Annotated in this window: 41 protein-coding genes and 1 pseudogene (1 of these 42 running past the window's edge); 23 read left to right on the forward strand and 19 right to left on the reverse strand. The window is 73.1% G+C overall.

Annotation, left to right across the window (positions count from 1 at the left end):
* Positions 1-613: 613 nt before the first annotated feature.
* The 3 genes from aceE to CD790_RS24320 all read left to right on the forward strand — a co-directional run bounded on the left by aceE (position 614) and on the right by CD790_RS24320 (position 5,989).
* Complete coding sequence (gene aceE, locus CD790_RS24310; RefSeq protein ID WP_144385469.1) at positions 614-3,298, forward strand: pyruvate dehydrogenase (acetyl-transferring), homodimeric type; 2,685 nt, start codon at positions 614-616, stop codon at positions 3,296-3,298.
* 256 nt (positions 3,299-3,554) lie between these two features.
* Positions 3,555-4,961, forward strand: a complete 1,407-nt coding sequence (locus CD790_RS24315; RefSeq protein ID WP_144385470.1) for a lipase/acyltransferase domain-containing protein — start codon at positions 3,555-3,557, stop codon at positions 4,959-4,961.
* 62 nt (positions 4,962-5,023) lie between these two features.
* The gene (locus CD790_RS24320; protein ID WP_144385471.1) at positions 5,024-5,989 is read left to right on the forward strand and encodes a YafY family protein; all 966 of its coding nucleotides are present in this window, start codon (positions 5,024-5,026) and stop codon (positions 5,987-5,989) included.
* A 76-nt stretch (positions 5,990-6,065) separates the two neighbouring features.
* Here the strand turns inward: CD790_RS24320 and CD790_RS24325 are convergent, their stop codons facing one another.
* Positions 6,066-7,028 (reverse strand): SDR family oxidoreductase, encoded by a 963-nt coding sequence (locus CD790_RS24325; RefSeq protein WP_144385472.1) that lies wholly within the window; start codon positions 7,026-7,028, stop codon positions 6,066-6,068.
* Between the two features lie 174 nt (positions 7,029-7,202).
* On the opposite strand from CD790_RS24325, the gene CD790_RS24330 reads away from it, so the two are divergent.
* On the forward strand, positions 7,203-7,724 hold the full coding sequence (locus CD790_RS24330) for a DUF4240 domain-containing protein (protein ID WP_144385610.1): 522 nt from the start codon (positions 7,203-7,205) through the stop codon (positions 7,722-7,724).
* 105 nt (positions 7,725-7,829) lie between these two features.
* Here CD790_RS24330 and CD790_RS24335 read toward each other — a convergent pair whose 3' ends face one another.
* Positions 7,830-8,315, reverse strand: a complete 486-nt coding sequence (locus CD790_RS24335; RefSeq protein ID WP_186319209.1) for a GNAT family N-acetyltransferase — start codon at positions 8,313-8,315, stop codon at positions 7,830-7,832.
* Between the two features lie 72 nt (positions 8,316-8,387).
* Between CD790_RS24335 and CD790_RS24340 the strand changes: the two genes are divergently transcribed.
* Positions 8,388-9,311, forward strand: coding sequence for a TIGR01777 family oxidoreductase (locus tag CD790_RS24340; protein WP_144385473.1), 924 nt, complete (start codon positions 8,388-8,390; stop codon positions 9,309-9,311).
* Between the two features lie 103 nt (positions 9,312-9,414).
* Here the strand turns inward: CD790_RS24340 and CD790_RS24345 are convergent, their stop codons facing one another.
* Complete coding sequence (locus CD790_RS24345) at positions 9,415-10,152, reverse strand: IPT/TIG domain-containing protein (RefSeq protein WP_144385474.1); 738 nt, start codon at positions 10,150-10,152, stop codon at positions 9,415-9,417.
* A 374-nt stretch (positions 10,153-10,526) separates the two neighbouring features.
* Between CD790_RS24345 and CD790_RS24350 the strand changes: the two genes are divergently transcribed.
* Positions 10,527-11,966: an IPT/TIG domain-containing protein gene (locus CD790_RS24350; RefSeq protein ID WP_186319210.1), complete on the forward strand. Its 1,440-nt coding sequence runs from the start codon at positions 10,527-10,529 to the stop codon at positions 11,964-11,966.
* 287 nt (positions 11,967-12,253) lie between these two features.
* The gene (locus tag CD790_RS24355; RefSeq protein ID WP_144385476.1) at positions 12,254-13,669 is read left to right on the forward strand and encodes an FAD-dependent oxidoreductase; all 1,416 of its coding nucleotides are present in this window, start codon (positions 12,254-12,256) and stop codon (positions 13,667-13,669) included.
* Between the two features lie 418 nt (positions 13,670-14,087).
* On the opposite strand, the gene CD790_RS24360 is transcribed toward CD790_RS24355, so the two are convergent.
* Positions 14,088-15,566, reverse strand: a complete 1,479-nt coding sequence (locus CD790_RS24360) for a regulator (RefSeq protein WP_144385612.1) — start codon at positions 15,564-15,566, stop codon at positions 14,088-14,090.
* A 356-nt stretch (positions 15,567-15,922) separates the two neighbouring features.
* Here CD790_RS24360 and lipB point away from each other — a divergent pair, with 356 nt between their 5' ends.
* The 4 genes from lipB to CD790_RS24380 all read left to right on the forward strand — a co-directional run bounded on the left by lipB (position 15,923) and on the right by CD790_RS24380 (position 19,242).
* A complete protein-coding gene (gene lipB, locus CD790_RS24365) occupies positions 15,923-16,705 on the forward strand; it encodes a lipoyl(octanoyl) transferase LipB (RefSeq protein WP_144385477.1) in 783 nt (260 codons plus the stop codon).
* Between the two features lie 128 nt (positions 16,706-16,833).
* Positions 16,834-17,799: a lipoyl synthase gene (gene lipA, locus CD790_RS24370; RefSeq protein WP_144385478.1), complete on the forward strand. Its 966-nt coding sequence runs from the start codon at positions 16,834-16,836 to the stop codon at positions 17,797-17,799.
* A 551-nt stretch (positions 17,800-18,350) separates the two neighbouring features.
* Positions 18,351-18,551, forward strand: a complete 201-nt coding sequence (locus CD790_RS24375; RefSeq protein ID WP_144385479.1) for a hypothetical protein — start codon at positions 18,351-18,353, stop codon at positions 18,549-18,551.
* Positions 18,552-18,561: 10 nt separating this feature from the next.
* Complete coding sequence (locus CD790_RS24380; protein ID WP_144385480.1) at positions 18,562-19,242, forward strand: DUF4191 domain-containing protein; 681 nt, start codon at positions 18,562-18,564, stop codon at positions 19,240-19,242.
* Between the two features lie 181 nt (positions 19,243-19,423).
* Here CD790_RS24380 and CD790_RS24385 read toward each other — a convergent pair whose 3' ends face one another.
* Positions 19,424-19,891, reverse strand: coding sequence for an RDD family protein (locus tag CD790_RS24385; protein ID WP_144385481.1), 468 nt, complete (start codon positions 19,889-19,891; stop codon positions 19,424-19,426).
* A 406-nt stretch (positions 19,892-20,297) separates the two neighbouring features.
* On the opposite strand from CD790_RS24385, the gene glnA reads away from it, so the two are divergent.
* Entirely contained in the window at positions 20,298-21,707 is a 1,410-nt protein-coding gene (glnA, locus tag CD790_RS24390; protein WP_144385482.1) for a type I glutamate--ammonia ligase, read from the forward strand.
* Positions 21,708-22,227: 520 nt separating this feature from the next.
* Here the strand turns inward: glnA and CD790_RS24395 are convergent.
* The 10 genes from CD790_RS24395 to CD790_RS24440 all read right to left on the reverse strand — a co-directional run bounded on the left by CD790_RS24395 (position 22,228) and on the right by CD790_RS24440 (position 32,520).
* Entirely contained in the window at positions 22,228-22,572 is a 345-nt protein-coding gene (locus CD790_RS24395) for an MmcQ/YjbR family DNA-binding protein (protein ID WP_144385483.1), read from the reverse strand.
* Positions 22,573-22,721: 149 nt separating this feature from the next.
* Entirely contained in the window at positions 22,722-23,543 is an 822-nt protein-coding gene (locus tag CD790_RS24400) for an ATP-binding protein (protein ID WP_144385484.1), read from the reverse strand.
* Between the two features lie 331 nt (positions 23,544-23,874).
* Complete coding sequence (locus CD790_RS24405; protein WP_144385485.1) at positions 23,875-24,372, reverse strand: hypothetical protein; 498 nt, start codon at positions 24,370-24,372, stop codon at positions 23,875-23,877.
* 176 nt (positions 24,373-24,548) lie between these two features.
* Positions 24,549-25,574: an AvrD family protein gene (locus CD790_RS24410; RefSeq protein ID WP_144385486.1), complete on the reverse strand. Its 1,026-nt coding sequence runs from the start codon at positions 25,572-25,574 to the stop codon at positions 24,549-24,551.
* Positions 25,575-25,823: 249 nt separating this feature from the next.
* Entirely contained in the window at positions 25,824-26,417 is a 594-nt protein-coding gene (locus CD790_RS24415) for a MarR family winged helix-turn-helix transcriptional regulator (protein WP_144385487.1), read from the reverse strand.
* Between the two features lie 367 nt (positions 26,418-26,784).
* Positions 26,785-28,374 (reverse strand): MFS transporter, encoded by a 1,590-nt coding sequence (locus tag CD790_RS24420; protein WP_260867845.1) that lies wholly within the window; start codon positions 28,372-28,374, stop codon positions 26,785-26,787.
* A 568-nt stretch (positions 28,375-28,942) separates the two neighbouring features.
* The gene (gene lysA / locus CD790_RS24425; protein ID WP_260867846.1) at positions 28,943-30,511 is read right to left on the reverse strand and encodes a diaminopimelate decarboxylase; all 1,569 of its coding nucleotides are present in this window, start codon (positions 30,509-30,511) and stop codon (positions 28,943-28,945) included.
* Between the two features lie 13 nt (positions 30,512-30,524).
* Entirely contained in the window at positions 30,525-30,887 is a 363-nt protein-coding gene (locus CD790_RS24430; protein ID WP_144385489.1) for an SAV_915 family protein, read from the reverse strand.
* 303 nt (positions 30,888-31,190) lie between these two features.
* On the reverse strand, positions 31,191-31,907 hold the full coding sequence (locus CD790_RS24435; RefSeq protein ID WP_144385490.1) for a type 1 glutamine amidotransferase domain-containing protein: 717 nt from the start codon (positions 31,905-31,907) through the stop codon (positions 31,191-31,193).
* A gap of 172 nt (positions 31,908-32,079) precedes the next feature.
* Complete coding sequence (locus CD790_RS24440; RefSeq protein ID WP_144385491.1) at positions 32,080-32,520, reverse strand: SPW repeat protein; 441 nt, start codon at positions 32,518-32,520, stop codon at positions 32,080-32,082.
* Between the two features lie 136 nt (positions 32,521-32,656).
* On the opposite strand from CD790_RS24440, the gene CD790_RS36150 reads away from it, so the two are divergent.
* The 5 genes from CD790_RS36150 to CD790_RS24460 all read left to right on the forward strand — a co-directional run bounded on the left by CD790_RS36150 (position 32,657) and on the right by CD790_RS24460 (position 39,661).
* Positions 32,657-36,547, forward strand: coding sequence for a LuxR C-terminal-related transcriptional regulator (locus CD790_RS36150; protein WP_399218154.1), 3,891 nt, complete (start codon positions 32,657-32,659; stop codon positions 36,545-36,547).
* A 522-nt stretch (positions 36,548-37,069) separates the two neighbouring features.
* On the forward strand, positions 37,070-37,822 hold the full coding sequence (locus CD790_RS24450; protein WP_144385615.1) for a trypsin-like serine protease: 753 nt from the start codon (positions 37,070-37,072) through the stop codon (positions 37,820-37,822).
* Between the two features lie 378 nt (positions 37,823-38,200).
* On the forward strand, positions 38,201-38,335 hold the full coding sequence (locus CD790_RS36155; RefSeq protein WP_260867847.1) for a hypothetical protein: 135 nt from the start codon (positions 38,201-38,203) through the stop codon (positions 38,333-38,335).
* 115 nt (positions 38,336-38,450) lie between these two features.
* Positions 38,451-38,999 carry a winged helix-turn-helix domain-containing protein gene (locus CD790_RS24455; RefSeq protein WP_144385492.1) on the forward strand — a complete coding sequence of 183 codons (549 nt, stop codon included), beginning with the start codon at positions 38,451-38,453 and terminating at the stop codon, positions 38,997-38,999.
* A gap of 125 nt (positions 39,000-39,124) precedes the next feature.
* Entirely contained in the window at positions 39,125-39,661 is a 537-nt protein-coding gene (locus tag CD790_RS24460) for a hypothetical protein (protein WP_144385493.1), read from the forward strand.
* A 181-nt stretch (positions 39,662-39,842) separates the two neighbouring features.
* On the opposite strand, the gene CD790_RS24465 is transcribed toward CD790_RS24460, so the two are convergent.
* Positions 39,843-42,035 carry an MMPL family transporter gene (locus CD790_RS24465; RefSeq protein WP_144385494.1) on the reverse strand — a complete coding sequence of 731 codons (2,193 nt, stop codon included), beginning with the start codon at positions 42,033-42,035 and terminating at the stop codon, positions 39,843-39,845.
* A 377-nt stretch (positions 42,036-42,412) separates the two neighbouring features.
* On the opposite strand from CD790_RS24465, the gene CD790_RS24470 reads away from it, so the two are divergent.
* The 6 genes from CD790_RS24470 (at position 42,413) to CD790_RS24495 (ending at position 52,306) form a co-directional block, all read left to right on the forward strand.
* The gene (locus CD790_RS24470) at positions 42,413-43,684 is read left to right on the forward strand and encodes a sensor domain-containing protein (protein WP_144385495.1); all 1,272 of its coding nucleotides are present in this window, start codon (positions 42,413-42,415) and stop codon (positions 43,682-43,684) included.
* A gap of 207 nt (positions 43,685-43,891) precedes the next feature.
* Positions 43,892-44,863, forward strand: coding sequence for an agmatinase (gene speB / locus CD790_RS24475; protein ID WP_144385496.1), 972 nt, complete (start codon positions 43,892-43,894; stop codon positions 44,861-44,863).
* Between the two features lie 242 nt (positions 44,864-45,105).
* The gene (locus CD790_RS24480) at positions 45,106-45,756 is read left to right on the forward strand and encodes a response regulator transcription factor (RefSeq protein WP_144385497.1); all 651 of its coding nucleotides are present in this window, start codon (positions 45,106-45,108) and stop codon (positions 45,754-45,756) included.
* Between the two features lie 175 nt (positions 45,757-45,931).
* On the forward strand, positions 45,932-49,075 hold the full coding sequence (locus CD790_RS24485; RefSeq protein ID WP_144385498.1) for an alpha-N-acetylglucosaminidase: 3,144 nt from the start codon (positions 45,932-45,934) through the stop codon (positions 49,073-49,075).
* Positions 49,076-49,176: 101 nt separating this feature from the next.
* Complete coding sequence (locus CD790_RS24490) at positions 49,177-49,764, forward strand: rhomboid-like protein (protein WP_260867848.1); 588 nt, start codon at positions 49,177-49,179, stop codon at positions 49,762-49,764.
* Positions 49,765-50,365: 601 nt separating this feature from the next.
* Positions 50,366-52,306: a hypothetical protein gene (locus CD790_RS24495; RefSeq protein WP_144385499.1), complete on the forward strand. Its 1,941-nt coding sequence runs from the start codon at positions 50,366-50,368 to the stop codon at positions 52,304-52,306.
* A 200-nt stretch (positions 52,307-52,506) separates the two neighbouring features.
* On the opposite strand, the gene pulA is transcribed toward CD790_RS24495, so the two are convergent.
* The 3 genes and pseudogenes from pulA to CD790_RS24510 all read right to left on the reverse strand — a co-directional run.
* Positions 52,507-55,215, reverse strand: coding sequence for a pullulanase-type alpha-1,6-glucosidase (gene pulA / locus CD790_RS24500; RefSeq protein WP_144385500.1), 2,709 nt, complete (start codon positions 55,213-55,215; stop codon positions 52,507-52,509).
* Positions 55,216-55,761: 546 nt separating this feature from the next.
* Positions 55,762-57,144, reverse strand: a pseudogene (locus CD790_RS24505) (alpha-amylase family protein); the annotation flags it as partial.
* 334 nt (positions 57,145-57,478) lie between these two features.
* On the reverse strand, positions 57,479-57,671 hold the end of the coding sequence (locus CD790_RS24510) for a LacI family DNA-binding transcriptional regulator (RefSeq protein WP_260867849.1). The gene runs 842 nt beyond the window's last position; the window shows 193 of its 1,035 coding nt (coding positions 843-1,035); the start codon falls outside the window, past its right edge; it ends in the stop codon at positions 57,479-57,481.

A 57,671-nucleotide genomic window follows, 5' to 3' on the forward strand; every position in this document is an offset into this window, starting at 1 on the left:
GCACCGCCGGACTCCATGACTGGGGTTGCGCGCCGTCGCGGCGGAATGACTGCCCCTGAGACCCGGGGCTCCCCGGCACCCCCGCCCGAAGGGGGCGCCGCGCCCCACGGTCGACTCGGCACCGCCGGACATCGTCACGGGGGTTGCGCGCCGTCGCGGCGGAATGACTTTCCCCGCCCGCCCCGGGTCGTCAGGGGCGGGTGCCCCGAAATCCGCCGTCACGGCGAGCCGCCGCTACGCTCCGGACCGGCGGTAGCCAGCCAGTCCGAGCCATCGGGCATTCCGGGCTTTCCCGGCACTTGAGGCGTCCGTCCGCCCCGCGCTGGGACCAGTTGCACCGGTTGCTGGAGGGTTTCAAGGGGTGAGGCACCCGGGACGCGTGCCCGTTTCGCGGTGATTTGCTCCGGCACTGCGTGCCGACTTTCGAGGCACGGAATGCCAATTTCGCCGAATCGAGAACTTTTTCGCCCCCACGCTTTGATCGATCATCGATCAGGGACTTACAGTCAGCGATGGGCTTCACCGAGCCCCTCCGCCCTGTCCTGCCAACTTCAGGGCTTATGCCACCCCCCTAGGGCTTATGCCACCCCTTCGAGTCCGGAAGGCGGCGATCATGACCGACTCCGTAGGCAAGCTTCCGAGCGAGCTCGACCAGCTCCCGGACCGCGACCGCGAGGAGACCGCCGAATGGGCGGACTCCCTCGACGCCGTCGCTCGGGCCGCCGGCCCACATCGCGCCGAGTACCTGCTGCGCCGCACCCTGCAGCACGCCGAGCGCGCCGGCCTGGCGCTGCCCAAGCTGCTGGAGACGGACTACGTCAACACCATCCCCACCGCCGCCGAGCCCGCGCTCGACGGTGACGAGGAGATGGAGCGCCGGATCACCGCCTGGAACCGCTGGAACGCGGCGGCGATGGTCACCCGCGGCTCCAAGCTCGGCGTCGGCGGCCACATCGCCACCTTCGCCTCCGCCGCCTGGCTGTACGAGACCGGCTTCAACCACTTCTTCCGCGGCAAGGAGACCGACGGCTCGGGCGACCAGCTCTACGTCCAGGGCCACGCCTCGCCCGGCATCTACGCGCGTGCCTTCCTCGACGGCCGCCTCACCGAGCAGCACCTGGACAACTTCCGCCAGGAGGCGGGCGGCGCCGGTCTGCCGTCGTACCCGCACCCGCGGCGGCTGCCCTGGCTGTGGGAGTTCCCGACCGTCTCCATGGGTCTGGGCCCGCTCTCCGCGATCTACCAGGCGCGCTTCAACCGCTATCTGACCAACCGCGGTATCAAGGACACCTCCGGCTCCCACGTCTGGGCCTTCCTGGGCGACGGCGAGATGGACGAGCCGGAGTCGACCGCCGCCCTGGCCCTGGCCGCCCGCGAGCGCCTCGACAACCTGACCTTCGTCATCAACTGCAACCTGCAGCGGCTCGACGGTCCGGTGCGCGCCAACTTCAAGATCGTTCAGGAGCTGGAGGCCCAGTTCCGCGGCGCCGGCTGGAACGTCGTCAAGTCGCTGTGGGGCAACGCCTGGGACGAGCTCTTCCAGCTCGACACCACCGGCGCCCTGGTCCGCCGGCTGCGCGAGGTCCCGGACGCCCAGTTCCAGACCTACGCCACCCGCGACGCCGCCTACATCCGCGAGCACTTCTTCGGCGCCAACCGCGAGCTGGCCCAGCTGGGCGCGCTGCTCACCGACGCCAAGATCCTGGAGTGCTTCCAGACCTCCCGCGGCGGTCACGAGCCGCGCAAGGTGTACGCCGCCTACAAGGCCGCCCTGGAGTTCAAGGGCGCCCCGACGGTGATCCTCGCCCAGACGGTGAAGGGCTACACCCTGGGTGCCGGGTTCGAGTCGAAGAACGCGAACCACCAGATGAAGAAGCTGACGATCGACGAGTTCAAGGGCATGCGCGACCTGCTCGGGCTCCCGATCGCCGACAGCGCCTTCGCCGACGGCCAGGTCCCCTACGGCCACCCGGGCGCCGACTCCGCCGAGGTCCGCTACCTCCAGGAGCGCCGCGCCGCCCTCGGCGGCCCGGCCCCGGCCCGCCGGACGCACGCCGTCCCGGCCCTCCCGACCCCCGCCGACCGCTCCTTCGCCCCGCTGCTCAAGGGCAGCGGCAAGCAGGAGATGGCCACCACCATGGCCTTCGTCCGCCTGGTCAAGGACCTGATGCGGGACAAGGAGAGCGGCAAGCGCTGGGTGCCGATCGTCCCCGACGAGGCCCGCACCTTCGGCATGGAGTCGCTCTTCCCCTCGGCCGGCATCTACTCGCCGCTGGGCCAGACGTACGAGCCGGTCGACCGCGACCAGCTGATGTACTACAAGGAGGCCAAGGACGGCCAGATCCTCAACGAGGGGATCACCGAGGCCGGCGCCATGGCCGACTTCATCGCCGCCGCCACGTCGTACTCGACGCACGGCGAGACGATGATCCCCTTCTACATCTTCTACTCGATGTTCGGCTGGCAGCGGACCGGCGACCAGATGTGGCAGCTCGCCGACCAGCTCGGCAAGGGCTTCATCGTGGGCGCCACCGCGGGCCGCACCACCCTCACCGGTGAGGGCCTCCAGCACGCCGACGGCCACTCGCACCTGATCGCGGCCACCAACCCGGCCTCGCTCAACTACGACCCGGCCTTCGCGTACGAGATCGCGGTGATCGTCAAGGAGGGTCTGCGCCGGATGTACGGCGAGACCGCCCCGGGCGAGGACTCGGACGTCTTCTACTACCTGACGGTCTACAACGAGCCCAAGCCGCAGCCCGCCATGCCGGAGGGCGTGGAAGAGGGCATCATCAAGGGCCTGTACCGCTTCAAGGAGGGCACCCCGGCGGCGGCCGACGCCCCGCGCGCCCAGCTGCTGGCGTCGGGCACGGCGATCCACTGGGCCCTGGAGGCGCAGGAGCTGCTGGCCGCCGACTGGGGCGTGACCGCGGACGTCTGGTCGGCGACCTCCTGGAGCGAGCTGCGGCGCGACGCGCTGGAGTGCGACGCGGCGCTGCTGCGCGGCGAGGAGCGCGTCCCGTACGTCACCCGCGCCCTGGCCGGGGCCCCCGGTCCGGTGCTCGCGGTCAGCGACTGGATGCGGCAGGTCCCGGACCAGATCAGCCAGTGGGTGGACCAGGACTGGTCCTCCCTCGGCACCGACGGCTTCGGTCTGTCCGACACCCGCGACGCGGCCCGGCGCCACTTCGGCGTCGACGCCCAGTCGATCGTCGTCGCGGTGCTGGCGCAGCTGGCGCGGCGTGGCGAGGTCAAGGCGGAGACGGTGCGGGAGGCGGCGGCCCGGTACGGGCTGTGACCCTCCGCCGGGCCGGCGGGCCCTGAGCCCGTCCGGCGCCCGGCCCGGGTCCGGTGACGGACCCGATGAACGACCCGAAGGGGGCGTGCGGTGATTCCGCGCGCCCCCTTCGCGCGTCGCAGGCGCCGTATCAGCCCCGGCTTCGCCCGATCACGCTCCGAGCCGATGTCGTCGCACTACGGTGGTGCGGGACAGCGCCGGCGGGGGAGTCGGCGCGCGGCACGCTGGGGGCACCGAGGTGGGACGGCGTGAGCCCGTGGGAGATCTGGTCGTGGTGGTTCCGGGCATCCTGGGCAGCCGGCTGGCCGACCGCGACGGCAAGGAGGTCTGGGGCCTGTCGGGCGGCGCGCTGTGGCGGGGCATCCGCACCCTGGGCGGCTCGGTGCTCGACCTCCGGCTCCCGGACGACATCGGGGACGACCACCCGGGCGACGGCGTCCGCGCGATCGGCCTCCTCCACGACCTGCACGCGCTGCCCGGGGTGGGCCCGCTGGTCGACGGCTACTCGGGGCTGCTGCACTGGCTCGAACAGCACTTCACGCTGCGCCGTCGAGCATCGAAGGAGCCGGCCACCACCCCGGCCAACCTGGTGGCCTTCGCCTATGACTGGCGGCTCTCCTGCCGCCACAACGCGGAGCTGCTGGCCCGTCGGGTGGACGAGGAGCTGGGCCGCTGGCGCGCCTCCGCGCCGGAGCGGCGCGCGGCCGAGGTCGTCTTCGTCTGCCACTCCATGGGTGGCCTGATCGCCCGCTACTACGTCACCTGTCTCCGCGGCCATGAGACCACCCGCCGCCTGATCACCCTGGGCACCCCGCACCGCGGCTCGCTGGACGCCCTGCTCTCCCTGGTCAACGGCGTGCGCCCGGGCTGGTCCCGGCTCCTCCCGGACCTCACCGCCTTCGCCCGCAGCCTCCCCTCCCTGCACCAGCTCACCCCCGACTACGCCTGTCTGGCCTCCCCGCGCGGCCTGCGTCACCCCCGCGAGACCGCCGGGCTGCCGGGGGTGGACCCGAGGCTCCTTCTCGACGCGGGCCGCTTCCACGCCGAGATGCGCCACGCCTCCGCGACCCCGGCGGGCACCGGCTGGGAGCTGCTGCCGGTGGTCGGCGTGCGGCAGCCCACCCCCACCACGGCCGCGACCACCGGCGAGCGGCTCACCCCGCTGGACACCATCGACGGCGCGGACGAGGGTGGCGACGGCCGCGTCCCGCGGCTGTCCGCCGCCCCGTCGACCGCCGCCCACACACCCTGCGAACAGCACGGCTCCCTCCAGAACAACCGCGGCGTCCGCGACGCCCTGTGGGGGTGGCTCGCCCCCGAACCCCGCTACCACCGCGGCCCGGAGGCCGACGCGGTCCACCTCGCCGTGCGGGCCCCCGAGCTGGTGGCCCGGGGCGAGCCGTACGAGATCGAGGCGACCGTCCCCGACACGCTCCCCGGCTTCGACGCGCTGGCCCTCCGGGCGACGCTGACCCCGGCGGCCGCGGCCAACGGCGACGGCCCCCGGCGGCCCCTGCGCCACCTGGGCGGCGGCCGCTACGCCACGTCGTTCCGGGGGCTGACGGAGGGGCCGTACCGCGCGGTGGTGGAGACGCTCGGCGGGCGCCGCGACGCGGTGACGGCCCTGCTCCTGGTGGCCGGCCCGGCGTCCGGGGGCGCGTGACGGCGGCCCGCGCGGCCGGCCGATAGGGTCGACAGGCTCCGCCGCCCCTTTCAGGAGATGCCTTGCGCGCTGCCCGCCTCATCAAGATGGTGCTGCTGCTCCAGTCCCGGCGTTCGATGACCGCGGCCGAGCTGGCGCGGGAGCTGGAGGTGTCCGAGCGGACGGTCACCCGGGACGCGCAGGCGCTGTCGGAGGCGGGGGTGCCGGTGTACGCGGACCGCGGCCGGGCCGGCGGATACCGGCTGATCGGCGGGTACCGCACCCGCCTCACCGGTCTGGGCCGGTCCGAGGCCGAGGCGCTGTTCCTCTCCGGGGTCCCGTCCGCGCTGCGCGAGCTGGGACTGGCGGACGCGGCCTCCGCCGCGCGGCTGAAGGTGTCGGCGGCGCTGCTGCCTGAGCTGCGGGACGCCGCCGAGGGGGCCGCTCAGCGGTTCCACCTGGACGCGCCGGGGTGGTGGCAGGAGCCGGAGACGCCCGCGTCGCTGCCCGCCGTCGCGGACGCGGTCTGGGACGACCGGCGCCTCACGGCCCGCTACCGGCGCGGGGAGCGCACCGTGGAGCGGGAGCTGGAGCCGTACGGGCTCGTTCTCAAGGCGGGTGTCTGGTACCTGGCGGCGCGCGCCCAGGGCATGCTCCGGGTCTACCGGGTCGACCGGTTCACCGCGGTCTCCGTCGGCGACGAACGCTTCGCGCGGGACGAGGAGTTCGACCTGCCGGCCTTCTGGGAGCAGCGGGCGGCGGAGTTCGCGCGGTCGATCCTGCGCACCGAGGCGGTGCTGCGACTGACGCCGGAGGGGGCGCGGCGGCTGCCGTACGTGACGGACCGCACCGCCGGGCGAGAGGCGCTCGCCGCGGCCGGCGAGCCCGACGGGCAGGGCCGGATCACCGTGGCCCTGCCCGTGGAGTCGCTCGACGTGGCCTACGACCAACTGCTCGCCCTGGGGCCGGAGGCGGAGGTGCTGGAGCCCGCGGAGTTGCGGCGGCGGTTCGCCGACGCGGCGGCGCGGGCCCACGACCTCTACCGCTGACCGGAGGTCGGGAGCCGGACGGCAGGAATCCGGACGCGACGGCTCGGACGGCGTTCGCGACGCGGGGGTTCGGATGTCAGCGGTACTCCGAGACGTCCGCCTGCTTCCCGCCGAACACCACCTCCTCGAAGTACGCGAACCCGTCCGGCCGCGATCCGTCGAGGTCCGTGAAGCCGTAGACCTTCGCCAGCGCGCCGCTGGAGAGGGACCGGCCGTTCCAACGCGCTCGGTCCGGGTCGGCCGCCAGCGCCGCGACCGCCCGGCCGACGTAGTGCGGCGACTCGGCGACCGCGAAGTGCGGCATCGCCTTCACCGCGTCACGCCAGTTCTCCTCCCGCACCCCGAAGTGGTCGAGCATCTCCTCCGAGCGCAGGAAGCCGGGGGTGAGGCAGACGGCCGTCCCGCCCAGGTCCCGGAGCTCCTCCCCCAGGCCGAAGGCCATCCGGATGGGGGCGTTCTTGGTGAGGTCGAAGAACAGGTGCTCGCGGTAGCGGCGGTTGAACTCCGCCGTGCCGTCGGTGACCTCCACCACCAGTCCGCCCGGCCGTCGGGTCAGCAGCGGCAGCGCGTGGTAGCTGGTCACCAGGTGGGTCTCGACGCCGAGGCGGAGCATCCGCAGCCCGCTCTCCAGGTCGACCTCCCAGGACTTCCTGCCGCTGCCGAGGTCCGCCGCGATCAGGCGCTCGCCGCCCCAGACGTTGTTGACCAGGATGTCCAGGCGCCCCTGCTCCCGGTCGATCCGCTCCACCAGCGCCCGCACCTCCTCCCGCTCCAGGTGGTCGACGCGCACCGCGATGCCGGTGCCGCCGGCCGCCGTGACCAGCTCGGCCGTCTGCTCGATGGTCTCGGTCGACCGACCCACCTCGCTGATCCGCTCGCGCGTCGTGCGGCCGGTCACGTAGACGGTGGCCCCGGCCGCGCCCAGTTCCACGGCGATGCCGCGGCCCGCGCCCCGCGTCGCCCCCGCGACCAGCGCGATCGTCCCCGCCAGCGGCCCGTCCGCCCCCGACCGTGTGCCCTGCGTCGTCGCCACGTGCATCCGTCCCTTCCTCGGTCGCCTGCCGTACGACATCGACCCTGGCAGCCAAACCCGACACCTTCTGTCGGGCTTTCCGGAGATCGTCGATCGGGATTGTTGCTATCGATAACAAGACAGGCGCATCTGACCGCTCCGCGTGCGGGTCTCGGCAGCAGGCCCGATCCTGGTCCCGTGATGATGGACGAGACGGAGTTCTGGGAGCTGATCGACGGCACCCGGGAGGACGCCCAGGGCGACCCCGAGGACCAGTCAGACCTGCTGGTCGAGCGGTTGACGGGGCTCGACCCGGACTCCGTGCTGGACTTCGCGCGGCACTTCGAGGCGCGCTTCAACCGCGCCTACCGCTGGGACCTGTGGGGCGCGGCCGCGGTGCTGCTGGACGGCGCCAGCGACGACGCCTTCGACGCCTTCCGCGCCTGGCTGATCGGGCAGGGCCGGGAGGTCTTCGAGGGGGCGCTGCACGACCCGGACGACCTGGCCGAGCTGCTGGAGGACTTCGACGAGGAGCGGGACGGGGACTGCGAGGACCTGGGGTACGCGGCCGACGAGGCGTACGAGCGACTGACCGGCCTGGAGCTGCCGGACCTGGGGCTGCCGCCGCGCCCCCGCGAGCCGGAGGGCCTGCCCATCGACTTCGAGAGCGACGCGGCCCTGGCAGATCGGTTCCCCAACCTGTGGGAGCGCTTCCGGGACTGACCACTTCCGGGGCGGAGCGCTTCCGGGACCGAGCGCACCCGGGACCGAGCCCATCCGGGGCCGGAGCCTCCTCGCCCCAGAAGGACTCCCCCGCTTACCGCGCGCTCACAGCGGCCGCCCCATCAGCACGTCGTCCACGTACTCCCCCGCCAGCAGGAACTCACCCGGCAGCACCCCCTCCACCGCGAAGCCCTCCGACGCGTACAGCCGCCGCGCCGGAGTGTTGTGGCCGAGCACCCGCAGCGTGATCCGGGTCGCGCCCTGCCGCCGCGCCTCCTCGCAGGCCGCGCCGAGGAGCGCCCGCGCCACGCCCCTGCCCCGGACCCGGTCGTCCACCGCCAGCCCCTGGATCTGCCGTACGTGCGCGTTGCACGGCAGGGGCGTCGGCGTGCCCAGCCGTATGTAGCCGGCCACCGCGCCGTCTACCTCGGCCACCAGCAGCCCGTCCGGACGGCTGCGGTCGTCGAAGAAGGGGCCGGCGGGCCGCGGTCGGGCGGTGACCGCGTGCAGCGGCGACCAGGTGCGCCGATCCAGCTCGGCGAGGGCGGGGTCGTCGGTGAGCGTGGCGGGGCGGATGATCGGTTCGGTCATGCGCGTCAGCCTGGCACGCCGGATCGGGCGCGGCATGCGCTTCGTCGGGCTCGGCGGGGCAGGATGACTGCCATGCGTACCCCTTCGCGTATCGCCGTCACCGGTTCCTCCGGGCTCATCGGCTCCGCTCTCGTGCGCTCGCTCCGCGCGGACGGTCATCATGTGCTGCGGCTGGTCCGTCGGGACGCCCGCGCGACCGACGAGGTCGCCTGGGACCCGGACCGCCAGTGGGTCGACACGGTCGGTCTCCTCGGCTGCGACGCCGTCGTCCACCTCGCCGGCGCGGGGATCGCCGACCGGCGCTGGACGGACGACTACAAGCGGCGGATCCGGGACAGCCGGGTGCTGGGCACCGCCGCCGTCGCCGAGGCCCTGGCCACGCTCGACGTCCCGCCCCGGGTCCTGGTGAGCGGCAGCGCGGTCGGCGTCTACGGCTACCCGGGGGAACGTCCGGTCGACGAGAACGCACCGCCGGGGGACGGCTTCCTGGCCCGGGTGTGCCAGGAGTGGGAGGAGGCGGCCGAACCGGCCGTCGAGGCCGGGATCCGCACCGCGTACGCCCGCACCGGCCTGGTCGTCGCGCGCGAAGGCGGTGCCTGGGGCCGGCTCTTCCCGCTGTTCAGGCTGGGCGTCGGGGGGCGGCTGGGCAGCGGACGGCAGTACTGGAGCTTCATCTCCCTGCGGGACCACATCGCCGCCCTGCGGCACATCATCGACACCGAGGAGCTCTCCGGACCGGTGAACCTCACCGCCCCCGAGCCCGCCACCAACCGCGAGATCACCTCCGCCATGGGCCGGGTGCTGCGCCGCCCGACCCCGTTCCCGGTGCCCGCCGCGGCGCTGCGGCTGGCGCTCGGCGAGGTCACCGAGGACATGCTCGGCAGTCAACGGGTGCTCCCCCGGCGGCTGCTGGACACCGGCTTCACCTTCGCCCATCCACGCATCGAGCAGGCGGTACGGGCCGCCCTGACGCCCTACGACCCGCGGGCCGCCTGAAGGCGCGCACGGGAACGGGCCGCCCGACGCCCCTCCCCCACCCGGCCCCGGCGGGGCGGCCGGGCCGACCGGTTCGACCGGCCCGGGCCGCCCCGCCGCGACATCAGCCCGGCTCGGCGACGAAGGTGAAGGACTGCGAGGAGTCGCTCCCACCCACGCTGGTCACGGTGACGGTGACGGTGCCCGTCCCGGTGGGCGAGTAGGAGACGATCGTCGTGTCGTCGACGATCTGGAAGGCGGCCTGTTCCGGACCGTACGAGATGTCGATGACATCGCTCAGGTTGGTGCCGGTGATGACGGACGAGGTGCCGCCGTAGTCCGGACCGGTGGTGGGGCTCATGCTGGTCACGGTCGGCGCGCCGACGAAGCGGAAGGTCAGTCCGTTGGTGGTGCCGCCCCGGGTGGTGACGCTCACCGGAACGGTCGCGGGCGCCGTCACGGTCGGGGCGGTGACGTTGATCGTGGTGTCGTTCACCACGGTGAAGCCGGCGGCGGGGTCGTTGCCGAAGGACAACCCGGTGGTGGTGATGAGGTTGGCACCGGTGAGGGTGGTCGTGGCGCCGCTCAGCGGCCCGGAGGTCTGGCTGAGGCTCGATTTGAGCGGCGGCAGGATGTAGTAGTAGTAGACCGGTGCGGTGGTCCCGCCCGGCGTGGTGACGACGACCTGTACGGCACTGTTGCCGGAGGGGGCGATCGCCGTGATCTGGGTGGGGCTGTCGACGGTGAAGCTGGCCGACTTGGTTCCGAACGTCACGCGGGTGGCGCCGGTGAAGTTGCTACCGGTGATGACCACCGGGTTGCCGCCCGCGGTCGGGCCCTGGTGGGGGTTGAGAGTGACCACTGTTCTTCTCCCTGCGTGTCGGCTACTGGCTGCCTCGGCGGGAACTCCCGGGCCGGGACAGACGGACGGGGCCGCGACGCCTGGGCCACCACGCGGCTGAAAGGGGGCGGTCGTCGTCGACGCATCGCCCTCCATGGCCATGGGAACAGAGGACGACGGCACGCATAAGGGCGTATCCGCATCACTTAGGGGTAAGTCAGACGATACGCACTATCCGGCTTGTGCCCGTCCGTCACACCGGAGTGCTTCCCATGTCGTCTCGTGTCACCGTCGGCGGCTTGGGACCATGCGAGGAACTCGGGGGAGAACGCCACTACCTCCTCCGGCACCGGAGCGCCGATCGGGGCCCGCGGAGTCGGAGCGAGAGGAGTCTCATGTCCACAGTCGAAGCCCCCTGGACGCGCTCGCTCCCGACCCGCGACACGGACGCCGCGGTGAACCGTCTCTCGCTCGCGGCGGACCCCGTCACCATCACCGTCGGCGCCGGCCCCGTCTCCATCGCCTTCAGACCGGACGGCCTGCGCGCCTACGTCGCCAACTCCGGCTCCGGAACCGTCAGCGTCATCGACACCGCCGCCGACACGGTCACCGCGACCGTCACCGTCGGCACCGGCCCCTGGGGTGTGGCGGTCCACCCCGACGGAACCCGCGCCTACGTCACCAACTCCGGCTCCGGAACCGTCAGCGTCATCAACACCACCTCCAACACCGTCACCGCGACCGTCACCGTCGGCACCACACCCCGCGGAGTGGCCCTCACACCCGACGGAACCCGCGCCTACGTCGCCAACTCCGACTCCGGAACCGTCAGCGTCATCGACACCACCGCCAACACCGTCACCCGTATCACCACCGCGACCAGTCCGACGGTCCTGGCCGCCTCCCCGGACGGGACGCTCGTCTACGCCACCATGACGGGCGCCGGCTCGGTCACCGTGATCAACCCGAGCACCGACACCGTCACCGCCACCCTTCCCGGATTCAGCGGCCCCCAGGGGATCTCCCCCACCCCGGACGGCCGTCGTCTGTACGTCGTCAACAACGCCGCCGGGACCGTCCGGGTGGTGAGCAGACCGGCCGCCATCACCCCCAACCAGGGCTCCATCGGCGGCGGTACGGCGGTGACCCTCACCGGCCGGGGCTTCACCGGCACCACACTCGTGCGGTTCGGCAATCGCCTCGCGACCGACGTCGTGGTGGTCGACGACGACACGATGACCGTCGTCAGCCCCTCGGGGACGGGAAGCGCCACGGTCAGAGTGACCGCGGCCGGGGGTACAGCGGTCATCGGCCGCTTCTACTACCGGCTCCTGCCCGTCATCCACACCATCTCGTCGCCCTCGGGGCCGATGAGCGGAGGAACCTCCCTCACCATCACCGGCCGTAGGTTCATCGGCGTCCGACAGGTGTGGTTCAGGGACGTCGCGGTCGTTCCCACCGTCGTGTCGGACACCCAGATGACCGTCGTCATCCCGCCCTCGGCCGTGGCGCGCACCGTCTCCATCCGCACCGCGAACCGGGGCGGCGTCTCCAACTCCACCTCCTACACCTACATCAGCGCCACGGCCATCACCAGCATCAGCCCCACCTCCGGTTCCCGCGCCGGCTTCCGTTCCGTCAACATCTTCGGCGTGTCGCTGACCCCGGTCATCAGCACCACCTTCGGGGGCCGTCCCGCCGTCACCTTCAAGGTCGTGGCCGACAACAAGATCCAGGCCATCACGCCGGCGGGCACACCCGGCCCCGCGGCCGTCGTCGTCACCACCTCGACCGGCGCCACGGCCACCTCACCCACGCCGTACCTCTACACCTGAGGACACCTACGCACCCGGGCACGGCGGGAACACGGGACCACCCGGGACGGCCGGCGACACCCGGAACGTCCCGCGGCCGACTCGACCCACCCACCGGGCCGCGGGCCTCCGGCCCATGACGGGCGCATGTGCGACGCGCGTGCCTCCATGCCCGGTCGGTGCGCGACTGTCATTGTCTGGATTTCCCCCTACGGTCATCGGCAAGTCACGCATCCGGGCTGCCCGTTGGGGGCATCACGCCCCCAGCGAACGCACCGACCTCAGCACACGGACCCCGGGGAGGGCACGTGCTCAGCAGCGGGCAACACGCACAGGGCAAGACGGACGTCGTCATCGTGGGGGCCGGGCTCGCCGGGCTCGCCGCCGCCCATCAACTGACCGGCGCGGGAGTGTCGGTCACCGTGCTGGAGGCCGCGCCTCGGGTGGGCGGCCGGATGGCCACCGAGGAGGTCGACGGCTTCCGGCTGGACCTCACCGGCCAGTTGCTCATGTCCTCCTTCCCCGAGCTGCGCCAGACCCCGGGCCTGGACGGGCTGACGCTGCGCCCCTTCTCGCCCGGGGTGCTGGTGCACGGGGACGGCCACACCCAACGGGTGGGCGCCCCGCCCGGCTGGGGTGGCCGCGGCGCGCGCGGCGGCCGCGGGACCGCGAAGGGCGGGGCGAGGGGCAGCGCCCTCACCACCGCGCGCGCCTTCGCCACCGCGGCCCGCGCGCCCCGCGGCGCCCGCACCCCACTCGGCTCGGCCACTCGGGCGCCGCTCGGCGGGGCGCTGGACCAGGCGCGGCTCAGCGCCGCGCTGGGTCGGCTGGCCGCGGTGCCCGCCGACCGGCTGCTGGCCCGCCCGGACCGGCCCGTGGGGCAGACCCTCGGCACGCGCGGCCTGCCGGCCCGCACCATCGAGGGCTTTCTGCGCCCGCTACTGGTCTCGCTGCTCAGCGACCCGGAGCTGACCACCTCCAGTCGCTGCGCCGACCTGGTGCTCCGCGGCTACGCCCGAGGCCGGCTGTGCCTGCCGCAGGGCGGCGCGGCCGCGCTGCCCGCGCTGCTGGCCGCCGGCCTGCCGCCGGGCACGGTCCGCACCGGCGTCCGCGCGGTCGCCGCGGCCACCACCGCGGTCGCCACCGCCGGGCACGGCGAGTTCCGCTGTCGCTCCGTGCTCGTCGCGACCGGCGCCCGGGCCGCCGTCGAGCTGCTGCCCGGGCTGCGGCTGCCCACCTTCCACCCGGTCACCGTGCTGCACCACACCGCGGACACGTCGCCGCTGCGCGAGCCGGCGCTGGTGCTGGCCGCCGACGGCCGGGGACCCGTCGCGCACACCACCGTCGCGAGCGAGGTGGACCCCTCGCGCGCCCCCCACGGGCGGGCCCTGATCACCTCGACGGTGCTCGGCACCGCCACCGCGCTCCCCCTCGCGGAGCTCGACCGTGCCGCCCGCGCCCAACTGGCCGGGATCTACGGCACCTCCACCGCCGCCTGGCAGCTGCTCGGCGCCCACCACGACCCACACGCCGTCCCGGCCATGTCCGCCCCGCACGACCGGCGCCGGCCGGTGCGACTGCTGCGCGGCCTCTACGTGTGCGGCGACCACCGCGACACCAGCACGGTGCAGGGCGCCCTCTCCTCCGGCCGCCGCGCCGCCTGCGCGGTCCTCCGGGACTTCGGCATGCACACCTCCCCGGGAGCCCTTCCGTCGGCCGCCTGACCCCGTGCCCGGCCCCGTCCCGGACGGCGGGCTCGGCCGAGCGGTGACCGGCCGTCGCCGACGGGCGACCGACACCCCGGCACCCCGGCACCCCGGCACCCCGGCGGCGCGCGGACGCAGGCCCGGCCACCGCGACACGGCGGCCCCGCGACCGCGAGCCCGGCGGGTGCCGAGGCGGACGAACAAGCCCAGGTCGGGCACCGGGCCCGGACGGCCCCACCGCCCTCGGCCGGGGCACCGACACGGGCCGGCGCGCGCCGACGCGAGCGGTCGAGCGCGATCGGCCATCGAGCGCGAGGGCGTGCCGGCCCGAGCGGGCACGGGACGGACCTGCCCGGGCGGCGTTCCGCCCGGGCAGGCGCCAGGCGACCCCCGCGCCGGCACGCCCCCTCCGCGGACATCGCCGGGGGCGGCGCGTTCAGCCCAGCGCCGCCACCCGCTCCCGATACCCGCGCACCGGCGCCGCGTCCCGGTAGGGCTCCAGTCGCCGTTCGAAGTCCCGCACGTACTCCAGCGCCCGCGCGGACCGCATCTCGGACGCCTGCTGCGCGGCCTCCGCGCCCAGCGCGCACGCCTGCTCCAGCTCGCCGAGGCCCAGCCGTGCGGTGGCCAGCACCACCCGGCAGAACAGCCGTGAGCGGGCGTGGCCGGCGCCGCGCAACTGGAGCGAGCGCTCCGCGTGCTGGGCGGAGGCCCGGTACTGCTGAAGGTCCCGGTGACAGTGCCCGAACTCGTCGGCGAGCTGGGCCTCGTCGAAGAACCGGGCCCAGTACGGCACGTCGTCGCCCGGCCGTGCCGTCTCCAGCGCCCGCTCCGCGCGGGTCAGCGAGGCCGTACAGGCCCGCATGTCGCCCAGCACACCGTGCGCGCGGGCCTCCACCGCGTGCAGCAGGGACTGCATCACCGGGGGCGCGCCGGTGCCCACGCCCTGCTGGGCGACCCGCGCGAGCTGCACCGCCTCGCGCCCGTGCCCCAGATAGACCGCCTGCCGGCTCATGGTGACCAGCACATAGCTGCCGTACGCCCGGTCCCCGGCGGCCTGGGCGAGCCGCAGGGCCTGGACGAAGTACCGCTGGGCGAGGCCGTGGGCGGCGATGTCGTACGAGGTCCAGCCGGCCAGCCGGGTGAGGTCGGCCACCGCGGCGAACAGCCGCCGCCCGGTCGTCTCCCCGTAGGTGCCGCGCAGCATCGGCTCGCCCTCGTGCTCCAGATAGCGCACCAGCGCCTGGCGGGCATGGCCGCCGCCGTAGGCCTGGTCCAGCGCCCGGAAGAGCTCGCCGACCGAGCGCAGCGCCGCGATGTCGCCGGAGGTGACCCGGTGGCCGGGGCCGGTGTCGGTGATGATCTGACGCTGCCGGGGCACGGTGGGCCGGCCCTGCGCGGGCACTCGGCCCAGGACCGGCCCCGCGCCCGCGGGCCCACCCTCGCCGGGGCCGGGCTCGCCGCGCGCGACGCGCTCGTCCGGCCGGCCGATGAGCCAGTCGCGGCTGGGCACCACCAGCCCGGCCGGGGTGAAGGCGATCTTGCGCAGCTCGACGTGGTTGCCGGAGTCCTTGCGCCACAGCCCGCTGACGATGTCCACCGCCTCCTCGGGCGTCGCGGCGAACTCCAGGCCGGCGTAGACGGGGGCACAGGCGTCGAGCCCCAGGTCCTGCGCGGACAGCCGGCGCCCCAGTCGCCGGGTGAACACCTCGGCGATGAGGGCGGGGGTGGTGCCGCGCGGCTGCTGCCCGCGCAGCCATCGGGTCACCGACGTCTTGTCGTAGCGAAGATCGAGGCCGTGCTCCAAGCCGAGCTGGTCGACGCGCCGGGCCAGCCCGGCGTTGGAGAACCCCGCCTCGGCGATGAGCGCGGCGAGCTGACGGTTGGGGTTTCGCTGGGGGGGTCGTTCCGTCATCAGCCTGCCGGTCTCCCTGATCGCTCTGTGGAACGGCGTGAATGTAGCGGTCATCAGCGATCTCCTCGCCGCCTATGACCCGTATTCATCCGATCGTGTGAGGACAGGCCCGGAGCGGGGACGGCTGGGACCTGCGGCGGGACCTGGACCGCTCCGCCGGCGGGACCCGGCGGCGGCCGGGACCGCACGTACGAGAGTCGGCCAACCCCGGCCGCTTGTGGGTGGCGCGTACGACGGTCGTACAGTGGCACGCAGGGGGCGCGCCCGGAATCGGGCGCGCGCCGCCGCACGGGTGCGAAGAGCGCCCGTGCACCCGTACAACAGGGCACTGAACAGCAAGGTTCGAGGGAGCTGCCGTGAGTGAGCTGCGCTTTGTCCACCTGGGCTTCGGGGCGGACGCCGTCGAGTACCAGGAGGCGTGGCAGGAGCAGCGTCGGGTGCACGCGGCCCGGTTCGCGGACGAGATCCCGGACACCTGTCTCCTGCTGGAGCACCCGGCGGTGTATACGGCCGGACGGCGCACGGCGGAGAACGAGCGCCCCCTGGACGGCACCCCGGTGGTGGACGTGGATCGCGGCGGCAAGATCACCTGGCACGGTCCGGGCCAGCTCGTCGGCTACCCGATCCTCAAGCTGCCGCGCCCGGTGGACGTGATCGCCCACGTCCGGCGGCTGGAGGAGGCGCTGCTGCGCACGTGCGCGGAGTTCGGCCTGGAGACCACCCGGGTGGAGGGCCGCAGCGGCGTGTGGGTGCTGGGCGACCCGGTCGAGCAGCGGCCCGCCATCCCGGGGCTGAACCTGGACTTCGACCCGCGGCTGGAGGACGAGGAGTTCGACCCGCGCCTGAACGGCCCGGAGTACGCCCCGTCCAACGCCGGCCAGCGCCGCGAGGACCGCAAGCTCGCCGCGATCGGCGTACGGATCGCCAAGGGCGTGACCATGCACGGCTTCTCGCTCAACTGCAACCCGGACAACACCTGGTTCGACCGCATCGTGCCGTGCGGCATCCGGGACGCCGGTGTGACCTCGCTCTCCAACGAGCTGGGCAGGGACGTGACGGTGGCGGAGGTGACCCCGGTGATCGAGAAGCACCTCCAGGACGTGCTGGAGTCGTCGGTGCCGCTGCCCCGCGCGGTCTGAGGAAGCCCCGGGCGGCGAGCCCTCGGGAATGCACCCGCAGGCCCGCAGGTTGCCCTGGACGTAAAAGCGTATGAAACACGGGCGTACCCTGGTGTCCGCCGAAGAATCTAAGTCGTAGGGAGCCGGACGTGGCCGCTGTCGCACCCGACGGACGCAAGATGCTGCGCCTGGAGGTCCGGAACAGCCAGACCCCCATCGAGCGCAAGCCCGAGTGGATCAAGACTCGGGCGAAGATGGGTCCCGAGTACACCGAGCTGCAGAAGCTGGTGAAGAGCGAGGGACTGCACACCGTCTGCCAGGAGGCCGGCTGTCCCAACATCTTCGAGTGCTGGGAGGACCGCGAGGCGACCTTCCTCATCGGCGGCGACCAGTGCACCCGGCGGTGCGACTTCTGCCAGATCGACACCGGCAAGCCGCAGGCGCTCGACCGTGACGAGCCGCGCCGCGTCGGCGAGTCGGTCGTCACCATGGACCTGAACTACGCCACCATCACCGGCGTCGCCCGCGACGACCTGGAGGACGGCGGCGCCTGGCTGTACGCCGAGACGGTCCGGCAGATCCACGCCATGACGGCGGAGCGCGAGGGCGGCCACACCAAGGTCGAGCTGCTGATCCCCGACTTCAACGCCGTGCCGGAGCAGCTGGCCGAGGTCTTCTCGTCCCGCCCCGAGGTGCTGGCGCACAACGTCGAGACCGTGCCGCGCATCTTCAAGCGCATCCGCCCCGGCTTCCGCTACGAGCGCTCGCTGGAGGTCATCACCAAGGCCCGTGAGGACGGCCTGGTGACGAAGTCCAACCTGATCCTCGGCATGGGCGAGACCCGCGAGGAGGTCAGCGAGGCGCTGCAGCACCTGCACGACGCGGGCTGCGAGCTGATCACCATCACGCAGTACCTGCGGCCGTCGGTGCGGCACCACCCGGTGGAGCGCTGGGTGAAGCCGCAGGAGTTCGTGGAGCTGAAGGAGGAGGCCGAGGAGATCGGCTTCTCCGGCGTGATGTCGGGCCCGCTGGTCCGCTCCTCGTACCGCGCCGGCCGGCTCTTCCAGCAGGCGATCGAGCACCGGGAGGCGGCGCTCACCCGCCAGGCGGTGTGAGCCCGTCCACCGGGCGGCGCGAGGCCGCCGACCGAGTGGTCCCCCTGGCCGGGTACCCACTGGCCAGGCGGCCCCACTGACCGGGTGGTGGCCCCCACTGCCGGCTGGAGCACTGTCTGACGTCAGCGGGCCCGAGCTCGCTCGTCGGTCAGGCGGGGTGAGGCCACCGGCCCGGTCGGCGCGACGCCGCCCGGGCGGTCCGGGGCCACCCGCCGACGGCGCGGGGGCCCCATCAGGCGGTGTGAGGCCACCCATCAGGCGGTGTGAGGCCGCGCACAGCGTTCGGCCTCGGCCGAGCGCCTTCACGGCAGGTCATCCCAGGTAACCCCCGGTGTCCGTCACCGGGGGCCGGGACACCGATTGCGTAAACGTTTCATCAGTGTTTGACCACCCGGTCACGCACTGGTAACACCTTTGGATAACGATTAAGGAACACCGGTCGGCCACACCCCCCGCGCCACGTTCCCGCCCGTGCTCCGCGCCCCGCCCGCCGACCCATCCCTCCACACCCCAACCGTGTCCCATCCGCCGCTTTCGAGGGAGTTTTCGCCATGCAGGCCGCGCCTGGACGCCCACTCTCCGTGACCGGAGCACTACTCACTCTCGAAGGACTGCTGTTGGGAGGCGGGCAGCGCACCGCTCGGCGCAACGCCTGGGCCGCCGTGCTGGAGGACCGACGGCGGGCGAAGGACCGGCGGGAGGCCCAGCATGTGCTGGAGGCCATGTCCGCCAGGGCGCCGCAGGCCACGTAAACTTCGCTACATGGCGAGGCAGGAATCATCCGAGAACCCGGGGCGACTGAAGCAGATCGCTCTGACCTACAAGATGACCAAGCGGGTCGACTCCAAGGTCGGTCTTGTCGTCGCGGCCGTGGGCATCGTCGTACTGGGTGCCTTCCTCGCGTTCGGCTTCTGGATCGATCACCCGATCTACCTGGGCATCCTCGGCTTCGTCCTGGCCTTCCTCGCGATGGCGATCGTCTTCGGCCGGCGTGCCGAGCGGGCCGCCTTCGGTCAGCTGGAGGGTCAGCCGGGCGCCGCCGCGGCGGTGCTGGAGAACGTCGGCCGCGGCTGGACCGTGACCCCGGCGGTGGCCATGAACCGCAGCCAGGACGTCGTCCACCGGGCGGTCGGCAAGGCCGGCATCGTGCTCGTCGCCGAGGGCAACCCGAACCGCCTCAAGGGCCTGCTGGCCGCCGAGAAGAAGCGCATGAACCGCATCGTCGCGGACATCCCCGTGCACGACATCGTGGTCGGCACCGATGAGGGCCAGGTTCCGATCAAGAAGCTGCGCACCACGCTGCTGAAGCTGCCGCGCGTGCTCGCGGGCCCGCAGGTGACCGCGACCAACGACCGGCTGCGAGCGCTGGGCGACCTGATGGCGAACATGCCGATCCCGAAGGGTCCGCTGCCGAAGGGCATGCGGATGCCGAAGGGCCGCTGAGCCGGCACGGCGCGGCGCGGGAGCCGAGGCTTACGACGAAGGCGGCCTCGGGACCAGAGAAATCTGGTCCCGAGGCCGCCTTCGCGTGTGACTCGTCTTCGTGTGGGGTGTCTCGTCGAGAGGCGGACGTCTCCACCTCTCGGCCGGGCGGACCGATCCGACTGAGCCGACCGGGTTGGACTTACATCCGCACCTGGACGGCGCGGGAGAGTCGGTCGTGGAGCCCGCGGGAGTCCCGGTCCCAGACGACGGCGGGGATGACGAGAAGCAGCAGCAGGCTGCGCAGGAGCACCCGGGGGAAGGCGAGCCGGGAGCCGGTCTCGCTGATGACGCGCAGCCGCATGAGCCGCTTGCCGGGGGTGCAGCCGATGGTGCCGACGGTGAGCGCGCTCATCACGAAGAAGACGCCGAGCGCCCAGTTGCCGGCGATCTGTATGTTGCCGCCGGACAGGAGCGCGTAGGCGATGAGCATGCACAGGCCCCAGTCGACGAGCAGGGCTCCGATGCGCCGCCCGGGGGGCGCCACGGCCCCGGGCCCCTCCTCGGGCAGGCCGAGCCGCTCGCCCCGGTAACCGAAGTCGACGCCCATGTCCTCGGCCGCCGCGCGCGGCCCGGAGAGCCACGATCCGATTGCTTGCCTTTTATCCACCCGTCCACGGTACGGGACCGCATACGTTTCCCCGCGGGTGGGTGTGGGCGTTCGGAGGCATCCTGGAAGGGGTGGCGGGGGCGGGCGGGGCGGGACGCGTCGTTCTCGCCCAAACGCCGCCGGCCCGCCGGAAGGCCCCGGGGAGCCGGGGCGCGGCGGAGTCGCGAGGGGCGGTTTTCGGCCGACCTTCCGGGGCGTCGGGGGGCGCCGACCGCCGCCCAGAAGACCTGCATACGGCCTCACGGGGACGCCATACGTCCGCTGCCCGCCGGTTAACCTCGGCGAAACAAACGGGTCATGCTTGAGAAATCCCGGCTACCTATGGTCGGCGACAGCGCGACCCCGCAGATGGAATGCGCCGCCGAAGCAATCCCCGTCCCCCTGCGGCCGGGCTAGGAGGAGTTGGATGTTCCAGAACGCTGACGAAGCTCGGAAGTTCATCAAGGACGAGGACGTCAAGTTCGTCGACGTCCGGTTCTGCGACCTTCCCGGCGTCATGCAGCACTTCACGGTTCCGGCGGAGGCGTTCGACCCGGACGAGGAGCTGGCCTTCGACGGCTCGTCGATCCGCGGTTTCCAGGCCATCCACGAGTCGGACATGGCGCTGCGTGCGGACCTGTCGACGGCGCGTGTCGACCCGTTCCGCCGGGACAAGACGGTCAACATCAACTTCTTCATCCACGACCCGATCACCGGCGAGCAGTACAGCCGTGACCCGCGGAACATCGCCAAGAAGGCCGAGGCCTACCTCGCCTCCACCGGCATCGCGGACACCGCGTTCTTCGGCCCCGAGGCGGAGTTCTACGTCTTCGACTCGGTCCGCTTCGAGACCACCGCGAACCGCTCGATCTACGAGATCGACTCCGAGGCCGGCGCCTGGAACACCGGCGCGCTGGAGGACAACCGCGGTTACAAGGTCCGCTACAAGGGCGGCTACTTCCCGGCCCCGCCGGTCGACCACTTCGCCGACCTGCGCGCCGAGATCTCCCTGGAGCTGAACAAGGCCGGCCTCAAGGTCGAGCGTCAGCACCACGAGGTCGGCACCGCCGGCCAGGCGGAGATCAACTACAAGTTCAACACCCTGCTGGCCGCGGCCGACGACCTGATGCTCTTCAAGTACATCGTGAAGAACGTCGCCTGGCGCAACGGCAAGACCGCCACCTTCATGCCCAAGCCGATCTTCGGCGACAACGGCTCCGGCATGCACGTCCACCAGTCCCTGTGGACCGGCGGCGAGCCCCTCTTCTACGACGAGCAGGGCTACGCGGGCCTCTCCGACACCGCCCGCTACTACATCGGCGGCATCCTCAAGCACGCCCCGTCGCTGCTGGCCTTCACCAACCCGACGGTGAACTCCTACCACCGCCTGGTCCCCGGCTTCGAGGCCCCGGTCAACCTGGTCTACTCGCAGCGCAACCGCTCCGCCGCGATGCGCATCCCGATCACGGGCTCCAACCCGAAGGCCAAGCGCGTCGAGTTCCGCGCCCCGGACCCGTCCTCCAACCCGTACCTCGCCTTCTCCGCGCTCCTCCTCGCGGGCCTCGACGGCATCAAGAACAAGATCGAGCCGGCCGAGCCCATCGACAAGGACCTCTACGAGCTGGCCCCCGAGGAGCACGCGGGCGTCCCGCAGGTCCCGACCAACCTCTCCGCGGTCCTCGACGCCCTGGAGGAGGACAACGAGTACCTCCAGGCCGGCGGTGTCTTCACCTCCGACCTGATCGAGACCTGGATCGACTACAAGCGCACGAACGAGATCGCCCCGATCCAGCTGCGTCCGCACCCGCACGAGTTCGAGCTGTACTTCGACATCTAAAGCGCGTGCGCATCACACGGCCGGTTCTCTGATCTGAGGTCAGAAGCAACGGTGAGGGCCGCTACCCCGGATGCGGGGTAGCGGCCCTCACCGTTTTCGCGGGACGCCGGCGGGGCAGGTCGATCGCCTACGGGGCGACTCCGAGCTGCGCGCCCCCGCCGTGAATGCTCAGTCGGGGGCTCAGGGCCGCGGGAGACACCGGCTGATCAGTCGCGTCGGCGACGTCGTTGGCCGTATGGGCCGTTGGGAGAATTCCGCCCCAAACAGCCGGGAACGGGCGAGCGGCGGAGGCCGAGGGTCGGGGCATGTGAAAGGGCCCTTCCCCGAGTTGGGGAAGGGCCCTTTTCGTGGAGCGCCGAGCAGGCCTTGCACCTACATCTCTCGTTTGGAGACGAGCATCTTTCCTTAGACGACCGACGCATCAACCCCCGCCCTCTCGGGCGGTGCTTGCAAGATCTACTGTACCCCATTCGGCGGAGGTGGAGCTACGCGCTGTGGAGCCGTCGTTCGGGGTGGTCGGTCACAGTGACCAGGCTTCCACCAGTCGGGGTGGAGCCGCCTGCTTCCAGGAGTCCACGAGGATGTCGCGGAGTTCGTCCATGTCGTCCAGGGCGGCGAGGCGGACGCGGACCCAGTTGGAGCCGGCCTCGTGTGGGGGGACCCAGAACTTCTCGGGTTCGGCGGCGATGAGTTCGGCGCGCTCGTGCATGGGGCAGCGGACGGCGAAGGACGTCTCGTCGTCGGGGATGGTCACGAACATCTTCCCGGCCACGCGGAAGGTGGGCATGCTCCATGCCTCCTTCTCCACCGTCTCGGGGAGCGAGAGGGCGATCCGGCGAACGTCATCGGCATCTGCGGCGGTCATGGTCACTACGGTAAGCGGGCGACCTGGCACGGGCGCGGGGGGCCGGTGGTCTCCGTCCTGGAGGGCCCGAGGCCCCGCCGGCCCGGAAGTCCGCGCATCTCGCCGCCCGCCGCTGCCTGGCTCGGAAGACAGCGGCGGGCCCCTCGCGGTCAGTAGCGCAGTGCGTAGCGGACGCGGCGCAGTCGGGAGCTCTCGCGTTGGGCGGCGTGGCGGCGGGCGTCCGCTTCCAGGATCTCGCCGGCCTCACGGACGCGACGCTGGGCGATGGTCACCGCCTCGCCCACGGGCAGCACCGTCGGGAGTTCGAAGATGCGGATGATCTGGTCGACCCGCTCTTCGACGCCGCCGCGGACGACGTGGTACGGCATCTCCATCTCCTCCAGGGTCTGGATGAGCAGTTCGTCGGACATCCGACGGAAGCGCTCGGAGACGGGGCGGTGGCCGTCGGGCCTCATGGGGAACTCGACGGGGAGGTGGACGTACGCGTCGTAGATCCGCTTGGCGCGGGCCTTGGTGATCTGGCCGTACGCCTGCATGTACTGGCGGTAGAAGCGCTTGACCGGAAGCCCCGCGAGCTCGGAGAGGAGCTTGTGGAGGGGCCCCGCCCCCGGGTTGATGCCGACCCGCATGCGCGCCTCGCCGTAGATCCACTCGTGGATCACGGAGCCGTCGGAGACGAAGGAGCCGGGCATCGCCTCGTTGTGGATGCGCTCTTCGAGGCGGCGCAGGCCGAGGGCGAGGAGTTCGACGGCGGACAGCTCCTGCACCTGCTTGCCGGGGACCAGGTCCTTGAGGATCTCGCGCGAGGTCAGGGCGTGGGTGCGCGGGATGCCCGTGGCGACGGAGAGCGCCTCCGTGGTGGTGCTCTTGCCGGTGGAGTAGGTGCCGGAGATGGCCAGGTGGATGGGGTGTTCCGACGCCCGCACGGCGCCTGACGGCGCGACGGTCGCGGTCACGGTCGCATCGCTCATGGTGTTTCCTCGCTTCCGCTGGAGGAGTCCGGGTGGGGACGGAGGGGGTTGGTGTGGGCGGGGGCCTGACGTGTCGTCGTCCGCCGGAGGTTCCCCCACGCCAGGACGGCGACCGCCGCGCTCAGTTCCCCGCTGGTCAGGATCGGGGGCGGGTCGGACGGCGGCGGCGCGCCCGGGCGCGTCCCGGTCACCGCTGCCGGGCGTCTGCCGGTCGCCGTTCCCGGGGGCGTCCCGATCGCCGCACGCTTCGCCGCTCGCCCATCCCCTCGCGCGTCCGGGCGCCTGCCGCCTCGCGCCTCTGTCGTCGTACGCGTCATCGCTCTCACCACGCTCACGCACAGGTCAGCCGCGCCGCCCCGACGGGCTGCCGCGGTTCGTGGCGGCCCGCCGGGAAGAGATGCCGTACGGCGGCGGCGAGGCACGCCTCGGACAGGGCTCCCGGCAGCAGCCGGCGGGCGAAGCGCACCGGTGCGGACGGAGCCGGGTTCTCGTCCGTGAGCAGGGCGGGAAGCAGGGCGCGCGGGGTGCGGGCGAGCGTCTCCTCGCTCTCGGCGAGGAAGTCCAGCCCCCGGCGGCGCAGCGGGCCCGGCAGCCAGTCGAGGAGCGGCACCCGCAGGTCGGTGATCTCCTCCCCGCGGGTCGACGTGGCGCACAGCGGCGCCGAACCCGGGGTCCCGGACCCCGTCATCGGTTCCCCGCGGGTCAGGGCCGCGTGCACCCGCCGCGGCGCGCGTGCCAGCTCCTCGCTGAGGACCGGGACGGTGGCCTCCGGAGCGTCCAGGACGACGAGCAGCGGAGCGCGCCGCGCGAGTTGCTCGTCCAATGCCATTCGATGGCACGGTCCCGGCCATAACCCGATGGGCGTCCACCGCCCGTTCCCCCCGTTGTGCCAGATGATCCTGGCCGGCCCCTCGAACACGATGAGGGCCTTTCCGGATCGCGTCATCGGCGATCCCGCCATTGAGTCGATCATTTGATGAATTCCCCCGTTTTTCCTTACCGTTCTCAGGCGGCCCACGCCATCGGTAACTGGTGGGCTATCGAGCAGGAGCCGCGAATTCCGCGGAAGTCGTCGACCGCGAGATCCGAACAGCGCCACAGACCCGCGCCCATCCGCAGCATCCGGGTCTTCGTCGTATAGGCGACGGCGTCGATCGGTCGGTCCAGCGGCCGCACCGGTGAATCCGTCTCGATGAGGATTCGCCGCATCCACAGCGTGTTGCTGCTGCCGCGCGACACCTCGTCCTGGCTGTAGAGCAGCACCTGGGCGAGCTGTGCGATCCCGACCAGGCAGTCCACCAGGGAGACGGACGGGGCGTACGCCGCCTCCGCTCCGCGCGTGGCCGCGCCGTCACCGGGCTCGGGGACGATGCGCTGGCCCGCCCGCACCCGCTGGCCGCCGAGGTCGACCGCCACGCCCTCCGCGATGAGCCGCCGCGTCTTGTAACCGTCGCCGTAGTGCCTGGTCCGCGCGGGGCCCAGCGCCTCTTCACCGGTGGCGTACACCGCTGCCGGGCGGTCGGCGCGATGGCCCTCCCCCGCCGCGTGCTCCAGGACGCAGCGGACCTTCAGGCCGCCGATACGGCAGTCGTACGTGCTGCGCAGGGCTGTGCTCGCGGGCGACTCGGCGGTCTCGCACAGCCGCGCCCGGACCGGGAAGCTCGCGAGGTCCTCGTGCGGCCGGGAGCCGGCGCGGATCTCGGCGGCCCGCAGCCAGGTGTGGCGCTGCTCGTCCGCGGTGAGCGAGCGACTGTGGTTGAGCTGGATCTCGGCGAGCTGAGCCGCCAGGACCAGGGCGTCGATGCTGCTGAGGTGCGGCCGCAGCCGGCTACCCGGGGACTTGCGGGACCAGTCCAGCGGGTAGCTGAGGCCCGCGCGGGCGACGACGAGCGCGCCGAGGGCGGCCGAGCCGCTCGCGGTCACGTCCGACAGATATTGGCCGACCCGTTTGTAGCCGCTTCCGAAGAACCTCTCGTCACCCGGCCCCAGACAGGCGTCGAGAGAGGTGAAATAGCGTTCCCCCGTGATCATATGAAACTGTCCTTCCCCCGTGGCGCGCAATAGTGATGAGGCGCGCCGTCACCGAGTCACATCACGTCGTGAACTCGATGCCGATGAGGCTAGCATGAGGGAAAGATCACTCCAGAGATTTTATGTCTCTATCGTGAAACTGAAACCGGAATTGCCGTAACCGACTCGGCGGCAGGCGGAGGAGAAAGGGCGGGAAAACGAATGATCGGATTCCGGGGGCCGGAATCCGATCGCGGGGAACACGAAGGATCATTCGCAGGAGATCACGCTGGGCCAGCGGTCGGCCAGCAGACGGCGCAGGATCTGCCGCAACTGTTCCCGGTCCCGGTCCGCCACCGTGGCCAGGAAGCGCTCCTCGACCTCCCCCACCGCCAGCGACGCCCGCCCGAGCGTCCGCCGCCCGTCGTCCGTGAGGTGGAGGATGTAGCGCCTGCGGTCCGCGGGGTTGCGGCGCCGCTCCACATGGCCCGCCGACTCCATCTCGTCGATGATCGCGACCATGGTGGTGGGGTCGAGGTTCAGCAGGCGGCTCAGGTCCTGCTGGGACAGCGGATGCCTGCCTTCGAGCGCCGCCAGCACGTAGAAGTAGCGCATCCGCATGCCCTGGCCCTCCAGGACCCGCTCCGCCTCCTGCATCAGCAGCGCACCGGCCTTGTTCAGCAGGTATCCGGTCCGGTTGACGAGCGGGAAGTCGAAGGTGGCCGCCTCGGCCTCGGGGCCGGGCCGGGGCCCGGCGACGCCCCCGGCCCCGGGCTTGGACTCGGGCCCTGCCCCGGGCTTGGTCCCGGCGGCGGCCCCAGTCTCCGTCCCGGCCTCGACCCCGGTCTCCGTCCCAGTCTTCATCCCGGCCTCCGTCCCCCCAGGCTTGCCCCCCGCCTTCGTCCCGGGCTCGGTCCCGTGCGCGACGTCATGCGCGCCCGCCTCGGCGCCGGCCCCCGACGCGGGCTCGGGGGTCTGGACGGTGTGTGGCATGGGCCGCGCTCCCATCGTCGGGGTGGTTCTCCCGGCGGCGTGCCCGCCTGCCGAAACCTCAGTGAAAGCCGAAAGCCAATAGTAGAACTGACCGATCGTCGGATGACGGGGAGATCGATGCGCCGCCTCAGGAAGGAGGCCGGAGATCGCGAGGGCGGTGGTGCCCCGCCGGGCACCACCGCCGTCCCCCCGTGCGAGACGCGGAACCTCACCCCCGTAGGCTCCGCGTACGCCGTGGTCACACCGCGACTTCGACCTGTCGCCGGTCCGGGTGGGGCGACTCCGGGTGGGGCGACTCCGACTCGCCGGCGGCTTCGGCGCCTTCCGGGCCATACGCCTCGGCGCCCGCCAGCGCGCTCTCATGCAGATCGCGGGTGCGGATGAAGGCGAACGCGATCACCGCGCCCAGCGCCGCGAGCACCGCGCACACCACCATGACCTCGTGCAGCCCGTCGACGAAGGCGGCGCGCGCCGCCTGGTCGAGCCCCGGACGGGCGGCGACCGGTGCCGAGGCCGCCGCCTCGGCGCCCCCGCCGGCCGCCACGGCGTGGCCGAACTCCTCCGCCGCGGCGCCGAGTCGGCCGCCCGCCTCGGACGCGGCGAAGAGGTCGGCCACCCGGGACTGGAAGAGCGCACCGATCGCGGCGATGCCGACGGCCACTCCCACCTGCTGGAAGGTCTCGCCGATGCCGGAGGCCATGCCCGCCTTGGACGGCTTGACCACGGCGATGGAGAGCGAGGCGCGCGGTGGGTTGAAGAGCCCCATGCCGGCGCCGGTCGCCACCATGGCGGGCAGCAGCGCGGTCCACTCGCTGTCCGCGTCCACCAGGGTCACCAGCCACAGCCCCGCCGCGACCAGGGTGAGCGCCAGCCCGACCAGGATCCGTTGGGGCATCATCGTGGTCAGGCTGCCGGCGACGGCCGCGGCGACGAAGAGGGTGAGGGTGAGCGGCAGGAAGCGCAGGCCCGTCTCCCAGGCGGAGAAGTCCAACACGTTCTGCACGTAGGAGATCTGCAGGAAGAGCGCGGACATGGTCGCCGCGGCACACAGCAGCGTCACCGCCGAGATGCCGTTGAAGGTCGTGTTGCGCCCCAGCGACAGCTCCAGCATCGCCCGCTCGCCCAGCCGCGCCTCGACCGAGAAGAAGACGACGAACAGCAGCCCCGAGCCGAGGAACATGCCCACGATCGGCGCGCTGCCCCAGCCCTCCGTCTCACCGCGCAGGAAGCCGAGCACCAGCAGCGCCAGCGCCGAGGAGAAGGTGACCAGCCCCCACCAGTCCACGGGGGGCGCGTCCGGATCGCGGGACTCGCGCATCCACAGCATCCCGATGCCCATCGCGACGACTCCGACCGGCACGTTGACCAGGAAGATCCACCGCCAGCCGAGCCCGTCGGTGAGCGCGCCGCCGATCAGCGGGCCGAACGCGATGGCCAGGCCCACGACCCCGCCGAACACCCCGAACGCCTTGCCGCGGTCCTTCCCTCGGTACTCGTGCCCGATCAGGGCGGGACCGATCGCGAACAGCACCGCGGCGCCGAGCCCCTGCACGCCCCGCGCCACGGAAAGGAAGCCGGCGCTCGGCGCGAAGCCGCAGGCCAGCGAGGCGGCCAGGAAGATCACGAAGCCGGCGTCGAACATCCGCTTCCGGCCGAACCGGTCCGCCAGTGAACCACTGGTGAGCAGGAAGACCGCGAGCCCCAGCGCATAGGAGTCGAGCACCCACTGCAGATCGGAGAAGCCCGCGTCGAAGGATGCGCGCATGTCCGGCAGGGCGACGTTCACCACCGTCAGATCGAGCATCAGCATGAACGTCGCGACGCACACCGCCGCGAGCGTCCAGCCGCGTCCGCCACCGCGGGCAGCGGACGCGGCGACACCGGCGGCCGGGACCGTGGACCCGGCAAGCGAGGGCGGTGCGGCCGGCGGTAACGCCCCCGGCGGGCGCGGTTCCGGTGCGTTCGACATCAGGTCCCCCGTAGACGATCTAAATCATCTGCATTTCCTACGATCCAGAACGGTACGGATGGTGAGGCAGACCGTCAACCACTTCCACGACTTACCAGGGCTCGAACTCGCCTCCCGAGCAAGGAGGTTGGGGATCAGGCGCGCCATGCCCACGGCGGCGAGCGGACCACCCGACTCGTCCGTCAACCCTCGTGCGGCGATCGCCGCCGCCCGCGCGGGCGCGGTCGACCTCCCGCGCGGGCTCTGCGCCTCCCGCGCGGGCCGGCGACGACCCGCGCGGGAGCCCGGTCACCGGCCGGGCGGTGACCGGGCGCAGGACGGCCGGGCATACCGTGCCCCGGCGTCGGCCGAGCCAGCCCCCGGCGTGGGCCGGGCCAGCCCTCGGCGTCGGCCGGGTCGGTGCCGGCTCGAACCGGTGACGGGTCGGCTAGAGGCCGATGTCCCGACGCCGGATGTCCTCCAGCGACTCGCGCCGTACCAGCAGTCGCGCGCGGCCCTCGGCGACGGCGACCACCGGCGGGCGGCCGACCAGGTTGTAGCCGGAGGCCATGGAGAGGTGGTACGCCCCGGCCACGGGTACGGCGATCACATCGCCGGGTCGGACGTCCTCGGGCAGCTCCACCCCGCCCGCGAGGATGTCGCCCGCCTCGCAGTGGCGGCCCACGACGGTGGCGGTGCGGGGCGCGGCCGTGGAGTGGCGGCCGACCAGACGGGGCGCGTATCGCACGCCGTACAGCGCGGGCCGCGGGTTGTCGCTCATGCCGCCGTCGACGGCGACGAAGGTGTGCTCGCCGGAGCGCTTGACCGACAGCACCCGGTACAGCGCCACGCCCGCGGGCCCGGCGATGGCCCGGCCCGGCTCGATCATCAGCCGGGGCACGGGCAGCCCGGCCGCCGCGCAGCTCTCGGCGAGCTCCAGGCGCACCTTGCGGGCCAGCGCGGTGACGTCCAGGGCGGGCTCGCCGGGACGGTAGGCGATGCCATGGCCACCGCCGAGGTCGAGCTCGGTGAGGGTCACGCCGCGCTGCTGGTAGACCCGGGCCATCAGCCCGACCAGGCGGCGCACCGCCTGGAGGTACGGCTTGACGGCGGTGATCTGGGAGCCGAGATGGCAGTGCAGACCGGTGAGCTCCAGGCGCGGCTGGTCCAGGATCCGGGTGATGGCGTGGTGGGCCGAGCCGTCGGTGAGCGACAGGCCGAACTTCTGGGCGTCGGTACCGGTCTGGATCTTGGCGTGGCCGCCCGCGGTGATGCCGGGCACCACGCGGACCATGACCTTCTGGCGGCCCCCGGCCGGGACCTCGGCCGCCAGCCGGGCGATCTCCGAGGTGGAGTCGATCACGATGCGACCGACGCCGAGCCGCACCGCGGAGTGCAGGTCCTCGGGGCTCTTGGCGTTGCCGTGCAGCACGATGCGCTCCGCCGGGAAGCCGGTGGTCACCGCGAGTTCCAGTTCGCCCGCGGAGCACACGTCCAGGCCGAGGCCCTCCTCCTGGACCCAGTGCGCCATGGCGCGGCACAGGAACGCCTTCGCCGCGTAGTGGATGTCGGCCTCGGGGAAGGCGTCCCGGTAGGTACGGCAGCGGGTGCGCACCTCTTCCTCGTCGAGGACGTAGGCGGGGGTGCCGAAGCGGTCGGCGATCTCGGTGAGCGGGACGCCGCCCACGGCGAGGTCGGATCCGGCCAGGGGCCTCGTCGAGGCCGGCCACACGGACAGGGCGGCGGCCGGGACCGCCTCCCGTGCCGCTTTGACGGCGGTCGCGGGGCTGGGCCCGGAGGCGGATCCGGGGGCGGGCCCGGCGGTGGTTCCGTTGACGGACCCGGAGCCGGCTCCAGTGGTGGCTCCGGACGTGGCTCCGGAGGTGGCTCCGGGGGCGCTCGGGCCACGGCCGGCGCCGCGGCGGGAAACGGCTTCCCGCGCGGTGGTGCGCGCGTTGTCGGCCGGGGCCGGCGCGGAAGCGGTGGCCCGCGCGGGGCGGGCTAGCGGGATGGACATCTCGATGGCCTCCTCAGCCGATCCGCAGCGTCAGGCGCGGGCGCGGGTCGCGGGACGCTGTCGCGGGGACGGCGGCGGGCGGGGGCGTGGGGGCGGGGGCGGCCAGCTGGGGGTCCACGGTCACGGAGATGGCGCCCAGGGGGGCGGTCAGCGCCCGCAGCGCGGGCTCGCTGAGCCGGACCCACGGCTGCTCGGCGCCGAGCACGGCGGCGAGCCGCTGGGGGGAGCTGAAGGCGACCGCCGTACGGTCGCCCAGCGGGGTGCGGAACATGCGGGCCGCGTAGCCCGCAGGACCCGACCGGACGGGGACGATGAGAGGTCCGGCCGGGCCGGGATCTGAGGGCTCCGGGTCTTCTGCGTACAGATGCGCGTTCACGACGCTCCTCCTCGGCGAAACGGGGTGCTGCCCGGGCCACTGGTGTGGACCAGGGCGCGCACTGACGCTATGCCCGTCCCGACGGGGTCCGTTCGCGTCCCTGACGCATCATTGACATACGTTGGGAAAGCGTTGACGCGATCCTGTCGATCATCAGTACTGATGACATGGTCAAAGGTGCATGCCGACCTCAACCCGGCCGCCGGGCGTCCGACCCAGCCGCCAGGTGTCCGCGGCGGGGGGCGTTGCGGCGGGGGTGCCGCTTCGGACACGGGGTCGTCGGGCGTCCGGCGTCGGACGCCGTCAGCCGGAGGTCGCCACGGCGTCCCGCACCGCCCGTAGCACCTCATGGGCGAAGTCCGCGCTGGACTGGGGGTTCTGGCCGCTGATCAGGTTGCCGTCGACGACCACCTTGCTGGTCCACGGCTCGCCGGCCTCGAAGGCCGCGCCGAGCTGGCGCAGCCGGCTCTCGACCAGCCATGTCAGGTCCAGGCCCGTCTGCCGCTCCTCCGCGTCCGTGAAGCCCGTCATACGGCGACCGGCGAACGCGAAGGCGTCGTGTTCCACGCGCGCGGGGATCAGTCCGGCCACCCCGTGGCACAGCGGGGCGATGATCTTGCCGAGGCGGTCGGCCTCGACCAGCAGCCGGCCCAGCTCGCCGTCGAAGGCGAGGTCGACCATCGGGCCGTGCCCGCCGGGCAGCACATACGCGGCGTAGTCGGCCGCCGCGATGTCGGCGATGCGCAGCGGGGCGGCCAGGCTCGGGCCCATGGAGTCGAGGTACGCGCGGTAGCGCCGCACATCCGCCTCGTCGACGCCCCCGCGCGGGTCGAGGCTGGCGGGGTCGACGGTGGGCACGGCACCGGCCGGGGTGGCGATCCGGACCTCGGCGCCCGCGCCGGTCAGCAGATCATGGGTGACGGCCACCTCCTCGGCCCAGTAGCCGGTGGGATGTGCGGTGCCGTCGCCGAGGGTGAGGGTGCCCGCGGCGCTCACCAACATGAGGATCTTCGTCGTCATGCCGTCGACCGTAGGTGTCGGTGATTCCGGTTCCCGGGAGGTGCCGGGAGGCACACCGTCGCCTCCCATCGGAAAGCCGAGGGAGGCGACGGTCGGCTGCACGCTCGCGACGACGCGGCGGTGTGCCGCGCCGGCACCGTCGCGGCGAGGCGGCGGTGGGGGGATGGTGTGGCTACGTGACCGCCTTCCTGCTGCGCATCACCATGCCGGCGGCGACCAGACCCAGCAGACAGGTGATGGCGCCGACGATGATGTTGTTCCAGATCATTCCGGCGTCAGGGGACCCCGCGACCACCCACGGCGAGATGATCAACCAGACGCCGATCGCGCACATGGTCCAGCACAGGCTGTACATGCGGGTCGGCGCCACGGTGAGCCCGAGACCCAGCACGGCCACGCATATGCCCAGGATCAGGTTGTGCATGGCGAAGTCGGTGTTGCCCGAAAAGTGCACCACCCACGGAGAGACAGCAAGATACAGACCGGCAAGCAGCACCGGTCCGTCCACGAACACCACATCCCGTTCACCGAGCAGCCGGGCGTAGCGCTCCCGCATCTCGGATACGTCGGGGTGGCCCCTAAGATCAGTTCTGTGATGCGAGACGTCGGCCATGCGACTCGCCTCCTTCGATCATGCAGGTCTGACCGCGCGGTGCAAGGGCGCACCGCACCACCATTGTGCGCCACGCCTTGATTTATAGGTAGATGTCGGTTTTGCAGCAGTGAGAGCAGCAAGGGCGTGACGCGTCGTGAAGCCAGATCTGACGGACTGCCCCGGCCCGATCGCACCCGGCGGCGAAGCCGTGGTCGGCCGGGACGAGCTGCTCGCGCGGGCGCGTGAGCGGCTGGCCCAGGGCGGCAGCGTGCTCCTGCACGGCCCGGCCGGGATCGGGAAGTCCACCCTGCTGCGGGCCCTGACCGTCGAGTTCCGGGCGCGGAGCGCGCAGAGCGCAGGCATCGCGACGCGCGGGGACGACACCGGCGGGGTACGGGGCCCCGGCGGGGCGCACGGCGTACGCGGCGCCCACGACGCGACCGGCATCGAGGGATTGGCCACCGCGCGGGAGACGAACGGCTTGCGGGGAACGCCCGGCGGCCCGGCCACCGGCGGCACGCCGACCGCTCCCGGTCCGTGGTCGGCCCCGCCCGGCGCACCGGCGACACCCACGACACCGACGCCTACGACGCCGGAAGCCTCGGATGGCGGCACGGTCCGGCTGCTGCGCTGCTCTCCCACCGAGTCCGAGGCGCATCTCCCGTTCCTGGCCCTCATCGACGCCCTCGGACCGGTCGCCGACGAGGTCTCGCACGCGCTTCCGCCGTCCCAGCGTGCCGTGTTGGACGCGGCGCTGACCGGGCGGCGGGGGGCGGCGGAGCACCGCGACGGACTCGCCCTGCGGCTCGCCGTGCTGTCGGTCTTCCGTGCGCTGGCGGCGCAGGGGCCGGTGCTGCTGGTCGCCGACGACCTGCAGTGGATGGACGCGCCCAGCGCGGAGCTGCTGGCGTTCGCCGCGCGGCGCCTCGGCGAGCTGCCGGTACGGGTGATCGCCGCGGTACGGACGGAGACCCCCGGGGAGGGCCCCTCCGGAGGCGGCTCGGACGACGTCGAACGGCATCTGCGGATGCTGCCGCCGCCCGCGCGGGCGCTGCCCGTCCCGCCGCTCACCCCGGCCCAGACCTCGGAGTTGCTCGCGCGGCGACGACGTGCGGCGGCCGCCGGGGCCCTGCCGGGCGCCGTACTGCGCGAGGTTCACCGCACCAGCGGCGGCAACCCGCTCTTCGCGCTGGAACTGGACCGCGCGCTCACCGAGTTGGGCACCACGCCGCGCCCCGGCGACCCGCTGCCCGTGCCGACCAGCCTGCGCACTCTGGTGCTCCACCGGCTGCGCGCGCTGCCGCCGCGGGTCCGCACCACTCTCCTCATCGCCAGCGCCGGCGCCCGCCCCACCCTCGCGCTGCTGTGGAAGGCGGGGCGCACCGAAGCGGAGGCTGACATCGCCCGCGCGGCCGCGCTCGGCATCGCCGACATCGAGCACGACTACGGGCGGAGCGAGCCTCCCGGGCCGGGCGCTGCGCTCCACCCCATAGCCACCCGACCCGGTCCCGGACACACCTCCGGCTCCGGCGCCACGACCATTCCGACCGGCCCCGCCGGTCCCGCCGGTCCCGCCGGCACCCTCCCGCGCGGTTCGGCCGTCCGCTCCTCCGACGGGGCCACCGCCGCCGACCTCCAGGGCGCCTCGTACGGCCACGCGACCGCGCCCGCGTACGGCCGCGAAGCGCCCTCCGGGGATGGACTCCCGGACCGGGACGGACTCCCGTACCAGAGCGGGCTCCCGCGCGGGGACGGCCTCCCTGACGGTGACGCCGGCGGGAAGCACGCGTACGAGCCGGCACCCCCGCGGCCGTCGGGGGCGCCCCAGGAACAGGCGGCCTCCCACGGGGAGGGCGGGCCTTCCCGGTACGCCCAAGCCGGCGCCCTGGGCCTCGTGGACCCCGCCCGGCGCCACGCCCCGGCCGGCATCATCGTGACCGACGGCAGGGACGGCACGGACGGCACGGACCTCGCGCACAGCGCGGACCATGTGCACAGCGCGGAAGGCGTGCACACCACGGGCGGCGTGCACGGCGTCGACGACCCCGACGACACCCACGGGGCCTGCTGCCGCCATGAGCACGCGCAAGGCGCCATGGACGACGCGGACGCCGGGGACGGCGGGGACGCCGGGGACGACGCGGACGCCGGGGACGGCGGCGGGCCGCGCGGCGGGCACGACACGACCGTGCGCTTCGCGCATCCGCTGATCTCCGCCGCGCTCTACGCGGAGGCGACGCCGCTGGAGCGGCGGGCCGCGCACGCGGCGCTCGCGCGGGCCTCGGCCGACCCGATCGAGCGCGCGCGGCACCTGGCGCTGGCCACCCCGGAGCGCGACGCGCGGGTGGCGTGCACGCTCGCCGCCGCGGCCGCCGTGGCTCGGGAGCGGGGCGCGCCGGCGACGGCGGCGGGGTTGGGGCTGCTGGCGGCCGAACGCACCCCGGAGCACGAGCCGCGGACGGCGGTCGGGCGGCGGCTGGAGGCCGCCGAGGACGCACTCGTGGCGGGCGAGCCCGAGCTGGCCCGCCGCACCGCGTACGAGGTGCTCGCCGCCACCGCGCACCCGGCCGACCGGGTGCGGGCCTGGATCGTGGTCATCGACTCCGTGGGGCAGGCGATGGCGGACGTCGACGACGTGTTCCCGCAGGCGCTGGCGGACGCGGGCGACGACCCGCGGCTGCTCGCCCTGGTGCGCTACCAGTTGTCGTGGCGCGCCATGCTGGTGCTGGGTTCGCTGTCGCAGGCCCGCGCGGAGGCCGCCGGAGCGGCGGCGCTGGCCGCCGTCGCGGGGGACCGCCGCACCGAGCTGCTCGCCCTCTCCTTCCAGGCGTTGAACGAAACCCTGATGGGTCATCAGGATGCCGAAGACACCCTGTTCGCCGCGCTCGCCGAGCCCCAGGACCCGCGGGTGGCCTGCGACCACAACGGACCCGGCTATACCCACTTCCGCTGTCTGCTGATGGGGGACCGACTGGACGAGGCGCGGGCCACGATCAAAGGGCTGGTCGCCCTCGCCGAGCAGCGCGGGGCCGTGGAGGGCCAGATGCTCTTCCTGCGCGGGCTCGCGGAGGCCGAGCTGCGGGCCGGCCGGTGCGGGGACGCGCTCGAGCTCGCCCACCGCAGCCTGCGGCTCGCCCGCGACGCCGGGATGGGCGAGGGGCCCGTCCTCCAGCTGACGGCCCTGGCGGAGGCGGCGGGCGGCAGCGTGCCCCGCGCCCTGGCGCTGGCCAGGGACGCGGTGCACAGCGCCGAGGAGGACGGCGACCTGCTCTATCTGGCACGCAACCTGTACGCGCTGGGTCACGCCAGGCTCACCGGCGGGGACGCCGAGGGCGCGGTGGCCCCGCTGCGTCGGGTCCGGGACATGGAGCGCGGCCAGGGGGTCACCGACCCGGCCCGTGGCCGCTGGCAGGGCGACCTGGCCGAGGCGCTGGTGCGCGTGGGCGAGCTCGCCGAGGCGCGGGAGGTCATCGCCGACACCCGCGCGTCCGCGCTCCGGCTGCGCCGGCGGGGCGTGCTGGCCGTGCTGGACCGCGCGGAGGCGCTGGTACGGGCTGCCGAGGGCGATCTGAACGGCGCGGCGTGCGCGCTGCGGTCCGCGGCCCGCACCCTCCGCGCGCTCGGCTACCGGCTGGAGGAGGGCCGGGCCGAACTGGCTCTGGGTCAGGTGGAGCTGAGCCGTGGCGACCTGCGAGCCGGGCGTGAGGCCCTGGAGGCGGCCGCGCGGGTCTTCCGGCGCGCCAAGGCCCGCCCCTGGCTGGAGCAGGCGACGACCTACCTCACGGCCCTGGAGGCGGCGCCGAGCGCGCGTCCCGTCGTGACGCCGCCCGGGGAATGCGTCGCGTCCGGCGGCCTGTTGGCGGGTCTCGCAGAGATGGAGCGGCGGGTCGCCGGGCTGGTCCTGGAGGGCGCCACCAACCGGGAGATCGCCGCGCGGCTGTTCATCAGCGTGAAGACCGTGGAGGCCACCCTGACCCGGGTCTATCGGAAGCTGGGCATCCGCTCGCGCGTCGACATCGTCAGGCTCGCCTCGCGCGGCAGCTGACTCGCGGGACAGCGCACCACGCGCCGAGGCGCGCCCGCGCGGAGGCGCCCTCGTGCGGAGGCGCCCCCGCGCGGAAGCGCCCTCGTGCGTCGGCGGCTGACTCCCGCGCGGCGCGAACGCCCTCCGCCGGACGGACGGTTTGCCCGCGCGGGCCGCGCCCGAGCTCCGACAGTGGTGGCGAAATCCCCACGAAACGCGGCCGAAACCTCTCGGCGACACTTCGGATAGGGGGTTTTCCCTAGCCGGGTCTTCCAAGGGACAACCCTCATTGGGCGCGTCGAGTGACCACTCTTAGGTTTCCCCCATCGACGACGAAGTCGACAAGTCTCCCGTCGGTGAACAACGCATCACATCCGGCACACCCACCGTGTTCGTCAGTCCGCGTTGACCAACCCTCCACCACCGGCGGGCAACCCCCCACTCATCATGACGCTCCCGAGGAGACTCATGCTGTTCAAGCTCCCCCGCCGCGCCACCTTCGCAGCCGCCGCCATCGGTCTGGCGGCTTCCCTGGGCGTGACCATGTCGGCGACCTCGGCGCAGGCCGCCACCAAGCCGGCTGCCGACAGCTCGAAGACGAGCGTCGCCAAGCCGATCGTCGGCGGCACGACGACGACCGCCAGCGCGTACCCGTACGTCATGCAGATCACCGACGCGGACGAGAACCAGTTCTGCGGCGGCACGCTGGTCACCCCGACGAAGGTCGTCACCGCGGCGCACTGCCTGGTGGGCGAGACCACCAGCAGCGTCCGCGTCGTCGGCGGCCGCACCTACCGCAACGGCACCAACGGCACCGTGGCGAGAGTCAGCAAGATCTGGGTGCACCCGGACTACCGCTCGGTGACCAAGGGCGACGACATCGCCGTGCTGACGCTGTCGACGGCCATGCCGTACTCGACCGTCGGCTACGTCTCCTCGTCGGAGACCGGCGTCTACCGAGCGGGCACCACGGCCCGCATCCTCGGCTGGGGCACCACCAGCTCCGGCGGTTCCTCCTCCAACCAGCTGCGCACCGCCACCGTGCCGACCACCACGGACAGCACCTGCAAGACCGCCTACGGCTCCCGTTTCATCGCCTCCGACATGGTCTGCGCCGGTTACCAGCAGGGCCGCGTGGACACCTGCCAGGGCGACAGCGGCGGCCCGCTGATGATCGGCGGCCGGCTGGCCGGCGTCGTCTCCTGGGGCGACGGTTGCGCGGACCCGGGCATCCCGGGCATCTACACCCGGCTGACCACCTTCTCCTCCCTGGTGTCGGCCCAGGTCAACTCCTGACCCTCACCTCCTCACACCCCTCAGTCCACTCCCTCCCCACACCCTGACCGCCGCGGCGCGGTCTACCGCCCCGGCGGCTCCCGGCCGAATGCCACACACCGGCCGGGAGCCGCCGGGTCCCGTTGTCGGTGCTGTCTGTCAGGCGGTCCCTTCGCCGCCTCGGCGGAGCCGGGATCACCGCCCGGTCGCCGGCCTACGCGGGGCTGTCGGCGGAGTGGGACGGCATCCCCGAGCAAGCGATCTCGGTCACAGCGACGGCGTCATCCGGGCGGTTGGGGCGCGCCGGCACCGGGCGGCTGAGCCGAGGCCGCGTCAAGGCGGTGTTCGAACGGCGCCGGGGCGGCGCGCGAAAGTCGACCGTCTGGTTCAATAGGAGGTATGGCCAGCACTTACGACCACGAGAAGGCGATGGGTCGCTTCGACCTCGAGCCCTTCTGGCCGTCTCGGCAGGCGCACGACTTCGACCGCGAGTGTTGCCGCGTCTCCGACGCGCGGGCCCGCTCGCTCAGCTGACGCCTCTTCACTTCGCATCTCTCGCGTTCAGCCGAGCCCAGTCTTCACCAGCGGCCAATGCCCCGCGCACACGACGTCCCCTGACGCCCCTCTGCGCGAAAGAAGCTGACCCTTCATGACGAACGTCCGTTCCCTGTCCGCTCCTTCCTCCGCCTCCGCCGCGCTTTCGCACGCGCATCGGCATCGGCTCCGAGCCGTCGCGCCGGACGAGGTGCCCCCTGTCGCCGAGCTGCTCCACTCCGGCGCGACCTGGCTGCCCGCTCCCCCCAGCGCGCTGCCCGTGCTGCCCGGACAGCCGCCGATGGTCGGCTATCTGGTGCTGGTCCCTGCCGAGCGTCCGGCCGAGCCGGCCGCCGATCCCGCCGCCGCCCACGGCGACGAGCTGGTGCGGATCGACCCCGAGCAGCGCACCGCGCGGCTCGAGGGACGACTGCTGGACCTGACCTACCTGGAGTTCGAGCTGCTGGCCCACCTGGTCACCCACCCGCACCGGGTACACACCCGCGACCAGCTGGTCACGACGGTGTGGGGCTACGGCCACGTCGGTGACGGCCGGACCGTGGACGTCCATGTCGCCCGACTGCGCCGGAAGTTGGGCGCCGAGCACCGCGGCACGATCGTCACCGTCCGCCGGGTCGGCTACAAGTACGTGCCGACCACCTGACCGTCGCGGCACACCGCCCGCTGACTACGCTGGCGCCGTGGCGCCGCGCTCCCGTGAACCGCCCGTCCCGTGGTTCACGCCGCCCGCGCGCCCCGACGCCAGCGCTCAGCCGAGGAGTGTGTGCCGTGCAACTCGATCATCTGCTCCCCTCGTACGACTTCCGATCCCACTACCATCGGCGCATCGCGGCCGACGCGGAGACCACCTGGCGCGCCTACCGGTCGCTGACCGTCGAGGAACTGCCCACCGTCCGACTGCTGTTGCGGCTGCGCGGGCTGGGGCGGCTGCGGCTGAGCGGACCGGTCACCGAGGTGTTCCCGATCCCGTTGTTGGCCGGCGGCCACCACGAGGAGGTGCGCGGCCAGGCGGGCAGGTACTGGCAGCCGCGGCCCTCCTACGCCCCGCTGCCCGCCGGCGACGCCGACGCCTTCCGTGACTTCGCCGAACCCGGCTGGGCCAAGGCCGCGGTCGGGGTGCGCGTGGTGCCCGACGGCGACGGCTGTGTGCTCTCCGCCGAGACCCGCGTCAAATGCACCGACACCCGCTCCCTCGGCGCCTTCGCCCCCTACTGGATCCTCATCAAGGCGGGCGGCGCGGGGCTGATCCGCCTGGAGACGCTGCGGGCCGTCGCCGCCCGAGCCGAAGCGGCGTCCCACGCCTGACGACGCCGGGCACTCCCCTCGCCCCTCCTCCCGACGACCCTCCTGGCCGGCGCCGCTGCCCCGCCCCCACGCAACGGCTACGGGTGCCGCTCCCGGCCGCGGGGCCCGGGCCGCCCCTCACGCGGCACGGCGCCGGGTGGCGCGGTCCGAGAACGCGCCACCCGGCGGGGAATGACGGGGGTCAGCGACCCGCCGGCACCCGCGGGCGGTCGTAGGGGGACCGGGCCGTCTCCGCGGGGGCCGCGTGGTCGAGGTGGGGCAGCCAGCGGAGCCAGCGGGGCAGGAACCAGTTGCGCTCGCCGAGCAGCGCCATCACGGACGGGAGCAGCACCATCCGGACGAGGGTGGCGTCGACCAGGACGGCGACCGCGAGGCCGACGCCCATCTGCTGCATGTCCTGCATCTTGAGCAGGGCGAAGACCGCGAAGACGGCGACCATGATGGCCGCGGCGCCGGTGACCGAGCCGGCGGTGGCGCGGATGCCCTCGGCGATGGCGTCACGTGTGGACAGGCCGCGGTCGTACGCCTCACGTATCCGGGAGACCACGAAGACGTGGTAGTCCATCGACAGTCCGAAGAGGACGACCAGGACGAAGAGCGGCATCCAGCTCTCGATCGCGCCGGCCGGCTCCATGCCCAGTGCCTCGGCGCCCCATCCGTGCTGGAAGACGGCGACCATCGTGCCGTAGGCGGCGCCCACCGACAGCAGGTTGAGGGCGATGGAGGCGAGGGCGATGGGCAGCGACCGGAAGCAGAGCAGCATCAGCAGGAAGGTCACGGCCGCGATGAAGAGCAGGACGGGCACGATGCCGGCCTTCAGCTGGTCGTTGAAGTCGAGGGAGTCGGCGAGGTCACCGGAGACATACGCCTTGTCGGCGACGGGGGCGAGCAGCTGCGGGACGAGCTCGTCGCGCAGGGTGTCCAGGGCCCGCTTGGAGGTGGCGTCGCTGCCGTCGCCGGCGAGGGGCACCTCGATGGTGGCGACACCCTGCTCGCGATGGAGCCGCACGTCGATGGGCTTGCCGAACTCCGGGGACGCCTCGGCGCGCCGGGTGAATTCGGCGACGGCGTCGCGGAAGGCGGGGGCGGTCAGATCGTCGGCACGCAGCACCACCTGGGCCGGGGCCGGGCCGCCGGGGAAGCTCTCGGTGATCTCCTGGTAGGCGATGGTCAGTTCGGCCTCGGAACCGAACTGCTTCTGGAGGCCGAGGTTCTCGGTCTTCATGCCGAGGGCGGGCGCGCACAGCGCCAGCAGCAGGGCGCCGGAGGCTATCGCGAAGAGCTTCGGCTTGGCGAGGACCGGCCGCATCAGGGCGCCGGAGATGCCGCCGCTGGCGTGCACACCCTTCTTCCGACGGCGGTTGAGGAAGGGGATACGGCCGGCGTCGATCCGGTCGCCGAGCCAGGACAGCAGGGCGGGGAGCACGGTCACCGAACCGAGCATGGCCACCGCCACGACCAGGATGGTGGCGACCGCGAAGCCCTTGAAGAGCATCAGCCCGGACAGGAACATCCCGGCCATGGCGAACATGACGGTGAGCCCGGAGACCAGCACCGCCCGGCCGCTGGTGGCGGCGGCGATGCGCAGCGCCGTCTCCGCGTCGCGGCCGGCGGCCCGCTCGTCGCGCTCGCGCCGCAGATAGAACAGGCAGTAGTCGACGCCGACCGCGAGGCCCATCAGGAACATCACCGAGTTGGTGGTGGCGTCCATCGGCAGCAGCCGGCTGGCGAAGGAGAGCAGACCGAAGGTGGCGACGCAGGCGGTGACGGCGAGCACGACCGGCAGCAGGGCGGCGACCAGCGCGCCGAAGACGACCAGCAGAATGCCCAGGGCCAGCGGAACCGCGGTGATCTCGGCCGTCTTGAGATCGCTGGAGAGCAGATCGTCCAGCCACTTCTTCGAGCTGGCGTCGCCGAACTGGTAGACCTCGACGTCCGTGCGGTCCGCGGTGGCCTCGACGACGTCCAGGACCGGCTGCACCCGGTCGGCGGCGGTGTCCGACTCTCCCCTGATCTCAAAGCTGATCAGGGCCTCACGGCCGTCCTCGGAGCGAACCGGGGGCTGGATCCGCTGGGTCTCACCGGTCTTCTCCAGCCGCGAGGTCAGCTCGCGGGCCGCCTCCCGCCAACCGTCGGGGGCGGCGCTGCGGACCATCACCATCTCACCCGCGGGGGTGTCGAGCCCGGCGTCCTCCAGGATCTTCTCGGCGCGGGCCGAGTCCCCCGCCCCGTTCTCCGACTCGGTGGTCTCGCGGCTGCCCAGGGCGCCGCCTATCGCCGCGACGACCACGACGAACAGCAGCCAGCCGATGATCGCGGTCTTTCGGCGGCGGGTGCTCCAACCGCCGAGCCGTGCCGCGAGGTTCTGCCTCATGACGTGTTTCCCCCGAAGGTGAGGACTGGGTGGGTGAGGACTGCGTGCGTCACGGCCCCGCCCGGGGCCATGTGCTCCACGGCCCCGATGGAGGCCGCGTGCGTCACGGCCCCCGTCGGGGGCCGGGTGCGTCACGGCCCCGTCGAGGGCCGTGTTGCGTCACGTCTTCGACGGTAGAAACCGGCGCGGCGCCGGCCCAGCCGGTTAGCCCCCGAGCGCCCGAGGCGTAGGGCGAGGGTGGGGGGTGGTGCTAGCACCACCCCTGTACGGGTGCCGGGCCCAGTGACCGATCATGGTGGGGAATCCAGACTGGTCGTGTGCCCGAGATCCGGGCGCGGTGCCCGGGTGCGGGCGCGGACGGACGGGGAGAAGACAGCATGAAGGTCCGGAGTGCGCTGACCTCCGCCGTGCAGGGCCTGGCGCTCGCCCACATGGCGGTGATCTGCTCGATCACGCTGTCGGCGCTGACGCTCGTGTCCATCGCGCTGATCCCCTTGGGCGTCGGCCTCATCACCACCCCGCTCGCGGTGACCGCGCTGCGCGGCTACGCCGACTACCGACGGCGGCTGGCCCACACCTGGGGCGAGCTGCCGATAGCGTCGCCCTACCGATCGGCCCCCGCCCCGCTGCGCGGCGGGTTCGTGGGGTACGTGGAGCAGTGCTCGGCGCTGCTCAGGGACCGGGCCACCTGGCGGGATCTGCTGTGGCTCCAGATCGACGCGACGGCCGGATTCACCACCGCGATCCTGCCGTTCGCGCTGCTCGCCGAGGGACTGTTCGGCTATGTGTTGGCCGCCGGGGTCTGGGAGCCGATCGTCAGGGCCGACGACACGTACTGGTACACGTTCCTGCCGGTCACCAGCCAGGACACGGCCTTCCTCGCGGCCGCGCTGGGCACCGCCTGGATCGCGCTGGTGCTGGGCGCCGGGCAGGCCATCATGCACGGGCACTATCTGGTCAGCCGCGCCTTCCTCGCACCGACCCCCGCCATGGAGCTGAGCGCCCGGGTGCGGCAGCTGACCGAGACCCGGCACGACGCCATCGACACCTCGGCCGCCGAGCTGCGGCGCATTGAGCGCGATCTCCACGACGGCGCGCAGGCCCGGTTGGTCGCCGTGGGCATGAGCCTCGGCACCGTGGAGGCGCTGATCGAGAGGAACCCGGCCAAGGCCAAGGAACTGCTGGCGGCGGCGCGCGCCGACTCCGCCGAGGCGCTGTCCGAGTTGCGCGACCTGGTCCGTGGCATCCACCCGCCGGTCCTGGCCGAGCGTGGCCTGGGCGACGCGGTGCGGGCCCTCGCGCTGCGGATGCCGCTGCCCATCGAGGTGGACGTGGAGTTGTCGGGCCGGGCCGAGGAACCGGTCGAGGCGGCCGCGTACTTCGCGATCAGCGAGGTGCTGACGAACGCGGCCAAGCACTCGGGCGCCGGGCGGATATGGGTGGACGTGCACCACGCGGACGGCTCACTGCGGATCGCGGTCACCGATGACGGGCGGGGCGGAGTCGACATCGAGGCCGGGACCGGAATCCGGGGCGTGGAGCGGAGGTTGGGCACGTTCGACGGGGTACTGGCGGTGAGCAGCCCGCTCGGCGGACCCACGATGGTGACCATGGAGATACCCTGCGAGCTTCGCCCGCAACGAATATGACGATGCGTCGGCTGGAAGCTTCACAGCACACACCGTCATACCGGCTTGCAGGTAGGGGTTCTGGCGCCGATAGGGGGGCGCCACGGTGGGAATTCACCGGAACGAGGGATTCAATGGTTGCGGCAGGCATCTAAATGCCGCCGTGCACGACACCCCCCACAGGAAAGGCCCCTCACTCCCATGACCACAACCCCCCACGAAGTGGCCATGCCCATAGCACCGGAGGAGACCGAACGCACCCTTCGCTTCGCGGGCCCCGCGACCTTCGGCCGCATCCCGCGCCTGGACCAGGTCGGCAAGACGGACATCGCGGTGGTCGGCGTACCGTTCGACTCCGGTGTCTCCTACCGCCCCGGCGCCCGCTTCGGCGGCAACGCCATCCGGGAGGCGTCCCGCCAGCTGCGTCCCTACAACCCGGCCCAGGACGCATATCCGTTCCACTACGCGCAGGTCGCGGACGCCGGCGACATCACCGCCAACCCGCACAACCTCAACGAGGCGATCGAGAACATCGAGGCAGGCGCCGAGGAGCTGCTGTCCACGGGCGCGCGGCTGATGACGCTGGGCGGCGACCACACCATCGCGCTGCCGATCCTGCGCGCGGTCGCCCGTAAGCACGGGCCGGTCGCGCTGCTGCACTTCGACGCCCACCTGGACACCTGGGACACCTACTTCGGCGCCGAGTACACCCACGGCACCCCGTTCCGGCGCGCGGTCGAGGAGGGCATCCTCGACACCTCCGCGCTCTCCCACGTCGGCACCCGCGGCCCGCTCTACAGCAAGGAGGACCTGGACGAGGACACCAAGCTGGGCTTCGGCATCGTCACCTCCGCCGACGTGATGCGGCGCGGGGTCGACGAGGTGGTGCAGCAGCTCAAGGAGCGGATCGGCAAGCGGCCGCTCTACATCTCGATTGACATCGATGTCCTCGACCCGTCGCACGCCCCCGGCACCGGCACCCCCGAGGCGGGCGGGCTCACCTCGCGAGAGCTGCTGGAGATCGTCCGCGGGCTCTCCGACTGCCACCTGGTCTCCGCCGACCTGGTCGAGGTCGCCCCCGCGTACGACCACGCCGAGATCACCTCGATCGCCGCCTCGCACACGGCGTATGAGCTGGTCACCATCATGTCCCGGCAGATCGCCTTCTTCCGCTGGCTGGAGGCGCAGAAGCAGCCGTAGCACACGCCGTAGGGCGCACCCTCCCGCCCGGCGCCGGGACGACCGCCCGGTGCCGGGACGACCGCTGGGCGCCAGGACGACCGGCCGGTGTCAGGGACCGGCCGGCGCCCGTACGGCCCGGCCGGCGCCACGACGACCGGTCCGGCAGCGGACCGCCCCGCCCGGCGACGGATCACGGGCTCGCCGCCGGCGGCGTGACCGGTCGATCCGCCGCCGGGCGGGAGCGAGGGTAGATTGACGGCGTGCGTGTAGTCCTTGCCGAAGACCTCTTCCTGCTCCGCGACGGGCTGGTGCGCCTGTTGGAGGCGTACGACTTCGAGATCGCCGCGGCGGTCGAGAGCGGCCCGGAACTCAGCCGCGCGTTGGCCGAGTTGAAGCCGGACGTCGCCGTGGTGGACGTCCGGCTGCCCCCGTCCTTCACCGACGAGGGGTTGCAGTGCGCGCTGGCCGCGCGGCGCGCCACGCCCGGACTGCCGGTGCTGGTGCTCTCCCAGCACGTGGAGCAGTTGTACGCGCGGGAGTTGCTGGCGGACGGCAGCGGCGGCGTGGGCTATCTGCTCAAGGACCGGGTCTTCGACGCCGACCAGTTCGTCGACGCGGTGCGGCGGGTGGCGCGGGGCGGCACCGCGATGGACCCGCAGGTCATCTCGCAGCTGCTGACGCGGCGTTCGCAGGACAAGCCGATGGGCCATCTGACGCCGCGTGAGCGCGAGGTGATGGAGCTGATGGCCCAGGGCCGGTCCAACGCCGCGATCGCGTCCCAGCTGTGCGTCACCGAGCGGGCCGTCGCCAAGCACACCTCGAACATCTTCGCCAAGCTCGGCCTGCCGCAGTCCGACGACGACAACCGCCGGGTGCTGGCCGTCCTGGCCTACCTCGACCGCGGGGCCTGACGTCCCGCCCTGCCCGCCCCTCTCCGCCCCTCCCTCACCCCTCACCACCCCACCGGCGCCCGTACCCAGCGGTTTCCTCCATACGGCCCCATTGCTCCCGCCCGTAACCGATGGTTAACGTGCCGTGCGCACACGAACGTTGGCCTGTGTTTTCCATGGTTCTTTGGGGGCACGCGTGAGTGATCTGACCAGACGTACGCTGATCGGGGCCGCCGGGGCGGCCGGAGCCGGAGCCGCGCTCGGGAGCCACTCCCCCGCCGCGGCCCAGGGCGCGGGAGGACCGCGGATGGCCGACAGCGGCACGACCGCCGACGACGAGCAGGACGGATTCGACACCTCCCCGGCCCACGCCGCCCTGGAGCGGCTGCTGCCCGACCACGCCGACCAGTTCCGGCTCACCGCGCTCGAAGGAGGGCCCGAACGGTTCCGGGTCGGCGGCCGGGACGGCCGGATCTCCGTCGCCGGCACCAGCCCTGCGGTGCTGCTCACCGGCGTCCACTGGTATCTGAAGTACACCTGTCGCGCCCATGTCTCCTGGTCCGGGGACCAGCTGGAACGGCTGCCGGAGGAGCTGCCCGCCCCGCGCCGCCCCGTCGAGCGCTCCACCGCGCTGCGGCACCGGTTCGCCTTCAACGACACCCACGACGGCTACACCGCCCCGTACGCGGACTGGGACCGCTGGGAGCGGCTGATCGACGTCGCGGCGCTGCACGGCTGCAACGAGCTGCTGGTCACCACCGGCCAGGAGGCCGTCTACCACCGGCTCCTCCAGGACTTCGGCTACAGCGAGGCCGAGGCGCGCGCCTGGCTTCCCGCCCCCTCCCACCAGCCCTGGTGGCTGCTGCAGAACATGAGCGCCTACGGCGGCCCGGTCAGCCCCGAGCTGCTGGCCAGGCGCACCGAGCTGGGTCGCCGCGTCGCCGACCGGCTGCGCGAGCTGGGCATGGCCCCGGTGCTGCCCGGCTACTTCGGCACCGTCCCCGACGGTTTCGCCGGCCGCAACCCGGGCGCCCGCACCATTCCGCAGGGCACCTGGGCCAATCTCAAGCGTCCCGACTGGCTGGATCCGCGCACCGCCGCGTTCCAGGAGGTCGCGGCCGCCTTCTACCGCCACCAGCGGGAGCTGTTCGGCCCGGTCGAGTACTTCAAGATGGACCTGCTGCACGAGGGCGGCAGCCCGGGCGACGTGCCGGTGCCGGAAGCGGCCCGCGCCGTGGAGCGCGCGCTCCAGACCGCCCGCCCCGGGGCGACCTGGGTGATCCTGGGCTGGCAGGAGAACCCGCGGCGCGATCTGCTGGACGCCGTCGACCACAGCCGGATGCTGGTCGTGGACGGGCTCTCCGACCTGGAGACGGTCACCGACCGGGAGCGGGACTGGGGCGGAGTGCCGTACGCCTTCGGCACCATCCCCAACTTCGGCGGCCGCACCACGATCGGTGCCAAGACCCACATGTGGACCCCGCGATTCTTCGACTGGCGCGACAAGGCGGGCAGCAAGCTGGTCGGCACCGCCTACATGGCGGAGGCGGCCGAACGCGACCCCGCGGCGTTCGAGCTCTTCAGCGAGCTCGCGTGGCACGACGAGGAGGTCGACCGCGAGGAGTGGTTCGAGTCCTACGCCGACCTGCGGCTGGGCGGGAGGGACGACGACGGCCGCGAGGCGTACGCGGCGCTGCGGGAGACGGCGTACGCGATCAGCAGCCGGGACGGTCGGCCGCACGACAGCGTGTTCGCCGCGCGGCCCAGCCTCGCCGCCCGCTCCGGCACCTACTACGCCACCCACACCCCCGCCTTCGACCCGGCCGGCTTCGACGCGGCCTTCGCCTCGCTGCTGGCCGTCCGCGCCCCGCTGCGCGACAGCGACGCCTACCGCCACGACCTGACCGACCTGGGGAGGCAGGCGCTGGCCAACCGCTCCTGGCAGCTCATCGGCCAGTTGCAGGCCGCCTACCAGCGCAAGGACCGGGAGACGTTCAAGGCGCTGGCCCGGCTGTGGCTGAAGCTGATGCGGCTGAGCGACGAGATGGCGGGCGCGCACCGCCGCTTCCTGCTGGGTCCCTGGCTGGAGGACGCCAAGCGGCTGGCCTCCAGCGAGGCCGAGGCGGCGCGGCTGGAGTGGACCGCGCGGACCCTCATCACCACCTGGGCGGACCGGACCACCGCCGACGGCGGACGGCTGGCCAACTACGCCAACCGCGACTGGCACGGCCTCATCGCCGACTTCCACCTCCCCCAGTGGCAGCGCTATCTGGACGAGCTGGAGGACGCGCTCGCACAGGGCCGCGAGCCCGCCGCGATCGACTGGTTCGCCGTCGAGGAGCCGTGGACGCGTGAGCGCACCGCCTATCCGGTGCGACCGGTCAGCGACGCGTACCGCACCGCGCGCCGGGTCCACGACGTACTGGCCAAGGCCCCCTACCAGGGCGCGGTCACCGTCACCGCCGAGCCGGCGGCGCTGCCGCCCGGCGCCACCGGCACGCTGACCGCCGCCTTCCGCAACGTCAACGGGCTGCGCGCCACCGGCCGCGTCGACTTCGCGCTCACCGGCCTCGACGCCACCCCCGACGGCGCGAGCTCGGTGCGCCGGGTCCCGGCCGGCGGCCGCGCGGAGGTGCGCTGGCGGGCGACCGCGCCGGACGCCGCGTTGGAGCGCCCGTTGAAGCCGCTCCCCTACGAACTGGCCGTGGAGTACGGGCCACGCGGCGAGGAGCGGGTGCGCGCGGTGCACTCCGACACGCTGTGGGTGGCCGGTCCGCTGGCCGAGGGCTGGCGGACGGTCAGCACCAACGGGGCCGTCTTCGGGCAGCTGGCGGACCGCTTCGCCATCGACGGCTCCGGCCTCGACCTGTGGAAGACGGTCGCCGAGTTCGGCGCCGTCTACCGGGAGGGCGCGCTGGCGGTCGGCGGTCGGATCACGGTCGCGGTGGACAGCCAGGCGGCCACCGGCCCCTGGGCCCGCGCGGGCATCGTGGTCCGCGACAGCCTGGCCACCGCGGGCGCGCCCGGCTTCCTGAATCTGGCGGCCACCCCCGCCAGCGGCGTCGTGCTCTCCTACGACTCCAACGGCGACGGCACGCTGGACACCTACAAGCGGGTCACCGGCGTCAAGGCCCCGGTCCATCTGCGCCTCACCCGCGCGGCGGCGACCTCGTACACCGGCGAACTCTCCACGGACGGGGGCACCACCTGGCGGACGGTCGCCACCGTGGCCGTCCCCCGCGCGGCCGCCGCCCAGGACGCGGGGCTCTTCATGAGCGCCGCCCACGGCGGCAGCGGGGTGCGCGGCACAGCGGAGTTCAGCGGCTGGCGCCTGGGCTGACCCCGGCTCGGTCCGGGGGCGGCGGTGGCGGACGCCGCCGCCCCCGATAGGGGCTCGTCGGGGGCTTGTGGTGACCGCGACGACCCGCTGATCATGGAGGGGTGAACGCTTCGACTCTGCGAGGGATGCCGCGGCTCGCGCCGGCGTACGTGGGCGGCGTGCAGCTCGGGGCGTACGCCGCCCGACGATGGCTGACACCGGCGGCCCGAGACCGGCTGCTGCGCGCGTGCTCCACCAACGTCGACAACCTGGGCCAGGGCCGCTGGAACACGCTGGCCAGCAGCGCCCTGCTGGTCGAGGAGCCGATGGAACTCCCGTATCTGCTGCTGCTCCTGGCGGTACTGGGATACGCGGAGTACGCGCACGGGGCGTGGTGGGCGGCGGCGGTGTTCGTGCTGGGGCACGTGGGCGCCACGCTGCTCGTCTACGGCGGCCTCCGCGCGGTGCGCCCGTCCGAGGAGACGCGCTCCGCGCGGGACGTCGGCACCAGCTACGGCTTCAACGCGGTGCTGGGCGCGCTCGCCGGCGCCCTGCCGCGCGGCCGCGTACGCACCTCGGCCGCGGCCGCCCTGCTCGCCCTCGGAGCACAGCCGTTGCTGCGCGGCCCGAGGCCGACCTTCACCGACGTCGGGCACTTCGCCGCCCTGGCCATCGGCCTGGCGCTCACGACGGGCCGCCGACCCCGCTGAGGCGCGAAGCCGCCCGCGGCCGCCGAGAACGGTCTCGCCGGCTGCCGCGAATGCCTCCGGCGGGCCTGGTGCGGGCGGTCGACGCCCGTTGCGGGCGGTCTCCGGCTGGCCTGGTGCGGGCGGTCGGCGTCCGTCGCAACAAGCCTCCGGCAGGCCTGGTGCGGGCGGTCGGCGTCCGTTGCGGACAGTCTCCCCAGTTCCTATGCGGACGGCCTACCAAGTCCTGGGCGGACGATCGACATCCGCCACAGGCGGTCTCCCGGTCCCCGCCCGCACAGTCGACACCCATCCCGGGCGGCCTCCGGCGCCCCGCGCGGACGATCGACACCCATCCCGGTTAGCCTCCGGCGCTCGGCTCGCACGGCCGACGCCCATCCCGGGCGGCCTCGCGCCCGGTGCGCACGCTCGGCGTCCGTCGCGGACGGTTTCCCCAGTCCCGCGCGGACGGTGACATTCGCCGCAGGCGGTCTCCCGCGCCGGCGCGGACAGTCGACATCCGCCGTGGACGTCCCACAACAACCGCCACGCGTCCGCCGGAGGTCCACGTCCTGTCCGATATGTCGCGAGTGACCAACTCGCCCAACCACTCGTTCTACGGATCGTGGAGCAGCAGCAGGCGACAACCACCCTTCCCGGGCCCTTCGCCCCCGTCGATGTCGAGCAGGCCGAGGCGGCCATCGTCGAGCACTACCCGCGGCTCGTCAGGATCGGCTATCTGATCCTTCCGCCCGGCATGGCGCGCACCCGCCGGGTGCTGACCGCGCACGCGGTGGCCCAGCGGTCGCTGCCGCGGTCCCGCGCCAACGGCACCGACGTCGAGCTGCCCGAGCAGCGCACCGCGGACGGACTGCCGGCCGACCCCGGCTACGCGTTCGTCCGGCTGCGGGTGGTGCGCGGCGCGCTGGCGGCCGCGCGGCTGCGCCGGCCCTGGCGGCTGCCGCGCCGGGGCCAGCTGCCCCCGCTGCTGCCGCAGGTGTGGGGGCTGCGGCTGTTCCCGCGCTCCGGCGGGGCCGACGAACTCGCCCTGGACCAGGCGCTGGCCCAGCTGAGTGCCCCCGCCCGGGCCGCCTATGTGCTGCGTGGCCTGGAGCGCCTCACCGAGGACGAGGTGCGCGCGGTGCTGCGCGCCGCCGGGGCGTCCAACCCCGACGCGGCGCTGGACGAGGCCGCCGCCGTGCGCACCCCGGCGGGCAGCCACGACGGCTCGCTGTTGCAGTCAGCGGAGTTCGACCCCTGCGCCCTGCAAGCGCGGCCGACCGATCTGATGCGGCGCCGCCAGCACACCCGCGCGGCGCTGGCCGCCGCCGCGGCGGTCGTGGTCTGCGGCACGCTGCTGGGCATGCCGGGCGAGGGCTGGGGCCCGGACGGCGCCGCCGCCCCGCCGTACGCCCAGAACGCGGCGGTCGAGCAGGCGCTGGAGCCGGCGAAGCTGACCCGGGCCGCCCCCGACGCCTGGCGCCGCGCCACCCGCGCGGACTTCGCCGCCTGGCCGGCCCGTGGCGACCGCCTCGACGACACCGCGCTGCTGCGCCGCGCGCTGGCGGTGTGGGCCCGCCCCGGCAGCTCGGTGCAGGTCGCGGTCACCCCCGGCACCCAGGCGGGGCCGCCGGCCGGCCCGCCGCAGCTGCTGTACGCGGGCAAGGTCGACCAGGCGGCGGTGGTGCTGCTCTACGACGGGCTGCGGATCGTGCGCTACGCCGAGGCGGCCGACGGCGCGGGCGGCAGCGCGGCACTGGACTTCGCCCGCGCGGACGCCGGGAACGCGGCCTCCTCCACCGCGGTCATCGTCGGTCGCACCGACGGCAACGTCCGCTACCTGACCGCGCCCTGGGTGCGCGACGCCGCCGTACGGGACCTGCTCGTCCCGGACGGGCCGGCGCGGCCGCTGCGTCGCTCGGCCGACGGGGTCACCGCCCCCATCGGCAGCCCCGCCCAGTCCCGCGACTGCAAGGAGTGGAACGCGCTGCAGTTCGGCTCCCACCTGGTGACCGACCTGGGCGAGCTGATCCCGGCCCGGCTGACCTACGGTGCGCCGGGCGCGCCGCGCGACGTCGCCGGCCCCGAGGCCCGCACGGGCTGGGCGCGGTCCGCGTGCACCCTGGCGGTGATGCGCTCGCGCGGCGTGCGCTCCGTGAACTCCTGGCCGTACGCCCAGCAGCCGCTGCCCGACGGCACCGGCATCGCCGACTGGGCGTGCGTCCGCGCCGAGACCTGGCGCGGCACGGGCAGCCGGGTGCTGGCCCAGTTCCAGCCGCCGGGAGGCAAGCCGGGCACGTCCGGCGCGGTCGCCGCCGCGGCCGACGACTCCCCGGCCTGCGGCCCGCGCGAGCCACATGTGCTCTCCGGGGTGCTGTGGAAGTCCCAGGCGGGCCGGTGGTTCGTGCTCGCCGCGGGCGGCGGCGAGGTCACCTCGATCGCCGCCAGCGGCGGCGTGGAGGGGGCCGAGGCCGGCCAGCTCCTCGCCCTGCCCGCCAAGGCCGGGGAACGGGCCGAGCTCCGCGCCCGCCTCGCCGACGGCCGTCGCATCACGTCCCTGCGCTGACCCGATCCGCCGCCCCACCGCCCCGGCGGTGGGGCGGTGGGGCGGGGACGGGTTCGGCACCGCCCATCTCCGCCGTGGAGGTCCTGGCCGTCGCGGCGGGATGTTCTCCCCCGACCCGCCCCTTCCCGAATCCGAGGGCTCTTGCCCCGAGCCCCCTTCACGAAACCGGGGCTCCCGCCCCGGTCCTCGGCGCGCTGTGGCTAGCTGCCCCGTGTGAACACCGCGACCGTGCGGGCCGGTACGGAGAAGGTTCCGGAGTCGGTGTCGTAGGACGCCGTCCTGACGACCTCGTCGGCGCCGCCGGACTGCACCCGGTGCAGGGCGTAACGGGTGCCGGCGAGGGCGGTGACCGTCTGGGTCTGGCGCTCGGGGGTGGCGTTGAAGACGACGACGAGGCGGCCGAGGCGCATGGTGATCACGCCCGCGGTCTCGTCCTTGCCGGAGAGGGGGAAGGACAGGGCGGACTGGACGCCGGCGGCCGTGGTCTGGCTGAAGGCCGGCTCGGTGGTGCGGATGCGCAACAGGTCACGGTAGGCGGCGGAGGCACCGCTGATCTCACGGCAGCCGGGCCGCAGCGCCGGGTCGGCCAGCAGCGGGGTCGCGTACTTCCACTTGGGCTTGTTGTCGGCGGCCGGCGGCAGCCCGCGGCCGAAGCCGTTGCCCGCCCGACAGTCCCAGTGGAGGGCGTTGAACCAGTCGCCGCTGTCGTAGGAGTTGCGGTCCAGTGACTTGGAGCGGAGCAGGTCGCTGCCGGCCTGGCTGAGCGTCGGGCCCTGGGAGAGGGTGGCGGTGGCCATGGCCAGGACCTGCATCCGGGCGCGGTCGCCCGGCGAGGTCCGCTGCGGGAGCTTGAACGCGAGCGCGTCGTAGAGGGACTCGTTGTCGTGGGCGTCGGCGTAGGCGAGCGCGTCGCCGGGTGCCGCCGCGTAGCCGGCCGGGGAGCCGTTGTAGTCGACCTCGGAGCCCTTGACGGTGCGACCGCGGGAGTCGGTGAAGGTGTAGGAGGCCAGGTTGCCGCTCAGACCCACCTTGATGAGGTCCTGGTCGTGCAGCAGCCGCGCGCGCTGGTCGGCCGGGGAGCCGTTGCCGGGCGCGTCGTTGGGGTCGGTGTACAGACCGGAGGCGAAGCCCTGGAGGCGCGGGTCCTCGTCGAAGGGGCCGCCGCCGCGCACCGCGTCGCGCGCCCGGTCGGAGAAGGTGGCGACGCCGGTCCCCGCCATGTTGCGCTGGGTGGCCTGCTCGAAGCGCGCGTCGCCCGCGACCTCGCCGAAGTCCCAGCCCTCCCCGTAGAGGACGATCTTCTTGCCGTCGACGCCGTCACGCTCCGGGGTGAGCGCGTCCAGCGCCTTCCGCACGGCCAGGATGTTGGCCTTCGGGTGGTGCCCCATGAGGTCGAAGCGGAAGCCGTCGACCTTGTACTGCCGGGCCCAGGTGACCACCGAGTCGACCACGAGCTTGCCCATCATCGCGTTCTCGGGGGCGGTGTTGGCGCAGCAGGTGGAGGTGGCGACGGAGCCGTCGGCGAGCAGCCGCTGGTAGTAGCCCGGCACGATCCGGTCCAGTACGGACTTCTCGTCCTGGCCGCTGGCGACGGTGTGGTTGTAGACGACGTCCATGACGGTGCGCAGCCCGGTGCCGTTGAGCCCCTGGACCATGCGGCGGAACTCCACCGTCCGCGCGGTGCCGTCGGGGTCGGTGGCGTAGGAGCCCTCCGGGACGGTGTAGTGCAGCGGGTCGTAGCCCCAGTTGTAGCCGTCCTTGGCGGCCGTCGCGGCCACGCACTCCTGTTGCCGCTCGGAGTCGGCCGGCGACGCCGCCAGGTCGCAGTCGGGTTCGGCCTGGTCGGCGCGGCGTTCGGGGATGGTGCCGATGTCGAAGGCCGGCAGCAGGTGGACGTAGGAGGTGCCGGAGGCGGCGAGCTTGCGCAGGTGCCGCGTCCCGTCGGAGGCGCGGTCGGTGAAGGCGAGGTAGCCGCCGGGGTGGCTGCTGGTGCGGTCCGCGATGGAGAAGTCGCGGATGTGCAGCTCCTGGATCTGGGCGTCGCGCAGCGGCACCGCCTTGGGCTTCCTCAGCCGCGACCAGCCCTTGGGGGCGAGCTTCGGGTCGTTCAGGTCGACGACCAGGCTGCGCGCGGAGTCGGCGGTCAGGGCGGTGGAGTAGGGGTCGGTGACCTTGTTGGTGACCACCCGCTGGACCGTCGGGGCGTAGACCCGGACCTGGTAACGGTAGGGCTTGCCCCTCCAGTCGCGCTGGCCGGTGACGCTCCACACCCCGCTGTCGGCCGCGCGGCGCATCGGGATCGTCCGCCCGTCGAGCTCCAGGGAGACACGCTGCGCGGTGGGCGCCCACACCGAGAGGGTGGGGCGGCCGTTCCGGAAGACCGGGCCGAGCTCGGCTCGGCGGGCGGCGCCGGCGTACAGGTCGTCCAGGACGCCGGGGATCTGTACGCCGGTGGCACGCAGCGGCTCACCGTCGGAGGCGCGACGCTGGACGGCGAGCACCTGGCCGCGCAGCGCCGTGGCGGCCAGGTCGCGGTCGCGCGGATCGACGGCGAAGGCCGGATAGTCCTTCAGGTGCGGGAACTTGGCCCGCTGCGCCTCGGTCAGCCGCGTCGGCGCCAGCCGCAGGGTGCCGCCCGCGCGGGCCCCCGTGTCGGCGTCGGCGGTCTCGCCGAGCGCGCCGCCGTCGGGCGCGTACCGCAGCTCTTCGGTGGTGTCGCCGCCGGTCGCGGTCTTCCAGACCACGGTGGAGCGGTCGATCCACTGCGCCTCGGCCGCCGTGGGGGTGACCGGTCCGGGGGCGGGGGGTGGCGCGGCCTGCGCGGGCGTCGCTGCGGGTACGGCCACCGCGCCCAGCATCAGGGCCAGGGCGACGGTGCCCCGGCGGAGGGTGCCTCTCACGACGGACATGACGGGATGGGCTCCTTCGGGAAGGGAGGAGTGGGGCCGCCCGGCGCGGCGGGGTTATGCGCCGGGCGGCCGGTACGGGGGGGTGCGTCCACCAGCCGTGCGGTGGTGCGGGCACCGGCCATGCGGTCTTGCGGTCCGCGGTCATGCGGTGGTGCGTGGCGCCCGCCCCGCGCGCCGGTACGGCGGTACGGGCACCAGTCCTGCGGTCCTGCGGTCTTGCGGTGGTGCGTGGCGCTCGCACCGCGCGCCGGTACGGCGGTACGGGCACCGGTCGTGCGGTGGTGCGTGCTGCGGGCGCCTGTCTTGCGGTCCTTCGGCCACGCGGTGGTGCGTGGCACCGGTCATGCGGTCCTGCGGTGGTACGTGGTGCGGGACCAGTCCCGCGGGTCGTGCGTGGCGCGGGCGCCGGTCCCGTGGTTCTGCCGTGGTGCGGGGTGCGGGCGCCGGTCCCGCGGTGGTGCGGGCCCGGCCGGGGTGGCCCGGCGTCCCGTGCCGGTGCGGCGGCTGGGCCGTACCGGCACGGGGGCACCGAGGCCGGTCGGATCAGCCGCAGCCGCGCGCGCCGACGTGCAGTGCCACCGCCGTGTTGGCGCCCAGGGTGGCGGTGAAGCGGCCTGAGCCGTCCACGGTCACCGGCCGGTTGGACTGCACGTCGCAGTAGCCGCCGGCCGGCAGCGAGGTCTGGAAGGTGCGGGTCAGCGCGGAAGTCTCGTGGTTGATGGCCACGTACGCCTTGTCCCCGCGCCCGAAGGCGATGGCGTCGGCGCCGTTGTCCCACCAGTCGGTGACCCCCTGACCGCGGGCCACGTTCCGGAAGGCGACCATCGAGGAGATCTCGGGCCAGGCGTGCTGGCACTTCCAGCCGTCCTGCCAGCAGGCGTTCACCGTGCCGCCGCCCGGCGGACCGGCGTCCTTGTCGGACCACTCGTAGCCCGAGTGGACGTCCGGGGCGCCGTAGGGCCAGGCGAGCATGAAGACGTTGGCGAGGGTGTAGTTCGCACCGTCCTTGTAGTTGAGGGTGTCGCCGCCGCGCTCGGTGTCGTGGTTGTCGACGAAGACGCCGGCCTTGGCGGAGGGCATGTAGGCCCAGCCCTCGCCGTAGTTCTTCAGGTAGGCGAGGTTCTCGTTGTTGAAGACCCGCTTGAGGTCGCGGGCGTAGCGGAACTCCTGGACGTCGCCGTTGCCGAGGTACTCGTCCGGCTGCACCGCCTCGCCCTGTCCGTGGATCGCCTCCTGCTTCCAGTAGACGTTCGGATTGGTGAGCTTGGCCTTGACGGCGGCGAGGTCGGCGGCGGGCATGTGCTTGGCGGCGTCGATGCGGAAGCCGTCCACGCCGAGCGAGAGCAGGTCGTTCATATAGCCGGCGAGCTTCGTGCGGACGTACTCCTCACCGGTGTCCAGGTCGGCGAGGCCGACGAGCTCGCAGTGCTGGACGTTGTACCGGTCGCGGTAGTTGTCGCCGATCTGCGAGGTGCAGTCGTCCATGTCCCAGCCCGCGTAGGTGCCGGGGTAGTCGTACTTCGTATACGGCGAGCCGCCGGTGCCGGTGCCGGATCCGGCCGCCATGTGGTTGATGACGGTGTCGGCGACGACCTTCACGCCCGCCTTGTGGCAGGTGTCCACCATGTTCTTGAAGGCGGTGCGGTCGCCCAGCCGGCCGGCGATCTTGTAGCTGACGGGCTGGTAGGAGGTCCACCACTGGGGACCCTGGATGTGCTCCTGCGGCGGCGAGACCTGGACGTAGCCGTAGCCCGCCGGGCCGAGGCTGTCGGTGCACGCCTTGGCTACGGAGGCGAAGCGCCATTCGAAGAGGACGGCGGTGACGTCCTTGGTGCCGGGCGGGGCCGCTTGCGCCTGGTGGGGCAGGGCAAGCACCGCCGTCGCACCCGCCGTGAGGGCGAGGGCGGCGGCAGCGGTTCTGCTGGCCATCGGTACTCCTGCATGGGGGAAGCTGTCGCTGATGAGATGAGCCTCATGCGGCAACGCGCCATGCCCGTAAGGCCACTGAAAGGTTTCCGAGGTCCTTCAGGTTCTTGCTGAAAGACGCCAGTCGCTTGCTGGCTACCGGACGGTACCTTTGACGTTCTCTTGGTGCAAGACCTTTCGCAAGGCATTGCGGCGGTGTTACGTTCTGCCGCAGACTCCGGTCCGGCCGGCCGGGGGTCCGGGTTCGGACCCCACGCGCCCGGCCGGCCGGACCGGTCCCTACGAGCCCGTGCGAGCCGCCCCGTGCGCGGGCGCCCGCACGGGCCCGCGGGCCGGGTCAGTTGCTCTGTCGCGGCTGCGCGGTCGAGCCCCGGACGACCAGGTCCGGCTGGAAGACGAACTCCGTCGGCGGCACGGGGTTGCCCTCGATCTCCTCCAACAGGGCGCCGACCGCCGCGGTGGCCATGGCCTGCACCGGCTGCCGGACCGTGGTCAGCGGCGGGTCGGTGAACGCGATCAGCGGCGAGTCG

The sequence above is a fragment of the Streptomyces sp. SAJ15 genome (assembly GCF_007595705.1).
GTDB lineage: Bacteria > Actinomycetota > Actinomycetes > Streptomycetales > Streptomycetaceae > Streptomyces.

Excerpts from the sequence above, each read along its gene's own strand:
- lysA (WP_260867846.1), bottom strand. The coding sequence starts at position 30,511 with ATGTCCATCCCGCTAGCCCGCCCCGCGCGGGCCACCGCTTCCGCGCCG.
- CD790_RS24470 (WP_144385495.1), top strand. The coding sequence starts at position 42,413 with ATGAAGGTCCGGAGTGCGCTGACCTCCGCCGTGCAGGGCCTGGCGCTC.
- CD790_RS24375 (WP_144385479.1), top strand. The coding sequence starts at position 18,351 with ATGCAGGCCGCGCCTGGACGCCCACTCTCCGTGACCGGAGCACTACTC.
- CD790_RS24440 (WP_144385491.1), bottom strand. The coding sequence starts at position 32,520 with ATGGCCGACGTCTCGCATCACAGAACTGATCTTAGGGGCCACCCCGAC.
- CD790_RS24410 (WP_144385486.1), bottom strand. The coding sequence starts at position 25,574 with ATGATCACGGGGGAACGCTATTTCACCTCTCTCGACGCCTGTCTGGGG.
- CD790_RS24450 (WP_144385615.1), top strand. The coding sequence starts at position 37,070 with ATGTCGGCGACCTCGGCGCAGGCCGCCACCAAGCCGGCTGCCGACAGC.
- CD790_RS24360 (WP_144385612.1), bottom strand. The coding sequence starts at position 15,566 with ATGACGGAACGACCCCCCCAGCGAAACCCCAACCGTCAGCTCGCCGCG.
- pulA (WP_144385500.1), bottom strand. The coding sequence starts at position 55,215 with ATGTCCGTCGTGAGAGGCACCCTCCGCCGGGGCACCGTCGCCCTGGCC.
- CD790_RS24465 (WP_144385494.1), bottom strand. The coding sequence starts at position 42,035 with ATGAGGCAGAACCTCGCGGCACGGCTCGGCGGTTGGAGCACCCGCCGC.
- CD790_RS24400 (WP_144385484.1), bottom strand. The coding sequence starts at position 23,543 with ATGAGCGATGCGACCGTGACCGCGACCGTCGCGCCGTCAGGCGCCGTG.
- CD790_RS24455 (WP_144385492.1), top strand. The coding sequence starts at position 38,451 with ATGACGAACGTCCGTTCCCTGTCCGCTCCTTCCTCCGCCTCCGCCGCG.
- CD790_RS24415 (WP_144385487.1), bottom strand. The coding sequence starts at position 26,417 with ATGAAGACTGGGACGGAGACCGGGGTCGAGGCCGGGACGGAGACTGGG.
- CD790_RS24395 (WP_144385483.1), bottom strand. The coding sequence starts at position 22,572 with ATGACCGCCGCAGATGCCGATGACGTTCGCCGGATCGCCCTCTCGCTC.
- CD790_RS24330 (WP_144385610.1), top strand. The coding sequence starts at position 7,203 with ATGATGGACGAGACGGAGTTCTGGGAGCTGATCGACGGCACCCGGGAG.
- CD790_RS24340 (WP_144385473.1), top strand. The coding sequence starts at position 8,388 with ATGCGTACCCCTTCGCGTATCGCCGTCACCGGTTCCTCCGGGCTCATC.
- CD790_RS24325 (WP_144385472.1), bottom strand. The coding sequence starts at position 7,028 with ATGCACGTGGCGACGACGCAGGGCACACGGTCGGGGGCGGACGGGCCG.
- CD790_RS24335 (WP_186319209.1), bottom strand. The coding sequence starts at position 8,315 with ATGACCGAACCGATCATCCGCCCCGCCACGCTCACCGACGACCCCGCC.
- glnA (WP_144385482.1), top strand. The coding sequence starts at position 20,298 with ATGTTCCAGAACGCTGACGAAGCTCGGAAGTTCATCAAGGACGAGGAC.
- CD790_RS24350 (WP_186319210.1), top strand. The coding sequence starts at position 10,527 with ATGTCCACAGTCGAAGCCCCCTGGACGCGCTCGCTCCCGACCCGCGAC.
- aceE (WP_144385469.1), top strand. The coding sequence starts at position 614 with ATGACCGACTCCGTAGGCAAGCTTCCGAGCGAGCTCGACCAGCTCCCG.
- CD790_RS24380 (WP_144385480.1), top strand. The coding sequence starts at position 18,562 with ATGGCGAGGCAGGAATCATCCGAGAACCCGGGGCGACTGAAGCAGATC.
- CD790_RS24405 (WP_144385485.1), bottom strand. The coding sequence starts at position 24,372 with ATGGCATTGGACGAGCAACTCGCGCGGCGCGCTCCGCTGCTCGTCGTC.
- CD790_RS36155 (WP_260867847.1), top strand. The coding sequence starts at position 38,201 with ATGGCCAGCACTTACGACCACGAGAAGGCGATGGGTCGCTTCGACCTC.
- CD790_RS24435 (WP_144385490.1), bottom strand. The coding sequence starts at position 31,907 with ATGACGACGAAGATCCTCATGTTGGTGAGCGCCGCGGGCACCCTCACC.
- speB (WP_144385496.1), top strand. The coding sequence starts at position 43,892 with ATGCCCATAGCACCGGAGGAGACCGAACGCACCCTTCGCTTCGCGGGC.